The sequence below is a fragment of the Marinomonas colpomeniae genome, assembly GCF_014803385.1.
Taxonomy (GTDB): Bacteria; Pseudomonadota; Gammaproteobacteria; order Pseudomonadales; family Marinomonadaceae; genus Marinomonas; species Marinomonas colpomeniae.
Genome location: NZ_JACYFC010000009.1, coordinates 1 through 41956, shown reverse-complemented (window position 1 = coordinate 41956; position 41956 = coordinate 1). Strand labels below are relative to the sequence as shown.

The window sequence follows — 41956 nt, the reverse complement described above, 5'->3', positions numbered from 1 at the left end:
ATTTTTTCATAATAATATCCTTTTAAAATTCAGTTAAATATTTAACGTTAATAACGTTCTTATTGAGCTTGAAGCGCATCAAATTGTGCTTGAAGATCAGAATGCTTCGCGTTGTAAGCGGCTTCTTTTTGGCTGAATGTGTAAGCACCGTTTAGGTCAACGTTTTTATCAACTGTTGCACCTAGGTTCTCTAGAGAGATTGTTAATGCTTGAACACCAGCGCGAGCTGTTTGAAAACTTTCTACTGCAGAGTCATCAGATGATGCGAAAGCAGAAGTAGACAAAGCAGAAGCAGTAATAAGAGTAGCTGCGATAGCTGTTAATTTTTTCATAATAATTTACCTTTCAATGTATTCATTTAAAGAGAGACTTAATGAGTAAGTCCCCGTCTGATGAAGTAAATATTAAAGCAAAAAATTAATATTAGAATAGCGTTTCAGACGCTTCCCTCATGTTTACCAGATCGAGCTTTGTCTGTTCATAATTGCCCAAATATGCAAGGTTTGAGCAAAGTAAGCACGGAATGAATCGTATTTTAACAATAAGGATAGAAAGGCCAAATAATCACGGATTATGCAGTAAAATTAGTAAGGGAAGGCCGCTAGATCGTATTGTTCTTATGTAATAAAATGAAATTATTTTCGAATTAACCCCAATACAGTGGTTTATTTCAAATCATCTTGCACAATGTTTTTTATGAAAAATGATTTTTACAAGATATCTTTGTAGGGTTGCCTGTTTTTTTTGTGTAATTTGAACGGAAGTTATGCGCTGAAGCATCAATAGTTATGGTCAATAGGGTATTTGTTTAAATGTATGTAATAGAAGCAGAAGGCGTTTTATCGTATTTCCTAGGAGACTGGAGAATACACCGAGTTATTTCAGGTTTTGGTGAGATTACTGGACAAGCAATGTTTCAGCTCAATAACCAAAACGACAAGCTTCTAAATTATAAAGAAGCTGTGACTCTCCCTAGCCCATCAAATAACCAAAAACCAAATGCTTTTAGAGAGTATGAATATGTGATGACTGACACCGGTTTCGATATTTTTTTCTCCGATGGTGCGACGAAAGGTGAGCTGTTTTTGAGTTTTGAGTTTATTCACGCCAGTATACTGACATCTCATCACTTGTGTATTAAAGACCATTATGATGCCAAGTTTGAATTTTTATCAGGTGATGAATTTCAACTAAGCTTTACTGTAAATGGCCCGAAGAAAGATTATTCAATTCAAACTTGTTTCACTAGATTATAGAACCCCGCTGTCTAATATGACACTTTGAATTTTGGTGGAAGTCAAAAGACGCTAGGCCTAGTCGAAATAAAGTAGTTATTGTAAAAGCACGAAGTGAATTAGTATAAATTTAGAGAAGGTACTAAAAAACGGCTTTAATTAACGCTACATTAATGTAATAAAATTTGAGAATGGAAATGACTGAATCATCTGAAGAACGGCTTATTGCTGAACAATACTTAAAAGAAATGTTAAGGGCAGATGATGAAGGTGACTTTGATCTGTACATAAAACACTTTGAAGAAAAGTATCTGGTTAATTTCTCAAAAGAAACTTTCCTGGATGACATTGAAAGTATGCATGTACGAAATGGGCTGAACTTAGGTTATGAATTCTTGGGCACGTTGCGGAACTTTAAAGTAGATAATTTGGATGTTTTTAGATTTGTATGGAAGGGCGTTTATGAGAAACGTGATGCTGTGATTGAAATTGGAATCTATAAGAAAAATGATATCTGGTACGTTATTCAGTCATCAGTTCATTAAGTCTTGTTGTGAATTTATCTTCCATTGAAAAACAGTCTTTAGTCAATGGTGGTCGTTGCGCCTTAGATGGTTTTCAAAGGAGCGAATTAACAATGACAAACTCAGAGTAAGAATAAGGTACATAAAGGCTACGACGTTGTAAGTTTCGAAAAACTGAAATGTCGACGAGCTGTATACTTTACCTAGTTGAGTTATGTCTTGAACACCGAGCACAGAAACTAAAGCTGAATCTTTGATCATCGCGACTAGGTCGTTACCAAGAGGAGGTAATATTTTTCGCATTGCTTGTGGCAAAATAATCAGCCTAAATCTATACCAGCTAGAAAGCCCTAATGCCTTTGCCGCTTCTATTTGGCCTTTGTCGACTTCTTGTATGCCTGCACGAAACACTTCAGAAATGAAAGCACTATAGCTGATAGCAAGAGCAAAAATGGCACGCCACAATAGTGTGAAGTCTCGAGTTTTGGCTTCTTCTAACCAGCCATTGTCGATAGGGACTTGTAAGGCCCAGTTATAGAGCTTTACCGCTTCAGGTGCGCCAACGAAGGCAATATAAAAGAGCAAGACGAGCACAGGTACGCCGCGAAATATCTCCACGTAAAAACGAGCAAATTCACGAATAATTCGATAACGGGAAAAGCCTGATAAAGCAATAAACAGTCCCAATATACTTGCCATTAGAAATGCTACAAAGGTGACGCCTATTGTAGTAAGTAAGCCCTCACTTAGTGCCCCTGCTATTTTTTGGTAACTTTGTTCTGCAACCATGTTCCATAACAGAATCAGGGCGATAATGATGATGCTGACTAACCACCAAGGCGTACGTTCTACAGTTTTTTTAAAGGGCATAATTATTAAATAATGAGACAATCAAAGGATAACCTGAATAAATAAAACGGATCGTCGTATTAAATGGACGATCCGTTACAGAGTTTTAATTAGTTGCACTGAAGGCTTATTTATTACTGGTTATAGTCAAAAAACCATTTCTTGTTCAATGCTTCTAATGTGCCGTCTTTCCTCATACTTTCTATCGCTGCATTAACTGGCTTAAGAAGATCAGAATCTGGTGTTAGTATAAAACCGAAGTCTTCTGAACCTAATGGCCCGCCTATGACTTTAAATTGGCCAGGGTTTGCACCAATGTAACCACGAGCTGACGCAGAATCCATTAAAACACTATCAACATCCCCTGATTTTAACGCTTGTACAGATGCTCCAAACGTTTCTAAAAGTGTAATGCGAGAATTATTTTCATCGCCATCAAGCACGTTGTAAACTGCAACATAAAAATTGGTTGTTCCTGCTTGTGCGCCAAATTGGAAATCGTCATTCGCAGCAAAAGATTCAGCATCTTGAAAACGCTCTTCATCTGCTCTGACTAGCATGAATTGCTGAGCTGTCATATAAGGTATAGAGAAGTCGATTTGTTGTGCACGTTCTTCATTAATGGTTATGCCATCCATGCCTATATCGTATTGGTTTTGCTTTACGGCTTGAATCATAGTGTCCCAGCTACTTAGGTGCCATTCGATTTTTGCGTTTAGACGTTTACCTATTTCATTCATAGCATCGTATTCCCAGCCAATCCCTTTGCCTGTATCAGCATCAACAAAATTAAGAGGTGTATAAGCATTTTCAGTGACCGCTAAAATAGTACGACCTTTTAAGTCTGGTAGAGTTGCTGCAAAGCTAATAGAGCTTATCGATACCGCAATGATAAGGGCAACGCGGAATAGCAAAGATGTCATAGTTTTTACCTTAATATGTATCTCAATGAAAACGAGGGTTTAGTCTGGACAATGATTTCGCGAGATTATACACAGTTGATGAATATCAGACTATGGAATCTTACGTGTGCTATATAGCAAGTCGTAGCTGAAGCGCGTATATTTGGCTTCATCATTTAACGTATATATATTTACGCGTTTAAAACGCATTTAGATCAGTTATTTAATATTCTAATGCTAATTATTGAAACTTACTAAGGTCAATATGTTCCGTGAACTAACATCGAAGCAAGCTTTCCAAACCCATTGCTTAACGCAAATTGGCGTGGTGTCTTGGTTGTCTGTGTCTGAAAGTTCACAAGCGGGCATTACTGGTACGGTGTTTATGCCGCCTCAACCTTGGGTGGTAGGAACAGGTTTACCTGCTGGTTCTGACATTGCGACTAAGAATGATAGTGGTATAACTCTACCAGACGCTCCTATTCTCGGTTCACCTAAAATGGATGTAGAAACGGCAGGGTTTGACGTTGCAATACCTAAACCTGTTGCGAAAATGTTACCAGAAGAAAAAGAGCAATCAGTAAGCGGCCTGCGTGAACAATTAAATGCGGGCCCAGAAATCATTGTCGAAGATTTGCAGCCGATTGAAGAGTTGGCCGTGGATATTATTGTTGAGCCTGATCCATCTATCGTAAGCCAAATTACGCGTCTAGACATTCGAGCTTATTCATTATCTAACAAGTTGTTGATTTTGAGTGATGTTCCTCAGGTGTTTTCGCAAGAGGAAGAGGTTGAACGTCTTGCCCTTAAAATGGGACAAGCTTTGTTAAAGCAATCTATTGATGAATGGCAAAGTAGCGCTTTTTCTTGGCCAGGAGGGCTGAAGAATCCTTACTTTATAAAACGTGCCGATTGGTTATTTGGTGCGTTGGAGAGCTATGTTGATCGCTTGGTGAAAGACTTTCCAGAAACGCCTTTGTTGGTTTTGGCTGGAGATCAAGTTGCTCAGCTTATGGATGATTTGCCTGCAGAGAGTTTATTAAAACAATATCCTACGGCTCGTATTGTGAGTCTGTCTGAATTACACCGTATTCCTGAGTTACGCAAAGATGCATGGGAAGTGATGCAGTCTTGCCTTTTTAACTCAAACAGTTAGTCATTAGGTTACTGGAGTCTATGGTTTCGCATCTTATGAGTTCTTCTATTTTTATTCGTCCCGCGCTTGAATCTGATTTGTCTTCAATTGTTCATCTTGATGCAACGTCGAATCCTCATCCTTGGGGCGAGTCATTAATAATAGATGCTTTGCAAACGAGGAAGAGCTGGGTGGTGAAAAGCAACGAGAATGAAGATGGTGGCATTCTCGGTTGGCTCACGGCATCTCAGGTTTTTGATCAATCTGAATTAGAGCAGATCTTAGTGAATGTATCAGCACGTCGACAAGGTCTAGCCAAAAAACTGATGACTGCATGGTTAGATGACTCTGAGAAAATTGGTGTAACAGAATATTTGTTAGAAGTACGAGAATCTAACCTAAGCGCAATTAACTTGTATGAATCATTAGGCTTTGAGCAAGTGGGTCTGCGCAAAAATTATTATCAAACAGAACAAGGTCATGAAGCGGCTTGTTTGTTTACGTTAACGATCTAAATTTTATATTTGAGGATGTCTGAGTATGACGAAAGTATTAGTTCCTATTGCTAACGGTAATGAAGACATTGAGTCGATCACTATTATTGATGTATTACGCCGTGGTGGTCTAGAAGTCACGGTAGCTAGCGTGCATGAAACAAAACAGATTGAGATGGCGCATGGCTGCAAGCTAGAGTCGGATGTTTTGTTGACGGACGTGGCTGACCAAATGTTTGATGCAGTGGTGTTGCCAGGCGGAATGCCGGGCGCTGAGCATTTACGTGACTGTGAGTTGCTGATAGATATTTTAGAAAAACATGATATAGAAGATGCTTTGCTTGCGGCAATTTGCGCATCACCAGCGGTTGTTTTTGGTACTCATGGGTTTGTCGTCGAGAAACAAGCGACCTGCTATCCAGGGTTTGAAGGCGGCTTAACGGGCGCGGAATATATTTCTGATCAGCCTGTTGTGATGGACGACAATATTTTAACTGGACGAGGTCCAGCGGCTGCGATGGTGTTTGCATTGACCGTTTTGGGTAATTTAGAAGGCTATGAAACGGCACAAAAAGTAGCTGACGGCTTGCTCTGTTAAGGAAACTTTATTCTTGACTAAATAGTCAATTAAAAAGCAGTGAAATAGACTTATATTTAGGCATTTACTTGGGATTCTGGGTGGACGCTTGGAGTGTATAATAGTAAAATTGCTCAGATTTTTTGAACGTAATTATTATCGGACAGGCTTCGGTAAAAAGACGTCAAAAGCGCAAATTTTAAAAAGCGAGATGGATCTAAGATTCGTCTCGCTTTTTTGCAACCTGAATTAGGCTCTAAACGGGAGGTTCCTTTGGCAACAACAGCGATTCTGGCTCTGGAAGACGGCACTGTATTTAAAGGTGTATCTATCGGAGCTGATGGCTCATCAACCGCCGAAGTAGTATTTAATACTTCGATGACTGGTTATCAAGAAATTCTTACCGATCCTTCCTATGCTCGACAAATGGTCACCTTGACCTATCCCCATATCGGGAATACTGGCATTAATTCTGAAGATGACGAATCTAGCAATGTATGGTGTGAAGGCTTGATCATTCGTGACCTACCTATTGTTGCAAGCAGCTGGCGTTCAGAAGAAACACTAGATGCTTTTCTAACACGCAAAAACGTTGTTGGTATTGCTGACATTGATACTCGTAAGTTAACACGTATTTTACGTGAAAAAGGCGCTCAAGCTGGCTGTATTATTGCAGGCGATGATGCGTTTGATCGAGTTGACGAAGCTCTAGCCGCAGCGCGTGCTTTTCCAGGCTTAAAAGGCATGGATCTTGCGAAAGAAGTGACTGTCGATAAAGCGTATGAGTGGACTGAATCTACTTGGGATCTTGTGAAAGGTCATACAACGCCAGACAGCTCAGAATTCCATGTGGTTGCCTACGACTACGGTGTGAAGCGTAATATTCTTCGCATGTTGGTTGAGCGCGGTTGTCGCTTATCAGTGGTTCCTGCTAAAACACCAGCAAGCGATGTGCTTGCATTGAATCCAGATGGTGTCTTTCTTTCAAATGGTCCTGGTGATCCAGAGCCATGTGATTATGCGATTGAAGCCATTGCCGAGATTCTTAAGACAGACATTCCAGTATTCGGCATCTGTCTTGGGCATCAACTTTTAGCATTGGCGTCTGGTGCGAAAACCAAGAAAATGAAATTCGGTCATCACGGTGCTAACCATCCAGTACAAGCGATCGAAAAGGGCACGGTTATGATCACCAGCCAAAACCACGGTTTTGCGGTAGATGAAGCAACATTGCCTGCCAACTTGGTAATGACGCACAAATCATTGTTTGATGGTTCGTTACAAGGTATTTCCCGTACGGATAAGAGCGCATTTAGCTTCCAAGGTCACCCTGAAGCGAGCCCTGGTCCTCACGATGTAGCACCTTTGTTCGACCAGTTCATTGCAAACATCAAAGCATCTAAAGCCTAAGATAAAGAAGCGGAGCAAAATACTATGCCAAAGCGTACTGACATAAAAAGCGTCTTGATTTTAGGTGCTGGCCCAATTGTTATCGGTCAGGCTTGTGAATTCGATTACTCAGGTGCTCAAGCCTGTAAAGCTCTTCGTGAAGAAGGCTTTCGCGTTATTCTGGTGAATTCGAACCCAGCAACAATAATGACTGACCCTGCGATGGCTGACTCTACTTACATTGAGCCAATCGATTGGAAAACGGTCGAAAAAATCATCGAAAAAGAACGCCCAGATGCGGTTCTGCCAACGATGGGTGGTCAAACTGCCCTTAACTGTGCATTGGATCTTGAGCGTCACGGTGTTCTAGAAAAGTATAATGTTGAAATGATCGGTGCGACCGCAGACGCTATAGATAAAGCGGAAGACCGTAACCGTTTCGATAAAGCAATGAAAGCCATTGGCCTTGAATGTCCACGTGCTGGTATTGCACACACAATGGAAGAAGCAAAAGAAGTACAAGCTGACTTAGGTTTCCCTTGTATCATTCGTCCTTCTTTCACCATGGGCGGTACCGGTGGTGGTATTGCATACAACATGGAAGAGTTTGAAGAAATTTGTACACGTGGTTTGGATTTGTCTCCAACCAACGAATTGCTAATCGATGAATCTTTGATCGGTTGGAAAGAGTACGAGATGGAAGTTGTGCGTGACAAAAACGACAACTGCATCATTGTTTGTGCGATTGAAAACTTCGATGCGATGGGTGTTCACACAGGTGACTCTATTACTGTTGCGCCAGCACAAACGCTGACAGACAAAGAATATCAAATCATGCGTAACGCTTCTTTGGCGGTATTGCGTGAAATTGGTGTTGAAACAGGTGGTTCAAACGTACAGTTCGGTATGGATCCAAAAACAGGTCGTCTTGTTGTTATCGAGATGAACCCACGTGTGTCTCGTTCATCTGCCTTGGCATCGAAAGCGACTGGTTTCCCTATCGCTAAGATCGCTGCAAAATTGGCTATTGGTTACACATTGGATGAATTGCAAAACGACATTACTGGCGGTCAAATGCCAGCGAGTTTTGAACCTGCGATTGACTACGTGGTTACTAAGATTCCTCGTTTTACGTTTGAAAAATTCCCAACAGCAAATGATCGCTTAACGACTCAAATGAAGTCGGTTGGTGAAGTGATGGCGATTGGCCGTACTTTCCAAGAGTCTTTGCAAAAAGCATTGCGTGGCCTAGAAGTCGGTGCGGATGGTTTTAACCCTCAGTTGGATTTTTCTGAAGAAGACAGCAAAGACAAACTGTCTTATGAGCTTAAAAACCCAGGTTCAGATCGTATTTGGTACATTGGTGATGCGTTCCGTTCTGGTATGACCATTGATGAAATTTACGCTGCAACAGGTGTTGATCATTGGTTCTTAGTGCAAATCGAAGATCTGATCAAAGAAGAAATCGCATTAGCGGATAAAGGTTTAGTTGACTTAGATTACGACGTAATTCGTCGTTTAAAACGTAAAGGCTTCTCTGACTCTCGTCTTGCTACCTTGTTGAACGTTACTGAGAAATCGTTGCGTGAACGTCGTTACCTTATGAATGTTCACCCAGTGTATAAGCGTGTAGATACCTGTTCTGCAGAGTTCGCGACAAACACAGCTTACATGTATTCGACTTACGAAGATGAATGTGAAGCGGCGCCAACAGACAAAGATAAAATCATTATTCTAGGTGGTGGCCCAAACCGTATCGGTCAAGGTATCGAGTTTGATTACTGCTGTGTTCACGCTGCTTTAGGCTTGCGTGAAGCGGGTTACGAAACCATCATGGTGAACTGTAATCCTGAAACTGTATCAACAGATTACGACACATCTGATCGTTTGTATTTTGAGCCAGTAACCTTGGAAGATGTGCTGGAAATCGTTCGCAAAGAGAAGCCAAAAGGCGTTATCGTGCAATTTGGTGGTCAAACGCCGCTGAAAATTGCACGTGCATTGCAAAATGAAGGTGTACCAATCATAGGTACAACGCCAGAATCGATTGACCGTGCAGAAGACCGTGAACGTTTCCAAAGCATGATCCAACGCCTAGGTTACAAACAGCCTCATAACGCGACAGTTCGCAGTGTTGAGCAGGCATCTGTTAAAGCTGCTGAAATTGGTTATCCACTTGTGGTTCGTCCTTCTTATGTATTGGGCGGACGTGCAATGGAAATCGTTTATAACGAGAAAGACCTTAATCGTTATATGACGACAGCCGTAAAAGTGTCTAATGACAGCCCTGTATTACTTGATTACTTCTTGAATGCCGCGATTGAAATTGATATCGACTGTGTTTCTGATGGGCACCAAGTGGTTATTGGCGGAATCATGCAGCATATCGAACAAGCGGGTGTTCACTCTGGTGACTCTGCTTGTTCTTTGCCTCCTTACTCATTGTCTGCGGATATTCAAGACCAAGTTCGTGACATGATTAAAAACATGGCTCTTGAGCTTGGTGTTATCGGTTTAATGAATACGCAGTTAGCGGTTCAAGATGGCGAAATTTACGTGATCGAGGTTAACCCTCGTGCATCACGTACCGTTCCTTTCGTATCTAAATGTATTGGTCGTTCTTTGGCGCAAGTTGCGGCTTTAGTGATGTCTGGTAAAACACTAGAAGAGCTTGGTTTTACCAGTGAAATCATTCCTTCTTATTACAGTGTGAAAGAAGCCGTTTTCCCATTCAACAAGTTTCAAGGTGTTGATCCGATTCTTGGGCCTGAAATGAAATCGACTGGCGAAGTCATGGGTGTTGGCGATACGTTCGCTGAAGCCTTTGGTAAGGCTTTGTTAGGTGGCGGAACAGAGCTTCCAACATCTGGTCGTGCTTTCATCAGTGTTCGTGATGTAGACAAAAAAGGTGTGGTTGCGGTTGCTAAACGTCTGGTTGAACAAGGTTTTGATCTTGTTGGGTCAGAAGGTACGGCGAAATACTTGACAGAAAATGGCGTTGAAGTTCGTAAGGTTAATAAAGTGACTGAAGGACGTCCGCACATTGTAGATATGATGAAAAATGGCGAAATCGATTACATCATTAATACAACGTCAGGCACGCAAGCCATTACAGACTCTTCTGTTATTCGTCGTACAGCATTACAGCGCAAGGTTTGTTACACTACAACATTAACTGGCGCAGAGGCGACGAGTTTGGCAATTTGCTTAACTGGTGAAACTACCGTCAGAAGATTACAAGATTTGCACCAGGGGAAATAATGAAAAAAGTACCAATGACAGTAGAAGGTGAAAAGCGTCTAAGAGACGAGCTAAACCATCTTAAAACTGTAGTTCGTCCTCGTGTGATTGCAGACATTGCAACCGCACGTGAACATGGCGACTTAAAAGAGAATGCCGAATATCATGCTGCTCGTGAAGAGCAGGGTTTTGCTGAAGGTCGTATTAAAGAGATCGAAGGCAAGCTGTCTGATTCACAAGTGATCGACATAAAGGCATTAGTGGCATCTTCTAAAGTGATTTTCGGTACAACCGTCACACTTTTTAATGTTGATACTGAAGACACAGTGACTTATAAAATCGTTGGTGACGACGAAGCAGATGTGAAGGTTAAGAAAATCTCTTATGCTTCACCAATTGCTAAAGCCATTATTGGGAAAGAAGAAGGCGACGAAGTTGTCGTTAAAATCCCAAGTGGTGAAGCAACGTATGAAATCGAGAAAGTGCAATACCTATAAGGGTGTTGAGTGTTCTTCTAAAAACCACGATGTGAAAGCCTCGTGGTTTTTTTATGTCTGGTATTACTGAATTTCGTTAACATGTTGTAAATAAGAATCGATTTCATTAACGTCTGTTGATTGATTTAAAACTGTCCAAAAGGGTGTTTCATGGTTAGCCGGATTTTACTCTCTAATTCTCATGACCCTCATTATATTTATCTAAATATACCAAGTGAGTCGAATAAACCATTTATTTGGCTCACTTGGTTAACGATAGCCTGTACTTTTAAGGAATTAGCTATCTTTATGTGGATAATTATCTAGCGATTTTGGCTGTCGCTTCTATTTCAATGAGTGTATCTGGTGATGCCAAAGATGCGACGCCGATACCCGTAAGAGCGGGGCGTGATGTGCCTAGTGTATTTGCAATAATCGGTATGATAATTTCCATATAATCTGCAGCCTCGCCACGGACATAAACACGTAATTGTAAAATGTTCTCGACAGATGAGTTAGCCGCCGCCAAAACGGTCATGACATTTTCTGTTGCCCTTATTGTTTGCGTCTCAATGTCATTGTGATTGGCTTGGGAATCAGTGTTCCAATCTACTTGCCCTGATATAAAGATTAAGCCGGTATCTGTATCGATTGTCGCCTGTGACATGCCTATTTCTTTTCCATCGTATAAAGATGCTGGGTTAATGCGTTCAATAGTCATGTGTACCTCTATCTAGTGTTTAAAGTGGCGCTAGAGTAGAGGTAAGTGTCTTTCTAGACGAGCAAGCTAGCCTTGTTACTGATACAAGGAGTTTTATGATTTATTAGAAAAGCGCTTATAGATACTATCGAGAATCCAGCGAATTAAAGGATCATGTTTTGCACTTGGATGATAAGCCGCAACAACTTGGTATCCAGGAGGGTATTTTTCTAATGGAATCTCAATGAGCCCTTCGCATGGCATGAGTCTAGAAGGAATAAACCCTACCATCTCTGATTGTTTTAAAAACTCTTTCGCTATGAAAAACGAAGGTGCAGATAGGACAGTATTGCGTTGTACTCCTTGTTGTTCAAGCCAGCTATCGGCAGATCCTGTAAAGCTGCCAACACCAGGAGATACAATAATAAAGTCGTGTTTAACGAGATCTTTTAACGACAAAGGTCGATCAATCGTTATGTCTTTATTTGCAGATACGCATAGATATTTTTCTAAAAATAAAGGCGTTGAAACTAACCCTTCAGGGACATAAGCGCTGGTTGTAAAGGCAATATCTATTGAGCCTTGAAGCATTCTTTTGGTTAGGTTGACACTCTCTATATTGGTTACGATAACCTTAATCTTTGGTGCATATTGCCTGAGTTCTTTAATTAAATCTGCGATGATTATTTGTTGAGTGTAGTCCGTTGCGCTTATTGAAATGGTTCTTTCTATTTCGTCTGATTCAATTATATTAAGTTGCGGGATTTTATTAATACGAATCAATATGTCTTGAATATGTGGCTCGATTTGTTTGGCGTAAGGGGTTGGCGTCATGCCATGGCCTGTTCGGACGAAAAGTTGATCTCCGAGAATCTCTCTTATCTTTTTAAGCTGAAGGCTCGTCGCTTGTTGAGAAACCGCTAAATGTTCCGCAGCAGCAGAAATATTACCGAACTGATATAGCGCATCTAATGTTCTGAGGTGACTGATTTCAAGCTTTTCTATCATGGGAGTCTCATTGAAGGTTTTAGTGAAATCACCTATTGAAATGGCAATGTATCATGCCAAGCGACAGAAATCTTGGTACGAGAGAATGCATATAAAGCATCCTAACACCTTTAAATACTATTAAAGTACGGCGGTAAAAGCGTATTATCAGCCTAAATCGTTAATCTACTTTGCAGAAGAACCTTATCATTATGTCTTTTCCTCCTTGCCCACAATGTCAATCAGAATATGTTTACCAAGATCAATCCAGCCTTGTTTGTCCAGAATGCGCTTATGAATGGAATCCAGACAATATCGACACAGATGAAGACGAGATGATGATCAAAGACGCCAACGGCACACTGCTCGCCGAAGGGGGTAAAGTAATCTTGATAAAAGACCTAAAAATAAAAGGCAGCTCCCAAGTACTAAAAATTGGCACTAAAGCCGTGATAAAGCGAATATTTGATAAAAAAGACCACCAACTGGATTGCCGTGTTGATGGTGCTGGAGAAATGATGGTCACCGCGAAATTCGTGAAGAAAGCTTGAATACGGCTTAGTATTAAGCCTTGAGCTGAATAGCGCTTTTATTCCGCTGATATGAAGAGGGTTAGTAATCAAAAATGTAGTTAAGTTCTCCGCTAATTAAGCTTTCTTGGTAAGTAATAATGCGCAATTGGTAATTTCTTTGGTATTTATTACAACGCATATATCTCTTAAGTCACCAATCTCAAGTGTGATTGGTTTGTCTTGTCCTGGGTATAGTAGGTACCTAAATTCATTTTGATACTTAAAGTTGTCATATTTTCTAAAGGGTCCAATAGTGCCATGATATTCTTTGGGATCTACATATTCAATCGGGCGCTGCTCAACATTTAATAACATTTTATTTGCGGCGTTGTGAATTCTTTTAGTGAATTGTACAGGATCATTTATTATCACTGCAGATTGGCCAAAACTAAGGTTACGCTCATCAAAATGAGATGCATTTTTTTCTAAATGAATATAAATACAGAAAATGTTTAATGTAGTTTTACTTTCATATCTAACTTTAACAGGGTTAATTAGTCCGCCTATCGGTAGATATTCACCGTTTTCTGGGTTCTGTATTGCAACTTCCTTTACTTGTAGAGATTCATCAATATTTTCATTTGGGTCAAATCGAACTATATCGTTTTTATCAATTTGGGTAAAAAACTTGTCTGTATTGAAGTAAACCTGACCATCTAAAAAACTTTCTACACGCTTTTGATCCATTATCTTAATAAATAATCCTTTATCTGAAGACTCCATTTTCACCTCATGTCTATGTTTAATAAAATATAAACTGCTTTTCGTTAAATTAATAATTCTTATATATAAAAAAACACCAGCCGAGGCTGGTGTTTTTAGTTCAATAGTAGAAAGCTATAAAATTTTAAGACTGAGCTTTCTTAAATGCTTTTATCAGTGCTTGGGTTGAAGCATCTAGCGCGCTGTTGTCGCTGTCGCTAACAAGGCGGTTGAAGATGTCGGTTCCCAATACTTTACCCAGTTCTACGCCCCATTGGTCAAATGAGTTGATTCCCCAAATGGTTCCTTGTACAAATGTACGGTGCTCATAAAGGGCGATCAAGGCACCAACGGTCGCTGGTGTCATTTTATCGGTTAATAGGGTGTTGCTTGGGCGGTTGCCTTTGATCACTTTGTGCGGTGCAATCTTAGCGACTTGCTCTGCTGTTGCGCCAGCATCACGAAGTTCTTGCTCTGCTTGCTCAAGAGTTTTACCCACCATCAAAGCTTGTGACTGGCTTAGGCAGTTAGCAAACAATTGTGCATGGTGTTCGCCAATTGGATTGTGGCTTGCCAATGGCGCAATAAAGTCCACAGGAACAAGGCGTGTACCTTGATGCAAAAGCTGATGGTAAGCGTGTTGGCCGTTTGTGCCAGCGCCACCCCAGATGATTGGGCCTGTGTCTGTTTCTACGCCGTCGCCATTGAGTAGATTCGCTTTACCATTACTTTCCATGTCGAGCTGCTGAATATGAGCAGGCAGTGCACGCAAGTAATGATCATAAGGAATCAAGGCGTGAGTTTGTGCGTTGTGGAAGTTGATATACCACACACCTAATGCACCCATGATAACAGGAAGGTTTTCTTCAAATGGTGCGGTACGGAAATGTTCGTCCATTTGGTGGGCGCCATCTAGTAAACCGTAGAAGTTGTCCATACCAACCGCAATAGCAACAGGTAAGCCAATCGCAGACCAAAGAGAGTAGCGTCCGCCAACCCAATCCCACATAGGGAAGATATTTTCTTCTGCCATACCAAAGGCAACGGCTTTTTCTACATTCGAGCTAACCGCTGCGAAGTGTTTACTTACTGACGCTTCCGAGCCACCATTGCTTAGGAACCAGTCACGTGCCGCGTTGGCGTTAGACAAGGTTTCTAGAGTGCCGAAGGTTTTAGATGAGATGACAAAAACAGTGGTTTCTGGATTTAACTGTTTTAGCTTTCCAGTAATATCAGAGCCATCAATGTTAGCAACAAAGTGCACTTTGATACTATCTTGTGCGTATGGTGTTAGTGCTTCGGCAACGACTTTTGGCCCAAGGTAAGAGCCACCGATACCGATAGAAACGACATCTGTAATAGTTTTACCTGTATGGCCTTTCCATTCACCGCTGTGTAGTTGAGCGACAAACTTTTCCATTTGCTTTAATGTCGCACGAACTTCGGCTAAGACGTTAACGCCATCTACCATAAGTGATTCTTGTGCTTGGCTAGCACGAAGGGCGATGTGTAATACAGAGCGGTCTTCTGTATTGTTGATGTGCGCGCCGCTGAACATACCTTTGATGGCGTGTTCTAGCCCTGCTTCTTTCACTAGGTCTGTGAGTAGAGAAAGGGTTTTTTTATTCGCACGGTTTTTGGCGTAATCAAGAGTCCAGCCTGCTGCCTGTGCTGTGTATTTTTCTGCACGTTTTGAATCCGCTTCAAACAAAGATTTCATATCAACAGAGTTCATTTCTTGTTGATGATCAGCTAGCTTTTTCCAAGCTGTTAATTCTGTGGGTGAGTTCATTACAATCTCCCTAGTTTATTGAAGGTGAATTAGGCTAGTTCAAAACGCACGTTATCAATTAAGCGTGCGCTGCCTAGGTATGCCGCAGCCAAAATGACGAGGCTTTTTTCTTCTTCTGATGGTGTTTGTAAATTATTTTGTGCGCGGATTTCAAAATAATCACGACGGAAACCAACTGCTTCAAGCTTCTGTTGAGCTTGTTCGCGAATGTCCTCGTGACTCGCACTGCTTGTTATAAGCGCTTCTTTTGCCCATAACAAGGTTTGGTACATCGCGGTTGCGATGTGTTTTTCTTCTTCTGTTAGATAGCCATTGCGTGAGCTCATGGCTAATCCGTTGTCATTGCGTGCGGTTTCTACACCGATGACGCGAACGTTAGAGCTAAGGTCTCGCGTCATGTTTTCAATGACTTTTAATTGTTGAAAATCTTTGTCACCAAATATGGCACAGTCTGGCTGAACGATGTTAAATAATTTTGTAACGACAGTAGAAACGCCGACAAAGTGTCCTGGACGTGATTCACCACAAAGTATGTCTGATAAACCGATAACTTCAATTTCAGTTTGGCTTTGTTTGCTGTCTGGGTACATTTCTGATGCATCTGGTGCGAACAAGTAGTCGCAGCCATTAGCGTTTAAGGCTTCTTTGTCTGCTTCCAGTGTCTTTGGGTAACGTTCTAGATCTTCACTAGCTGAAAACTGCATTGGGTTGACAAAAATGGAAGAAACAACAATATCGCCTTCTTCCCTTGCTCGACGAATTAATGACATGTGACCGTCATGCAAATTGCCCATAGTTGGTACAAAAATAATGCTTTTATCTTTCAGTCGTTCGACTTTTAATGCGGCGCGAAGTTCAGTAACTGTATGGAAAGTTTTCATTATTTAAATCCGTGTTCTGCGCCTGGGAAGGTCATGTCTTTTACTTCTTTAACATAGGCTTCAAACGCTTCCGTTATATTACGGCCATCAATTAAAAAGTTTTTCACAAAGCGTGGTGTGTGACCTAAGTTGAGGCCTATCATGTCGTGCAAAACCAATACTTGACCATCAGTGTAATGGCCTGCACCAATGCCAATGGTGGGAACAGGTACTGCTTCGGTTAGGGATTTACCAAGAGCTGTAGGGATGCATTCGTAAAGTAGCATATCAGCCCCAGCTTCAACTAATTCAAGCGATTCTTGTAGGAGTAAATCGGCTGTTTCTTGGCTTTTGCCTTGTACTTTATAGCCGCCAAGTTTATGCACAGACTGTGGGGTTAAACCTAGATGGGCACAAACGGGAATGCCGCGCTGACTCAGTAGTTTAATGGTGTCTGCTAACCAGCTTCCGCCTTCTAGTTTGACCATATTTGCACCTGCTTGCATCAGTTTTGCAGCATTGTCTAAAGCTTGTTCTGGTTTGCTGTAACTCATGAATGACATGTCGCTAACAATAAAGGCGTTTGTGTTGCCTCGTTTTACTGCTGCTGTGTGGTAGCACATGTCTTCTATTGTTACGGGAAGTGTGCTGTCTTGACCTTGAACTAGCATGCCTAGCGAATCGCCAACTAAGATAGCTTCTACACCAGCGACGTTCATAACGTTGGTAAAGGTGGCATCGTAAGAAGTCAGTATAGTAATTTTGTCTTTATCTGTCTTCATTTGCTTGAGGGTCGATAAGGTGACAGGTTTTATGAGTTTTTTTTGTGAGTTATCTGAATACATATTTTATTCTTCTTTGATAAAGACTAAATCACTGGTATCAAGCTGATGTAACTGCTCGATAACGGTTTTGCCATTTGCCAATAGCATATCGGGAGCAAGATCACTGAGAGGCTTTATTACAAACCCTCGTTCTAACATGAAGGTGTGAGGGACCGTGAGTCTTGGAAGTTGAATTTGCTCTTGTCCGTACAATAACAGATCTAAATCTAGGGTGCGTGGCCCCCAATGGCGCTCTCTGACTCGACGTTGTGCTTGTTCGATGCTTTGCAGTAAATCTAGTAGAGCTATTGGGGATAGTTTTGTTGTAAAAGTGGCTGCGGCATTTATGTAATCTGGTTGGTCTTGTGGGCCAACAGGTTTACTGCCGTAAATAGAAGAAACACGAAAATGGTTTATATCGTCGTGTTTCTTTAGTGTTTCAATCGCACGATCGAGCTGTGCTATTGGGTTTTCAAGATTGCTGCCTATGCCAATATAAGCTTGTATCAAAGCGCATCCTCTTATTCGTTAGATTTGTCGCTTTGAGCGGTATTGTCTTGAGCTTCACTTGATGTATTTGCACCGTTACTTTTTCTGCGGCGACGTGGGCGGCGTTTTTTAGGGCCATCTTTGTCGTTAGATCGAGCATCAATGCTTTTAATTAAATCGCGTTGTTGTGCTTCTGTTCCGTGTTGGAACGCTTCCCACCAGTCACCTAAACCATCTAGCTGTGTACCGCTTAGCTCTCGGATAAGAAGGAAGTCAAATCCAGCACGGAAGCGAGGGTGTTCTAGTAACAGGAATGCGCGTTTGCCATAGCGCTTTGGAAGTCTGTACTGCATATCCCATATTTCACGCATAGGTGTAGAAAATCTACGAGGAATCGCCGTAGCGGCCACTTGATTATCTAGCACCATGTTGGCTGCTTGGTGTAATGCCGGTGTTGCAGGCATACCTTGCGCTTGAAATTCTTCATGACGTAATGCCACGCTCGGCCAAAGTAGTATGGCGTATAAAAAATATGGAGCAGTGGTTTTATCGCTTTGAATTCGATTGTCTGTGTTGCTCAGGCCTTGCAAAATAAAAGCTTCTGGATCTATATCGTCGCGTTTCCAACCGCTTTGTAGGAGTGCGTCAGTGTCTGGAAATAAATAACGAAATAAACCGTATTGACGAAGTAGAGCGAGGGTCGCAATGCCGTTACCGCTGCCCAATAGTTTTAATACTTCTTCAAAAAGGCGAGCTGGTGGGATGTGATCTAGTAAATGAGCCATCTCTTTAATGGGCGCGGCTGTCTCTGCGTCCATTTCAAAGCCTAGTTTTCCAGCAAAGCGAATGGCGCGAAGCATGCGAACAGGGTCTTCAGCATATCGTTTACGAGGATCACCAATAATGCGAATTTTTTTATCTTCAATATCTTTCAGGCCACCGCAGTAATCATGGATGCTGAAGTCTTTAACGTTGTAGTACAAGGCATTAAAGGTGAAGTCACGACGTTCCGCATCATCTTCAATGTCGCCATAAACATTGTCACGTAAGAGCATTCCGTGTGTGGAGCGTGCCGAGTCTTTACCTTTTAATGAGGTTTTTTCTTGTGATGAATCATCGTTTTCTTCTTGTGCTGAGTTTGCTCTGAACGTTGAGACTTCAATAATCTCACGTCCAAAAGTAACGTGGACAAGTCGAAAGCGACGACCAATTAATCTTGAATTAGAAAAGGTTGCATGAACTTCTTCAGGTGTTGCGTTGGTTACGACATCAAAATCTTTTGGCTTCATGCCAATAAGGTGATCTCGAACACAACCGCCGACGAGGTGAGCCTCATAACCGGCTTTATTTAGGCGATATAACACTTTGACAGCGTTAGGGCTTAAATCCTGACGAGACAAGCTATGTTCGCTGCGAGGTATGATAATTGGGTAAGACTGTTCCTGCGGTGAGGCAAACAGTGAGGTAGCTTTACGTACCAGAGATTTGAATCCTGTAAGCATTAGACAACAAATTTGTAAGTTAACGATGAAACACATTCTACACGTGATAGCATAAATTTACACGGATAATGGTGTGGTTTGGATGAATTCGATGTGTAGATTGAGGCGTTTTCCATGTGGTTGGAAATGTTTGGTAGATGAATTGGGTGTTTATTTAAGCGATTGGTTATTTACTGATTAGTAAATAAAATAATCGCTTTGGATACATGAAGATACTAGTTCCGAAAACAAAGTCAGCGCTGCTTCAGCAGTTCTACTTAAATATTATTTTTATTATTGCATTGTTTTCATAGCCCTAAGGCTTGCATATCTAAAAAGATCAATTATCCAAAGCGATTTTCCATCCATGACCTCAAATTTTTATTTTTATTTGAAGAGGTCACAGTGTTCTTATCTATTATTTTTGTTTTTAAGAACCTACATACGACGACTAACTTATTTTTATTCTTGGTCAATCTTATTATCGTTGTGACATACATAAGGCATTTGTTGTGCCAAAAATTATAAAATACTGATTTTATTAAGGTTTAAGAAAATACTGTTCACTTTTTTTACAATATTGTAATTTAGTTTTGGGTATTTTGGTATCAAGTGTTACTTTTATTGTGTTACTTTTTTTGGTATATGTAACTTTTGTCTTCTTTCCCACAGGCTTTTTCTTGATATGCCCAAAGAATGTGCAAGTTGGGTCTCTGTCATCTTGTGCTGGTGCGTAAGAACGAAGTGCTTTAGATAATCATCCAGTGTGGTGCCTTGTGATTGAGATGTGTTTTGTTCAAAAGTGCCAGTTATTGTGCTGTGGTGTCTTTGTTGGTCTGCCAGTTTTAGGTTGGCTGCTTCGACTTTTTCTACTGGGCTTAAGATAACCGCTCTTTCAATTGCGTTTTCAAGTTCTCGGACGTTGCCTGGCCAATGATGGGATCGGATGGCCTTATCAAATGTGCGGTTGTAATGATAGACGGGCTTGTTGTGTTTTTGGCAGGCTTTTTCGAGTAGCACTTTGGCGATCATAGAAATATCGTCACCTCGCTCTCTTAGTGGGGGGAGTAGCAGTTCCATAACATACAGGCGGTAATATAAATCTTCTCGGAACAGGCCTTTTCTGACCATATCGAATAAATCCCTGTGGGTTGCGGCGATAAGTCGAATGCTTACTTTTTTGTATTCAGTGGCGCCAACTCGACGAACTTCACCTTCTTGTAAAACTCGCAGTAGTCTGGCTTGGGCTTCGAGAGGTAGTTCGCCGATTTCATCGAGGAACAGAGTGCCTTTGTCAGCTGTTTTGATTAAACCGTCATGGGCTGCTGTTGCGCCAGTAAATGCGCCTTTTTCATGGCCAAATAATTCAGATTCAATTAGGTTTTCTGGAATGGCGGCACAGTTAATACTAACAATCTGGTTGTGTTTTCTTAGACTGGCGTTATGTATGGCCTTAGCAACCAGTTCTTTACCTGTTCCAGATTCTCCTCGAATAAGAGTTGTTGCCTCTGTGGCGGCGATTTTCTTAATGTCTATAAACAGGTCCAGCATGGGAGGGCATTGCCCAATGATGCTGCTATTGGTTGAGCCTAAATCTAGTGATTCTTTTGTGTCTATAATTGGGAGGGGGGCTTTTGACTCTGACGCTGTTTGTTCTTTTGGTTCTAAGGCGTTGACGACATGCTTAAGCAGTATTTCTGAGTTGGTTGGTAGTGGAAGGTAGTAAATGGCACCTTGCGCCATGCTGTTGACACCTGAGCTTAAGCTGGCTTTTGAATCTAACACTATGTGTTGAGGTGTTTGAGGTAGTTCGACACTGTTTTCATTTATTTCATCAATGACTTCTTGGTCAATGAGCAATAGATGGAACTCTGCTAGTTCATAATATTTATTGGCTTGTTCAAGCGAGTTGCTAATGTTGACTTGGAAGCCATACCGCGATAACCATTTTTCCGATTCTTTTAACGAGGAGTTATCTGGGCAAATAATCATAATGCTGTGCATAAAGTGTCACCTCTTGTAACTGATGTAACGATTATACACACAGGCGTATTCTTGGGTCGAGCTGAACTCAAAAGTCGTGGGTTAGATGAGGTGTAAGTCTTGTTCTTCCAAAGGAAGGTGTTTAATTCTATAGAGTTTACTTGGTTTCCACTCTTTTACGGCTAAAGATAGGGCTTCTGATATGGAGGGTGGCGAATTTAAATCTATGCCTAAATAATGCAAGGCTCGTAATAAGGTGGGTAGGTGGCCGTTTTCTATTGGCTTCGCGTGATTTTGTTTGCTAATTTTTTCGCCTAACGTATTGGTTATGAGCGGGATATGGCAAATACTTGGCGGTGTCCATTTAAATAAATCGTACAGGTAGAGTTGTTGTGCTGTTGTTTCTATTAAGTCTGCGCCTCTTACTAGGTCGGTAATGTTTTGTTGGTGGTCATCTATGACAACGGCTAATTGATAGGAAAAGTAATCGTCTTTTCTTTTGAGTATCGGGCTGGTGCTTTTTAGGTCATCAATAAATTTCAATGAACCTTGAATAGTGTCTTCGTACTGATAGACATCATTACTTGCTTTTAGTCTCCATGAATGAGTTTTGCTTAAAGTGCTTTTGCATTCATATGGATGGTTGCCGTTATATTCTGAGAGTGACTGACGAGTGCAATTGCAGGGAAAAACAAGCGTTTGTTCTTTTAAAATTAATAGATGTTGTTCGTAGGTTTGGGTGTTATTACTTTGGACTTTAATCGGTTCATCAGAACTAAGTTGGTAGCTATTGAGGGTTTCTATGATTTGTTCTGAAAAGGACGCTTTGCAGCGAGTGCCATCTACATCCTCAATGCGAATGATCCAATCGCCTTGATTTTGCTTGGCGTCCAAGTAGCTCGCTAATGCACTTACTAGCGAGCCAAAGTGGAGTGGGCCGGTTGGCGAAGGTGCAAAGCGGCCTCGATATACAGCTTTACCTAAATTAGAGTTGTGTGGCTCTAATTTAGGTTTGTTCGACATCGCATTAACCTTATTAAGAGCCAAGATTAGCCGCCGATTTGTCTCTCTTTGATTTCTGCCAACGTTTTGCAATCAATGCACATGGTTGCTGTTGGGCGAGCTTCTAAACGGCGAATGCCTATTTCTATACCACATTCATCACAAAAGCCGTAATCATCAGAATCAATAAGCTCTACTGTTTGAGATATTTTTTTAACCAGTTTACGTTCACGATCTCGTGCACGTAGTTCGAGACTAAATTCTTCTTCTTGGCTGGCGCGATCATTTGGATCAGCATAGTTTACCGCCTCTTCTTTAAGGTGGTTTACAGTACGATCAACCTCTTCCATTAGGTTTTGTTTCCAGTTGAGTAGGATGCTTTTAAAATGCGCCAACTGGTTCTCGTTCATGTATTCTTCGCCGTCCTTAGCAACGTAAGGAGTGAAGTCTTTCATTAATGAATCGGGGTTCATTTTTGGCATAAGCATAGCCTCACTTCGCAGGTATCCATTATGGTAACCTGTAAACAAATAAGATTAGGTGATTTATTTTCGGGCGGAAACTTACCAGATAACGAGACGCTTAACCACATGTTTTGAGAAAAATCTCATTAAATATTCAAATTAAACAGAGAAAATGTGATGAAAATGCATAAATTAGCAGCAAGAGTCGACGATATTTCGCCTTTTCAGGTCATGGTTGTGTTGGAGAGAGCTAAGTGGCTAGCGACTCAAGGTGAAGACGTCATTCATCTTGAGGTTGGTGAGCCAGATTTCGTTGCTGTTGATTCGGTTGGTGATGCTGGAGTGAAAGCTATTAAGGATGGTAAAACTGGCTACACGTCGGCAACGGGCTTACCAGAACTAAAGCAAGCTATCAGTGATGATTATGCCTCTCGGTATCAAGTGAATGTGTCTCCTGAGAGAATTATTGTTACTCCGGGTGCCTCTGGTGCGCTTTTGTTAATGGCTTCGCTTATGGTTGATGCGGGTGATGACGTGGTGATGCCAGACCCTTGCTACCCTTGTAATCGACATTTTCTTATTCAAGCTGGTGCAAAAGCTAAATTGATTGAGACAGAAGCTAGTAACGGTTTTGAAATAGATTTGAAAGTGCTCTCTGATCATTGGGGTGTAAATACTTCAGGGCTTTGGTTAGCGTCTCCCTCTAACCCAACTGGGGCTGTTTTAAGCAAAGCTTATTTGACTGAGGCTTGGGAAAGAGTTCAATCGTTGGGTGGGCATTTATTGGTCGATGAAATCTACCAAGGGCTGGTCTACGAGGGCGAAAATTTTTCTGCCTTATCCATTCATGATGATATTTTTGTTATTAATAGCTTTTCAAAATATTTTGCCATGACTGGTTGGCGTTTGGGTTGGTTAGTCGTCCCTGAATGGGCAATTGAAGGCGCAACTAAATTAGCGCAAAATTTATTTATTTCTGCGCCAAGTGTTTCTCAATATGCCGCGGTGAGTGCTTTTGGTCCTGAAGTGCTTGCTGAGTGTGAGATGCGTCGACAAACACTAAATGCTCGCCGCTTAGTATTGCTTGATGGTTTAGAAAAAATTGGCTTGCCTGTCGTTGCGCCAGCGCATGGCGCTTTTTATGTTTATGTGGATGTATCTGCTGTGACTAATGATGCAATGGAGTGGTGTTTGGCGTTGTTAGAAAGTGAGAAAGTAGCGTTAACGCCTGGGGCTGATTTTGGCGTGAAAAATGCGCATAAATATGTCCGGTTTGCATATACGTGCGATGGATCAAGGTTGCAGGAAGCGCTAGGAAGGATTGCTCGATTTATGGCTGCTTAGATCTGATTTATTGCGGTCTATCTGGATATCTCAATATAGAATGGTTATTTAAAATACGACAGGTGGTAATTGCATGTCGTATTTTTTTGTGGTTTTTTTTATCCTCTGCGTTTCATTAAAATAATGCCAGCTATTAGGCAAATTGCAATGGGAATACTAACGCCTATTGCAGGTGGAAAATCGATCGCGACACTCATTCTGCCAAATAGATTTAAGCCATTTTGAAAGGCTAGTCCGATTATGACTCCAGAGAAAATTCTACCACCCATAGTGGATGATCTTAATGGCCCAAAAACACTTGATAGCGCGACTAGGACTAATGCCAGAGAGGCGATAGGCCGAAGTGCAGTCATCCAAAACTCTAGCTCATATTGCGAGCCATCGAGTTTTTGTTTATAGAGGTATTGGTTGTAGCCCATTAGTTGGCTTAGCGATAAAGCACTCGGCTCTTGAGAGGCTAAGAATAAATGCTCAGGGGTGATGCTAACAGACCAATCTGCATGGCTTGAGCTGCTGGTTTCAATGCGATCAGGGAAAAAAGTTGTTTTCGATACATCGTTAAGCTGCCATGTTGAGTCTTCGATGTGTTCTGCGTTGGCTGCTGTTTGTATGTATTGAAGTTGTTGCTCATAAGGTGAAAAAATTTTTACACCGTATAATTTTCCTTTGTTATCAGCGGCATCAATGTAAATGAAGTTGCCATCTGCTTTTAGCCAAACGCCGCCCGTAAGTGAGAAGTCACCATTTTTTTGATCTTGGAATTTTTCGATTAGATTGGCTTTTTGTGTGGCGATAGGTGCAATAAATTCAGAAACGCCCATGCCAAGTAATGAAACAAGTAAAATTGGTTGACATGCAGCAAAACCAATTCGCCAAATAGGCATTCCAGCGGCTCTCATGACGGTTAATTCTGAGGTTGCTGCTAGCGTACCCAATCCCATTAGTGTGCCAATCAGTGATGCGATAGGGGTATATTCAGCTAGTTTTCCGGGTAATCGATATAGGATAACTTGAAGTAAAGACTGGATGGTATAACTGTCGTTTACTTTTTTAATTTGTTCTATAAAAGTGAGTGCGAAATCTAATCCAAGCAATACTAAGGCGACGATCAAAAATGCCCATAAGACGCTGCTAGCAATGTATTTATCGATTTTGTTCATAATGCGTTACTCGCCTTCGCCGATTTTGGATTGCTTGGCTTTACGGCGTTCAAATAGCTGATTGTATTGCATAAAAAGTATGGCTGCTATGACCATGAATACTCCGTGAATCCACCATAGCCCAAGTTGAATCGGCAGCTTGCTCTTATCTAAACCAGTGCGCCCCCAGATTAATAGCGCGATGTAAAAAATCATTAAAATAATAGCAGGCAACATTTTAAAGAAGCGACCCTGTCTTGGGTTTACTTGACTTAACGACAGACCAATGACCGCAAGAATAGGAATCATAATGACGAGTGATATTCGCCACTGGAGTTCTACCTTGTCAGCTAGTCTAGAGCTTTGTATCAAATTTATGGTGCTCTGTGTGTATGGTTCGTCGATAGCGCTTTGATCTTTGGTTTCCATGCGAACGGCGTACGTATCGAATTGAGTGATGCGGTAGTTTGCCGTTCCTGGTTTGCCCTCGTATCGTGTGCCATTTTTGAATACAAGATAGTTCTGGTTGTTTTCAGACGGTATACGTATTTGTTCTGCGTAAGCGGCAAAGGTTTGTACTGGTACCCGCTTGCCTTTTTTGCCAGTCACATCTGAGAGGAATATTTGATTCATCCAGCCTTCTTCTGGGGTGAAACTATCTATATAGCTAGTTTGCTGTCCTCTACCTTCAAAACGACCTGGCAAGAGTAAATCAAAAGCAGATAATTGGTTTTGTTCTTGTGCTGCCTCTGCCGCTTTATATTCGCTAAGTGGTGCAAGCCAAAAGTTTAGGGTGGCACTGGTTAAGCTCACGATGCTAGCAATACCAAGGGTGTAAGTTGCTACTTTTATTTTGCTAATGCCGCTGGAAAAAAGGACTGACATTTCGTTTTCTATGTAGAGACGTCCAAATGCCAATAATATTGATAAGAAAAACGCTAAGGGTAGAATCATCTGAATGAAACTAGGGATATGGTATCCAAGAATGACAAACAGGAATTCAAATGTCATTTTACCTTCAGTAATACGACCTAGATAAGATGAGAATCGACCACTTATAATCACAAGCAATAGAATTAGCGTTACCCCAGCTGTTGACACAAGCACTTCTTTCGCTAAGTATTTGAATAGTCTCAAGGTCACCTCTGGATGAATGATGCTTTCTTAAAGCGTAGAGTTGATTACATATCTAAAGCCCCCATTATCTCGTGGTAAGAAGGACATTATCCAGTTTTTTTTAAAAGTTATTTATTCGAGGGTTTTTACATGAAAATGGCGTTATTTGATCGCTTCTCCACCGTTCAGGCTGATTTGTTTGTTACTTTTGTTCCTAGTGAAGGTGATTTTTCTGAATCGACGGCTTGGATAGATAGCAGAATTGAAGGGCAATTGTCTCAATTGCGTGAAACTGGTGTTTTTAAAGGTGGCTTGGCACAGACTCTATTGCTGCCGTGTGCATCTCAAGATTTTGCTCAAGCTGTACTGTTAGTTGGTGTTGGTAAAAGTGGTGAGTTGAGTGATATGCAGGCGCGTAAAGTGATTGCTGCTGTTGCCGCTCAAATTAAAGGTTTGCCGTATGCGTCAGTTGCTGTAGCAAGTGCATCGCTTGAATTTAAAAATCGTTCGCAAGCGGATACTGCCTCATTGATAGCGCAATGGCTGAACGAAGGTTTTTATAATTTTCTTGGCTTTAAGAAAGACGATGCGGAAAAAGCAACGAAAGTGGAAACTTTGCTTATTGAAGGCACAGATGAAGCGGCTCTTGCAATCGGTACAGCAACAGCAAACGGTTCTGCTTTTGCGCGACAACTTGGCAATTTGCCGGGTAATGTTTGTACACCAAGTTACTTGGCATCTAAAGCGCAGCATTTGGCGGAAGAATATGCCATTGATGTTGAGTTGCTAGATGAAAACAAAATGGACGAGCTTGGCATGCATTGCTTGTTGTCTGTTGGTCGCGGTAGTGATCAGCCAAGTTACCTGATTGTGATGAATTATCGTGGTGGTGAAGAAGGTGATTCACCTCATGTATTGCTGGGTAAAGGTATCACCTTCGATACTGGTGGTATCTCTTTGAAACCAGGCGCAAAGATGGATGAAATGAAGTACGACATGTGTGGTGCTGCCAGTGTGTTTGGTACGATGAAAGCCATTTGTGAATTGAAACCAAAGCTTAACTTTACAGCGGTTATTGCTGCTGCTGAGAATATGCCAAGCAGCCGTGCGACAAAACCAGGTGATATTGTGAAAACTATGTCTGGTCAAACCGTAGAAATTTTAAATACGGATGCTGAAGGTCGTTTAGTGTTATGTGATGCCTTGTCATATATCGAACGCTTTAATCCTAAATCTGTGGTTGATATTGCTACCTTGACTGGTGCTTGTGTTGTTGCACTAGGCAGTGTGAATTCTGGTATGTATGCAAATAACGATGCTTTGGCGGCTGAACTAAAAGCAGCAAGCCTCACCGCAGCTGATAAAATTTGGCAGATGCCTTTGGATGAAGAATACCAACAGCAACTGGACAGTAATTTCGCGGATATTGCTAATATTGGTGGTCCTGAAGCTGGTTCTGTTACCGCGGCATGCTTCTTGTCTCGCTTTACTGAGTCGTACCCTTGGGCACATTTAGATATTGCTGGTACAGCGTGGTCTGGTGGTGCGAGTAAAGGCGCAAGCGGTCGACCTGTTGCCTTGTTGACACGTTACTTGTTAGCAAAAGCGTAAGTAGCGCTATGTTGTAATGACTTAGTTGCAAGTCATTACAAGGTGATGAAGTTTTTAAAAGCAGTAGCATTTTTTTGTTACTGCTTTTTTATGCCTACTTATTATCGAGAATTTTCACGGCTATTTTTTGTAGGAAAACGAATGTGATCAAGGTGTTATTTTTAGCGAGTATGTTTTGAGTGTTTTACTCCTGCTTATATAGGGTGGACTTTTGAGTTTTTCAGTGCGAAAGTTGAGGGTAATAGATGATTGGTTGAGTAATTATACTTACTTGGCTATTTGTATTTCGCTTTCTTACTATTGGTTTTCCTTATGTCAGATCTAGCCACTCAGCATGATGATGGTGCTCTTGAGCCAGACGAAGAAACTTTGATTTCTGCTTTGCGTAATCAAGATGATATCCCAATTTTAATGGATATCGTTGCTGATCAATTGACCGCTTGTGTGAGTCAAGAAGAGTATTTTTCACAATCTATTGATGGCTCTCATGAGGGTGTAGAAACTCTAAAAACGGATGTGCCTTCATTGTCTTATTCACAAGACTCTATCGCCCAAGCGATCACGGCTGTGCTTGAAAGACGTTTGCCAGAATTGGTTGCCGAAGTAATGCAGGCGCTGAATGCTGACCAAGCTTCGGGAAAAAAGGAGTAGTTTATTGTTCGCCTTGCCTCGATAGACAGCATTAATCCTATACATGTTGTTCTTTATATTGTTATGACACGTTATAATTCCCTAATATTTTAATTGACCGCCACATAAGAGCCTTAAGACACTAAAATGGAAAAGACCTACCAACCTCAAAGTATCGAACAGCCTATTTATCAACGTTGGGAAGAGGGTGGTTATTTCACTCCTCAGGGCAACGGCACTCCTTTTTCTATCATGATCCCACCACCAAATGTCACTGGTAGTTTGCATATGGGGCATGCTTTTCAGCATACCTTGATGGACTCCATTATTCGTCGTGAGAGAATGAAAGGTAGCCGAACGCTATGGCAGCCTGGGTCCGACCATGCAGGTATCGCGACTCAAATGGTTGTTGAGCGTCAATTGGCGGCTCAAAATGTGACTCGTCATGAGTTAGGTCGTGAAAAATTTCTTGAAAAAGTATGGGACTGGAAAGATCAATCTGGCGGTACTATCTCTGATCAGATGCGTGTTTTAGGCGACTCTGTTGCTTGGGATAAAGAGCGCTTTACCATGGACCCTGGCATGTCTGCGGCAGTTCAAGAGGTCTTTGTTCGTTTATATGATGAAGGCGTTATCTACCGTGGTCAGCGTTTAGTAAATTGGGATCCGGTTTTACACACTGCGATTTCAGATCTTGAAGTTATTTCAGAAGAAGAAAATGGCTTTATGTGGTATTTCCGTTATCCATTAGCGGATGGCGTGAAAACGGCAGAAGGAAATAGCTACATTGTGGTAGCAACAACTCGCCCAGAAACTATGTTTGGTGATGCTGCGGTTGCGGTCGCTCCAGATGATGAACGCTTTTCTGATTTGGTGGGTAAAGAGGTTGAATTGCCTCTTGTTGGTCGTCGTATTCCAATTGTTGCGGACGAATATGTAGACAAAGAGTTTGGTACTGGTTGTGTGAAAATCACACCTGCCCATGACTTCAATGACTATGAAGTGGGTAAGCGTCATGACATGCCATTAATTAATATTTTGACGGACGACGCGGCTATCAATGATGTTGCGCCTGAAAAATATCGTGGTATGGATCGATTTGAAGCGCGTAAAGCTGTTATTGCAGACTTTGATGCTTTAGGTTTGTTGGAAAAAGTAGTAGACCACAAGCTGAAAGTGCCGCGTGGTGAACGTGGTAACACAGTAATAGAGCCGTATTTAACAAAGCAATGGTATGTTGCTGTTGAAACCTTAGCGAAACCTGCTATTGAAGCTGTTGAGAATGGTGATATCCAGTTTGTACCAAAACAGTGGGAAAATACTTATTTTTCTTGGATGCGCGACCTCAATGACTGGTGTATTTCGCGTCAGCTTTGGTGGGGGCATCAGATTCCAGCTTGGTACGACGCAGATGGTAAATTCTACGTTGGCAAAGACGAAGCGGAAGTTCGTGCGAAACACGGTCTAGCGGCTGACGTTGAATTAACGCAAGACGAAGACGTTTTAGATACTTGGTTTTCATCTGCGCTTTGGACATTTGCAACGCAAGGTTGGCCAGAAGAGACTCAAGACTTCACTGAGTTTAGTGAGTCTGATGTATTGGTAACCGGTTTCGATATTATCTTTTTCTGGGTTGCCAGAATGATCATGATGACGTTGAAATTTACTGACAAAGTACCTTTTAAAACAGTTTATATTACAGGGCTTATTCGTGACGAACGTGGCGATAAGATGTCCAAATCAAAAGGTAACGTAATCGATCCATTGGATTTGATTAACGGTATTGATATTGAAACTTTGGTTGAAAAGCGTACCTCGGGAATGATGCAGCCACGTTTAGCGGCTAAAGTTGAGAAAAATACGCGCGAAACCTACCCCGAAGGTATTCAGTCTTACGGTACGGACGCTTTACGCTTTACGCTTTGTTCATTAGCGTCTGGTGGTCGTGATATCAAGTTCGACCTTAATCGCTTAGAAGGCTATCGTAATTTCTGTAATAAAATTTGGAATGCTACGCGCTACGTTCTGATGAATACGGAAGATCAAGACTGTGGCCAGAATGGTGCTGAAGTTGAATTGTCTCTTGCTGATAAGTGGATTATCTCTCGTTTGCAGCAAGCTGAAGACACTGTGAATCGTGCTTTTGATACGCATCGTTTTGATTTAGCAGCGCAAGCTTTATATGAATTTATGTGGCATGAGTATTGTGATTGGTACTTAGAGTTATCTAAACCCGTACTTTGGGATGAAAACGCAACGCCAGCTCAATTGATGGGAACGCGCCGTACCTTGGTTCGAGTGTTAGAAGCATTTCTGCGTCTTGCACACCCAATGATGCCTTTTATAACGGAAGAAATTTGGCAGAAGATTATTCCTTTGGCTGGTGTGGAAGGTGAAACAGTGATGTTGGCAGAATACCCAACGGCTGATGACAGTAAAAAAGATACAGAAGCCGAAGCCGATGTAGAATGGCTTAAGGGTGTTATTGAAGGTATTCGTAATATCCGAGGTGAGATGAATATTTCACCTTCTAAGCCATTGCCGATTTTATGCCGTAACGGGTCAGAACAAGATAAAGCTCGTCTTGATGCTAATTTAACCTTCTTACAAACCTTGGCTAAGTTAGATACTGTTACTTGGTTGAATGTTGGTGATGAGGCGCCTATGTCAGCGACAGCTTTGGTTGGAGATATGGAAGTATTGGTACCAATGGCTGGGTTGATCGACAAGGATGCTGAATTAACTCGTTTGCAAAAAGAAATTGATAAAGCATCAAAAGATTTGCAGCGTATTCAAGGCAAGTTATCTAATGACAGCTTCGTAGCGAAAGCGCCAGTTGAAGTTGTTGAAAAAGAACGAGCTAAATGTGATGACTTGCAATTGGCTGTGAGCAAATTAGAAGAGCAAAAACTAAGTATTCAATCTTTGTAAATAAATAGAAGTTAGAAGTCGTTTTCGGCTTCTAACTTCGCGCTTACTTTCAAATAAAAATAAAAAAGAGGCGATTAGAGTAATGAATAGATTAACTGGAACAGTTAAATGGTTTAATGACGCCAAAGGTATGGGGTTCATTAAAAGAGAAGACGATAGCGATGTATTTGTTCATTACAAATCAATCGCGTGTGAAGGCCATAAAACCCTTAGAAAGGGTCAGTCTGTGACGTTTCTTTTATCAGAAACAGACTTTGGTGTTCAGGCACTTGAGGTTAAAGTGGAGAAAGAGGTGTTACTCACGCCTTCTAACGCTATAGGGCAATCTAATTTAAGTAGCGTCTTTTAACATCTTTGAAGCGAATTTCACAAAGTCGATAGGTGTTAAAATGCCAACTAACTTATTGTCCTGAGTAACAGGTAAACTACCGTACTTATGTTCAATGAAGTATTCGGCCGCAACACTCAGTTCTGTGTCAGGGCTGAGTGTTTGCATGTCTTTTGTCATGACATTGGTAATCGGTGTTTGTTGTTCTTTTTTAGACAATTGCTGAGTGCCAAATTGACTGACAAGGTGAAATGCGTGGCGTAAATATTCACGTTGTGTGAGCATGCCTACCCATTCTTCCTTGTCATTTACAATCGGAATGTTTCGAATATGCTTTTCTTGCATCAATGCTTTGGCGGTCGCTAAAGAATCAGTTTCTCGTAGCGTAATTAAGTTGGTGATCATTAGGTCTGCCACTGTTTGCATAAACGAATATCCTTGTGTGTATTCCAATAGTGGGTTTTAGTTTAGAGCGAATTGCATAATAAAGGCAATCATGTATTTAAGGTAGTCTAGCCATCTTGAGGGAAATCGATAATGAATGATCAAAAGTGGATGGAGTTGGCGCTAGAGTTGGCGACTAAGGCTGCATTGGAAAATGAAATTCCAGTAGGGGCGATTGTCGTATTGAACGATGAAGTGATTGGAGAAGGTTATAACTCTCCTATTTCATTATGCGATCCTACGGCCCATGCAGAAATCCAAGCGATTCGTATGGCGTGTAAAGCGACGAACAACTATCGATTACCTGGTGCGACCTTGTATGTTACTTTGGAACCTTGCTCTATGTGTGCTGGCGCGATTATCCATTCTCGAATTGATCGTGTTGTTTATGCAGCCACTGAGCCCAAAAGTGGTGTGGCCGAAAGCCAAGGGCGTTTTTTTGATGCACCTTTTCTGAATCATCAGGTTGATGTTCACTCTGGTGTGTTAGCAGAAGTGGCGTCTTCTCAACTCACTCAATTTTTCCAATATCGTCGCGAGCAAAAAAAGAAGCTTAAGGAATTGGCTAAAAAGCCTATTTAGTCGATTTTTTGCGCTAATTTGTACAAAAAATTGAGACTTTTCTGGCCTCTATTTACCTCATTGATTTAAAATACCCCGGCATTTCCCCCAAAACTACCAAGTGAGGCAACACTAAACATGCTAACCCTGCATGGTTCTGCGGCGCTATCGGCGTTTCGCAAGGCAAAGTTACTAGCCAATATGCAAGCATCTGTCCCATCGGTTGTCGATGTGGATGCTCAATTTCTCCATTTTGTGGAGTTGGTTGATAATCAAACGCTTACGACTGAGCAAGATATTGTTCTGCAGCGAGCTTTAGCCTACGGTCCTAAATCCTCCCAAGTCCGTTCATCTGATCAAAGTGTATTAGTGGTTCCTCGATTAGGAACTATTTCACCTTGGTCATCGAAAGCAACTGATATTCTTCATAATTGCGGATTGTCTTCTGTGTCACGTGTTGAGCGTGGTGTGGAATACTTTATTCATAGCTCGAAAGCCTTGTCGCTTGAAGAGTTGGATCTGTTGTCCACGATTCTGCATGATCGTATGACTGAAAGCGTGCTCCCGGCATTGAGCGATGCAATCAGTATGTTTTTGCATGCAGAACCAGCACCAATGACAAGTGTTGATGTGTTAAGTGGTGGTCGTGCTGCGTTGGTTGAGGCAAATCAAACGCTAGGTTTGGCTCTTGCGGAAGACGAAATTGATTATCTTGTTGAGTCGTTTATTGAATTGGGCCGTAACCCAATTGATATCGAGTTAATGATGTTTGCTCAGGCAAACTCTGAACATTGTCGCCATAAGATTTTTAATGCTTCTTGGACGATTGATGGCGAAGAGCAAGAACGTTCTTTGTTTAAAATGATTAAGAATACCCATGAACATAACCCTGAAGGTACCTTGTCTGCTTATAAAGACAATGCGGCTGTAATGGAAGGTCATTTTGGTGGACGTTTTTATCCGTCACCAGATAACCGTGAATACGATTTCAATCAAGAGCACATTGATATCTTGATGAAGGTTGAAACTCACAATCACCCAACGGCTATTTCACCTTTTTCTGGTGCAGCGACGGGTTCTGGTGGTGAAATTCGCGACGAAGGCGCAACAGGTATTGGCTCTAAACCTAAAGCAGGCTTAAGCGGCTATACCGTATCTGATTTGAAAATCCCTAACTTTGTACAGCCATGGGAAAGTCATTACGGTAAACCTTCACGTATCGTGACACCTTTGGATATCATGATCGAAGGTCCTATTGGTGGCGCGGCGTTTAATAACGAATTTGGTCGTCCAAATCTGTTGGGTTACTTCCGTACTTACGAACAAAAAATTCAAGGTGCTTCTCAAGAAGAAGTGCGTGGTTACCACAAGCCAATCATGTTGGCGGGTGGTTTAGGCAACATTCGCCGTGATCATGTTGAGAAACAGGAAATTAAAGTCGGTGCGAAATTAATCGTACTTGGCGGTCCTGCAATGTTGATTGGTCTTGGTGGTGGTGCCGCGTCTTCTATGGCGTCTGCGGATGGCAATGAAGATCTTGATTTTGCTTCGGTTCAGCGTGGAAATCCAGAAATGGAGCGTCGTTGTCAGGAAGTAATTGACCGTTGTTGGCAGCTTGGTGATAAAAACCCGATCAGTTTCATTCATGATGTGGGTGCTGGTGGCTTGTCTAATGCTTTACCTGAATTAGTAAAGGATGGTGAGCGCGGCGGAAACTTTGACTTACGTAAAGTTCTAAATGATGAACCTGGCATGTCACCTTTAGAAATTTGGTGTAACGAGTCACAAGAGCGCTACGTCATGGCCGTTTCGCCTGATCGTGTTGATGAATTTACTGCGATCTGTGAGCGTGAGCGTTGCCCTTTTGCCATTGTTGGTGATGCAAAAGAAGAGCTTCATTTAGAAGTGGCTGATGGCCACTTCGGCAACAAGCCTGTTGATTTACCAATGTCTGTATTATTCGGTAAAGCACCTAAAATGCACCGTGAAGGAAACAAAGCTGTCATTCTTGGCGATGATTTCACTGCAGTTGATGTAGATCTTGCTGATGCGGCGAAACGCGTTCTAAGTTTGCCAACGGTAGCAAGTAAAAACTTTCTTATTACCATTGGTGATAGAACCATTACTGGAATGGTTGCTCGCGACCAAATGGTTGGGCCTTGGCAGGTTCCTGTTGCAGATGTGGCGGTAACTACATCCTCATTAGAAAGCTATACAGGTGAGGCGATGACCATGGGTGAACGCACACCAATGGCTTTACTTGATGCTCCAGCATCTGGCCGTATGGCAGTTGGTGAAGCGCTAACTAATTTGGCAGCAGCGCAAATTACTAAACGTAATAACATTAAGTTATCTGCAAACTGGATGGCCGCAGCAGGTCATGAAGGTGAAGACGAAAAACTCTACCAAACTGTAAAAGCAGTGGGTATGGAATTGTGCCCAGCATTGGATATTGCGATTCCAGTTGGTAAAGACTCTATGTCAATGAAGACTGTCTGGAAAGAAGATGGCGAAGAAAAAGCTGTTACTTCTCCATTGTCTTTAGTTATTACGGCATTTGCTCCAGTAGCTGATGTACGTAAAACCTTGACGCCTGAATTGAAAAAATCAGTCGATACTCGTTTATTGTTAATCGATTTGGGTGCGGGTCAAAATCGCCTAGGTGGTTCTGTTGTCGCTCAGGTTTATAATAAACTTGGAAAACAAGTGCCTGATGTTGATGATGCTGCCGCTTTGGCTGGTTTCTTTGATACGACACAAATTCTAAATACAGAAGGTAAATTGCTCGCTTATCATGACCGTTCAGACGGTGGTGTGTTTGCAACATTAACGGAAATGTCGTTTGCCAGCCATTTAGGGTTAAATGTCGACCTTGATGCGGTTGCATTAAATCGCGCTCAAGTTGCTCCTGCATTATTTAGTGAAGAGTTAGGTGCGGTTATTCAAGTTAATGAATCTGATGTAACCGGTATTATTGCGGCTTACCAAAAAGTTGGTGTCTCTGTTTTGCCTATTGCGACATTATCTGGTGATGACAGTATTCGTATTCGTCTGGCTGGAGAGGTGCTGCTAGAAGAAACTCGTATTAACTGGCATCGCGTTTGGTCTGAAACAAGCTATCGTATTCAGGCATTACGTGATAATCCTGATTCTGCTCAGCAAGAGTTTGATAGCTTGTTGGATGCAAAAGATCCTGGTTTGTCGGCAGAGCTGACATTTGATATTAATGAAGACATTACCTTGCCTTTTGTTGGATCAAGTAAGAAGCCTAAAATTGCAGTATTACGTGAACAGGGTGTTAATGGTCATGTGGAAATGGCTGCTGCTTTCCATAAAGCCGGTTTTGTACCTGTTGATGTTCATATGAGCGACATTCTTTCTGGTCGAACCAAGCTTGATGAGTTCAATGGATTAGTTGCTTGTGGTGGTTTCTCATACGGTGACGTATTAGGTGCTGGGGAGGGGTGGGCTAAATCTATTCTTTTCAATCCAGTTGCTCGTGATCAATTTGAATCTTTCTTCAAGCGTGAAGATACATTCACTTTAGGTGTGTGTAATGGTTGTCAAATGCTATCAACTCTGCATGAGTTGATTCCTGGTACTGAGCATTGGCCGAAGTTTGTTCGTAATGAATCGGCTCAGTTTGAGGGGCGTCTGGTTCAGGTGGAAGTTCAGAAATCGAACTCTATCTTGTTGGCGGGAATGGAAGGTTCAAGAATGCCAATCGCGGTGGCTCATGGTGAAGGTCAAACGGAATATCGCAATGAAGGTGATATCGCCGCATTGGCGAAATCTGCTCAAATAGCACTTCGCTATGTAGATAACTACGGGCAAGCGACAGAGCGTTATCCGTTTAACCCAAATGGTTCAGCAGAGGGTGTAACAGGGTTAACATCAGAAGATGGTCGAGTGACTATTATGATGCCTCATCCAGAGCGTGTTTATCGTACGGTTCAGCATAGTTGGCACCCAGACGAATGGCAAGAGCAGGCTCCTTGGTTGCGTTTGTTCCAAAATGCGAGAAAATGGTTGGGTTAATAGTGATTTAATGACTGTTTTTTTAAAAGCCTTCTAATCGAAAGATTAGAAGGCTTTTTTGGGTTTTTAATAAGCCGAATTGACGAATGTATTTATGTTGTAGTTTTTTGATCGCTTATTAATCGAATATTATTATTTTAAGAATTTAAGAATTTAAGAATTTAAGAATTTAAGAATTTAAGAATTTAAGAATTTAAGAATTTAAGAATTTAAGAATTTAAGAAAAAGCTACTCAGCATTTGATGGATGAAATTGGTTTTCCATAAGTACTTCAGACAACGGCAGTTGCCCCGCTCTCGGGTAAGCGGCTTTTTCAGCGTGACCAATCGCTATCATCATCGCAATAACATGTTTGTCAGGAAGGCAAATTAATTCCGCGACTTTATCACGATCAAAACCCACCATAGGGCAGGAATCGTAGCCAAGACCTTTCGCTGCTAGCATCATAGTTTGAGCAGCAATGCCACATGAACGCATGGCTTCGTCTCGTTGTGTCTGTTCTTTCTCATGATAAAAATTGTGAATCATTGGCAGTAGCATATCCTGAGTGTCTTTAGGGCTGTTTGCTACGTATCGTTCAGGACGATCCTTCCACGCATTTACATCCGCACATAACACCAATAGTTCAGCAGCTTCAGACACTTGAGCTTGCCCCCAAGCCGCGTCTTTTAGTTTTTCCCTTTGGTCAACGTCCGTCACTCGTATAAAACGCCAGTGTTGAATATTATAAGACGTTGGAGAAAGTAACACCGAATCCATTAACGTTTTAAAATCCATTTCTGACATTTTTTTATTGGTTTGATAATGCTTAACCGCTCGACGTTGCTCAATTGCTTGGAAGATATTCATGCTATTTCCTTACCTTTATTATTTAAGCCCAAGTTTCATTTTTATCACTCTTAAGAAGAGTGATACGCTAAGGAGAACTTTACATTGTTTTCAATTGACTAATAAACCGACTTAAAAGAAACTAATTGTAGAGTTTAATTCAACAGTAATAACTAAGCAGTCATTATATGGACACGTTTTCAGCCATTCCAGTTTTTGTTGCGGTCGTAGAAAATGGCAGTTTTTCAAAAGCGGCAGAACACCTTGGCACCAGTAAATCGGCGGTTAGTAAGCGCATAAGCGTGTTAGAAAATACCTTGGGCGTAAAGCTACTACATCGTACAACGAGAAAACTCAGTTTAACGGAAGCAGGTGAACAGTATTTTCACTATGCGCTTCAGGCAATCACCGCAGCGTCTCAAGGCGTTGATTCGGTGACTCAATTACAAGGTAAGCCTAAGGGAACATTAAAAATCAGTACTCCCATGTCATTTGGTCGCTTGCATTTGGCCCCTCTGGTGACAAGTTTTTTAACCCATTACCCTGACATCAGACTCAATATGTTGATGGATGATAAAAAAATTGATTTAGTAGAAGGTGGTTTTGACATCGCGATTAGAGCAGGAGAAATGCAAGATTCAACATTAATTGCGCGTCGATTAGTTTCTTGCCGGAGTGTTGTTTGTGCCTCTCCTGAGTATATAAAACGGTGTGGAGCGCCGACTTTTCCAGCAGATTTAATGGCCCATAACTGCGTCCGTTTTGCTTACGATTACAACAGTAATGAATGGGTATTTCATCGAAACGACGAAACACACAAAGCCAAGATTGATGGTAACTATCAAGCCAACAACAGTGAAGCATTACAAGAAGCCGCGTTAGCAGGGCTCGGTATCGCTAAAATCCCAACCTTTGTTGTTGGTCAAGATATTATGAAGGGAAGGCTCATTCCTCTTTTAACGGGTTATACTCTCCCGCTGCATCATTTTTATGCCGTATTTCCTGAACGACGTCATTTGCCAGCAAAAGTACGTGTTTTCTTAGACTTTATAATCGAAAAGTTGGAAAGTGATCGTCCGTATTGGGACGTTTATACATCTAATAATGATACTTTTTAATGTTTTTCCTCAGGATGACGATCACCGTAAACCCACTAGCGGGTGTGTCTTCAAGAGCAATACTCCTGAATACAATAGAGACACTTTTTGTACGATTGAAAGGCCTAATCCAGCCCCAAACTCTATTCCTTTACGGTAGAGCCGCTCGACCAATCTTTGCTTTGTTGCGGCATCGACGCGACGGCCATGTCAACTACGGTTAGGATGAATTCCGGATCGGTTTGTTGTACATGCACTTCTATCACACTCTGTGTAGTGGGAAACTTTATCGCATTACTCACTAAATTCTGTAATAACGTGTCTAAATAGCCGGACAACATCGGGTAAATTCATTTTTCAGATTCTTTCTGTGGACAAAACCGCATGATATCCACTGTTTTAGTCCATGCCAGTGGCATCAGCTCTGCAAGAAACTATCGGGTTTCTTTTAATACATGACTATCTTGGTAAGTCTTCTCCACCGTCTTATTTGCCAAACGCGCGAGTGTTAGTAATTGGGCCACAATTCTGGTTTATCGACAGAGCTGACATTTGATATTAATGAAGACATTACATTGCCTTTTGTTGGATCAAGTAAGAGGCCTAAAATTGCAGTATTACGTGAACAGGGTGTTAATGGTCATGTGGAAATGGCTGCTGCTTTCCATAAAGTCGGTTTTGTACCCGTTGATGATCATATGAGCGACATTCTTTCTGGTCGAACCAAGCTTGATGAGTTCAATGGATTAGTTGCTTGTGGTGGTTTCTCATACGGTGACGTATTAGGTGCTGGGGAGGGGTGGGCTAAATCTATTCTTTTCAATCCAGTTGCTCGTGATCAATTTGAATCTTTCTTCAAGCGTGAAGATACATTCACTTTAGGTGTGTGTAATGGTTGTCAAATGCTATCAACTCTGCATGAGTTGATTCCTGGTACTGAGCATTGGCCGAAGTTTGTTCGTAATGAATCGGCTCAGTTTGAGGGGCGTCTGGTTCAGGTGGAAGTTCAGAAATCGAACTCTATCTTGTTGGCGGGAATGGAAGGTTCAAGAATGCCAATCATGATGCCTCATCCAGAGCGTGTTTATCGTACGGTTCAACATAGTTGGCACCCAGACGAATGGCAAGAGCAGGCTCCTTGGTTGCGCTTGTTCCAAAATGCGAGAAAATGGTTGGGTTGATAGTTAGCTAACGACTGTTTTTAAAAGGCCTCCTAAACGAAAGATTAGAAGGCCTTTTTGTTTCAAGTAAGGTACTTAGCTAATGTATTGATACTGGAGTGAGCGTACTTATTTTGTTCAATGGCATAGTAGTGACCGATATTACTTTTCTTAGTAGAAAGTGCGATTAGTGTTCCGTTCTTTAAATCTTCTTGAATGAGCGCTTCTGGACATAGAGCAACCCCTTGCGCTGCGATAGTGGCCATTTTTAAGAGGTGAAAATCTTCATAGATAAGTTGAGTTGGTTTATTCAAAGTAAGGCCTTGAAGAGCAAACCAATTTCTCCAGCCTTCTTCTGTGTGGTCGTGTAATAAGTCTGTTTCTAATAAATCTTTACTGGAAAAAACGTGCTGTTGATTCATGTAAATTGGGCTGCATACAGGGATCGTTTCACCAGACAAAATTTTTGAACGTATATAAGGTGTAGGGCCTTCTTTTTCGTGACTTCCTATGCGCAAGCTGTGTTCATCCAAATAGTCTGGAGATGAAGAGTGATATTTAATAACAAGTTCATAATTAGGGTGTGCTTCCTTAAATTTTAATAATCGAGGAAGTAGCCAGAATTCTATTAATGACGGTAGGCAATAAAGAGTGATCGTATTGTGAATGGTGTTTTTTGGTTCAGATAGTATTTGGTCGATATGATCGAAAGAAGCAGACAGTTCCGAGGATAATCGCTTTCCTTCTGGTGTCGTTTTAAGTTGTCTGCCTGATTTATAAAATAAGGTGTAGCCCAATTGTGCTTCTAAGCGCTTAATTTGATGGCTTACAGCAGATTCTGTTAAATGCAGGTGATCCGCAGTGTGTTTTAAGCTTTGGAAGCGAACGACGAGATGAAACGTGTGTAAAGCGGTATATGGGTGTCCCATTATGAACTCTCATTAATTTTTGTCATGTATTTTTAAATAATGTCATTTTATTTGAGTTTCCACTTTAACTACCCTAAGTCAAATATTAAATAAACTGGAGTTAGTGATGAGTAATGTGGAAGCCGCGTACAGAGCAGGTCCTGGGTCAAAATTAGCTGTAGATAAGGCATTCTATAGTTCTTTAAAAGAGGGTGCTGTTAAGCGAACATTGGTTAATACTATTAAAGTCTCTATGCGTTCAGGAGAGGCTTGGGAAGTTCCAGCTGGGCATGTTTTCCGTATTCGTGTGTCTGAAGGGCCACAGGTAGGGGATTTCAATATGTGGAATAAACATGATCCTCGTGAACGTATGTGGGCATCTCGTACTCGTCAATTGCAAAGTGCTCATGTTAGTACCTATGATCGCCTTTGGTCGACCTTGCCATTTCTTCGCCCAATGGCAACGATAATAGACGACACTCTTGCTGATTACGGTCAGGATGCTGAGGGCGGTAGAGTTCATGATTTATTGGGAACGCGTTGCGATCCTTACGTTAATAAACTCTTAACTGGTGAGGATTTCGATTTTCACTGTCATTCAAACCTAGTTAGAGCCGTAATTCCTTTTGGCTTGACTGAATTTGATGTGCATGATGTTTTGAATGTTTTTCAGTGTACTGGTCTTAATGATGAAGATAAGTATTTCATGAAAGCTTGCCCTGCAAAGAAAGGAGATTATTTAGAGTTTTTTGCAGAGATGGATCTATTGTGTGCTTTATCGTGCTGCCCTGGTGGAGATTTGTCTGTTGATTTGTGGGGCCCTGACGCAAAAGATCCACTATCTACTTGTCACCCTTTAGAAGTGGAGATATATAAATTAGAGCCTTCATCCTTAGAGGGTTGGGAGGAGCCGAAAAGCTCCGGTTATGCAGGTAGGCATGGTCTTAGTTCTCCTAATGTAGATTGGAGTAGTATTAAAAAAGAGCTTTAATGATTAATTGTTGATGGGTAAGTGATCGATTTAGTCTTTTTGTTGTTTGTTAATTGATCGATCCTTACTCTTTTACGAATTAAACGCTATTAATTGGTCTTTTTTCGTTAAAAGGGTTGCACAAAATCTGTAGATCCTTAATATACGCCCTCG

The 41956-nt window shown here is 41.5% G+C and carries 37 protein-coding genes and 1 pseudogene; 19 read left to right on the top strand and 19 right to left on the bottom strand.

Translation table 11 applies throughout. The annotated features are described in order from the left end of the window. Window positions 1–59: 59 nt before the first annotated feature. Window positions 60–332: a hypothetical protein gene (locus tag IF202_RS16970; RefSeq protein WP_191596107.1), complete on the bottom strand. Its 273-nt coding sequence runs from the start codon at window positions 330–332 to the stop codon at window positions 60–62. Between the two features lie 480 nt (window positions 333–812). Here IF202_RS16970 and IF202_RS16965 point away from each other — a divergent pair, with 480 nt between their 5' ends. Both IF202_RS16965 and IF202_RS16960 read left to right on the top strand, forming a co-directional pair. Further along, entirely contained in the window at window positions 813–1256 is a 444-nt protein-coding gene (locus IF202_RS16965) for a DUF6314 family protein (protein WP_191596106.1), read from the top strand. Between the two features lie 176 nt (window positions 1257–1432). Next, complete coding sequence (locus IF202_RS16960; protein ID WP_191596105.1) at window positions 1433–1780, top strand: hypothetical protein; 348 nt, start codon at window positions 1433–1435, stop codon at window positions 1778–1780. Between the two features lie 42 nt (window positions 1781–1822). On the opposite strand, the gene IF202_RS16955 is transcribed toward IF202_RS16960, so the two are convergent. Both IF202_RS16955 and IF202_RS16950 read right to left on the bottom strand, forming a co-directional pair. Continuing rightward, window positions 1823–2650, bottom strand: coding sequence for an amino acid ABC transporter permease (locus tag IF202_RS16955; RefSeq protein WP_235963594.1), 828 nt, complete (start codon window positions 2648–2650; stop codon window positions 1823–1825). A gap of 92 nt (window positions 2651–2742) precedes the next feature. Beyond that, window positions 2743–3531, bottom strand: coding sequence for a transporter substrate-binding domain-containing protein (locus tag IF202_RS16950; protein ID WP_191596103.1), 789 nt, complete (start codon window positions 3529–3531; stop codon window positions 2743–2745). A 244-nt stretch (window positions 3532–3775) separates the two neighbouring features. On the opposite strand from IF202_RS16950, the gene IF202_RS16945 reads away from it, so the two are divergent. The 6 genes from IF202_RS16945 to greA all read left to right on the top strand — a co-directional run bounded on the left by IF202_RS16945 (window position 3776) and on the right by greA (window position 10842). Then, a complete protein-coding gene (locus IF202_RS16945; protein ID WP_191596102.1) occupies window positions 3776–4666 on the top strand; it encodes a hypothetical protein in 891 nt (296 codons plus the stop codon). A gap of 35 nt (window positions 4667–4701) precedes the next feature. After that, window positions 4702–5160 (top strand): ribosomal protein S18-alanine N-acetyltransferase, encoded by a 459-nt coding sequence (rimI, locus tag IF202_RS16940; protein ID WP_191596101.1) that lies wholly within the window; start codon window positions 4702–4704, stop codon window positions 5158–5160. 25 nt (window positions 5161–5185) lie between these two features. Next, window positions 5186–5737: a DJ-1 family glyoxalase III gene (locus IF202_RS16935; protein ID WP_191596100.1), complete on the top strand. Its 552-nt coding sequence runs from the start codon at window positions 5186–5188 to the stop codon at window positions 5735–5737. Window positions 5738–5989: 252 nt separating this feature from the next. After that, window positions 5990–7126, top strand: a complete 1137-nt coding sequence (gene carA, locus IF202_RS16930; RefSeq protein WP_191596099.1) for a glutamine-hydrolyzing carbamoyl-phosphate synthase small subunit — start codon at window positions 5990–5992, stop codon at window positions 7124–7126. A 24-nt stretch (window positions 7127–7150) separates the two neighbouring features. Next, the gene (gene carB, locus IF202_RS16925) at window positions 7151–10366 is read left to right on the top strand and encodes a carbamoyl-phosphate synthase large subunit (RefSeq protein ID WP_191596098.1); all 3216 of its coding nucleotides are present in this window, start codon (window positions 7151–7153) and stop codon (window positions 10364–10366) included. Beyond that, window positions 10366–10842 carry a transcription elongation factor GreA gene (greA, locus tag IF202_RS16920; protein WP_191596097.1) on the top strand — a complete coding sequence of 159 codons (477 nt, stop codon included), beginning with the start codon at window positions 10366–10368 and terminating at the stop codon, window positions 10840–10842. The genes carB and greA overlap by 1 nt, the downstream gene beginning before the upstream one ends. A 298-nt stretch (window positions 10843–11140) precedes the next feature. Here the strand turns inward: greA and IF202_RS16915 are convergent, their stop codons facing one another. Continuing rightward, a complete protein-coding gene (locus tag IF202_RS16915) occupies window positions 11141–11542 on the bottom strand; it encodes a RidA family protein (protein ID WP_191596096.1) in 402 nt (133 codons plus the stop codon). Window positions 11543–11635: 93 nt separating this feature from the next. Further along, the gene (locus IF202_RS16910; protein ID WP_191596095.1) at window positions 11636–12529 is read right to left on the bottom strand and encodes a LysR family transcriptional regulator; all 894 of its coding nucleotides are present in this window, start codon (window positions 12527–12529) and stop codon (window positions 11636–11638) included. Between the two features lie 191 nt (window positions 12530–12720). Here IF202_RS16910 and IF202_RS16905 point away from each other — a divergent pair, with 191 nt between their 5' ends. After that, window positions 12721–13059 carry a zinc ribbon domain-containing protein YjdM gene (locus tag IF202_RS16905; protein WP_191596094.1) on the top strand — a complete coding sequence of 113 codons (339 nt, stop codon included), beginning with the start codon at window positions 12721–12723 and terminating at the stop codon, window positions 13057–13059. 96 nt (window positions 13060–13155) lie between these two features. On the opposite strand, the gene IF202_RS16900 is transcribed toward IF202_RS16905, so the two are convergent. The 9 genes from IF202_RS16900 to dksA all read right to left on the bottom strand — a co-directional run bounded on the left by IF202_RS16900 (window position 13156) and on the right by dksA (window position 22695). After that, window positions 13156–13803: a hypothetical protein gene (locus IF202_RS16900; RefSeq protein ID WP_191596093.1), complete on the bottom strand. Its 648-nt coding sequence runs from the start codon at window positions 13801–13803 to the stop codon at window positions 13156–13158. A 124-nt stretch (window positions 13804–13927) separates the two neighbouring features. Continuing rightward, window positions 13928–15574: a glucose-6-phosphate isomerase gene (gene pgi / locus IF202_RS16895; protein ID WP_191596092.1), complete on the bottom strand. Its 1647-nt coding sequence runs from the start codon at window positions 15572–15574 to the stop codon at window positions 13928–13930. A gap of 29 nt (window positions 15575–15603) precedes the next feature. Beyond that, window positions 15604–16455 carry a pantoate--beta-alanine ligase gene (gene panC / locus IF202_RS16890; protein WP_191596091.1) on the bottom strand — a complete coding sequence of 284 codons (852 nt, stop codon included), beginning with the start codon at window positions 16453–16455 and terminating at the stop codon, window positions 15604–15606. Then, window positions 16455–17279 (bottom strand): 3-methyl-2-oxobutanoate hydroxymethyltransferase, encoded by an 825-nt coding sequence (gene panB, locus IF202_RS16885; RefSeq protein WP_191596090.1) that lies wholly within the window; start codon window positions 17277–17279, stop codon window positions 16455–16457. Before panB ends, panC begins: the two co-directional genes overlap by 1 nt. A 3-nt stretch (window positions 17280–17282) precedes the next feature. Next, on the bottom strand, window positions 17283–17765 hold the full coding sequence (gene folK, locus IF202_RS16880; protein WP_328797241.1) for a 2-amino-4-hydroxy-6-hydroxymethyldihydropteridine diphosphokinase: 483 nt from the start codon (window positions 17763–17765) through the stop codon (window positions 17283–17285). Window positions 17766–17779: 14 nt separating this feature from the next. Beyond that, window positions 17780–19249, bottom strand: a complete 1470-nt coding sequence (gene pcnB / locus IF202_RS16875) for a polynucleotide adenylyltransferase PcnB (protein WP_191596088.1) — start codon at window positions 19247–19249, stop codon at window positions 17780–17782. Window positions 19250–19849: 600 nt separating this feature from the next. Beyond that, window positions 19850–21232, bottom strand: a complete 1383-nt coding sequence (locus IF202_RS16870; protein ID WP_191596087.1) for a sigma-54-dependent transcriptional regulator — start codon at window positions 21230–21232, stop codon at window positions 19850–19852. An 81-nt stretch (window positions 21233–21313) separates the two neighbouring features. After that, window positions 21314–22234: a tRNA glutamyl-Q(34) synthetase GluQRS gene (gluQRS, locus tag IF202_RS16865; protein WP_191596086.1), complete on the bottom strand. Its 921-nt coding sequence runs from the start codon at window positions 22232–22234 to the stop codon at window positions 21314–21316. A 26-nt stretch (window positions 22235–22260) separates the two neighbouring features. After that, complete coding sequence (gene dksA / locus IF202_RS16860; protein ID WP_191596085.1) at window positions 22261–22695, bottom strand: RNA polymerase-binding protein DksA; 435 nt, start codon at window positions 22693–22695, stop codon at window positions 22261–22263. 159 nt (window positions 22696–22854) lie between these two features. Between dksA and IF202_RS16855 the strand changes: the two genes are divergently transcribed. Next, window positions 22855–24021 carry an aminotransferase class I/II-fold pyridoxal phosphate-dependent enzyme gene (locus IF202_RS16855; protein ID WP_191596084.1) on the top strand — a complete coding sequence of 389 codons (1167 nt, stop codon included), beginning with the start codon at window positions 22855–22857 and terminating at the stop codon, window positions 24019–24021. Window positions 24022–24119: 98 nt separating this feature from the next. On the opposite strand, the gene lptG is transcribed toward IF202_RS16855, so the two are convergent. After that, window positions 24120–25181: an LPS export ABC transporter permease LptG gene (gene lptG, locus IF202_RS16850; protein ID WP_191596083.1), complete on the bottom strand. Its 1062-nt coding sequence runs from the start codon at window positions 25179–25181 to the stop codon at window positions 24120–24122. 6 nt (window positions 25182–25187) lie between these two features. Beyond that, a complete protein-coding gene (gene lptF, locus IF202_RS16845; RefSeq protein ID WP_328797239.1) occupies window positions 25188–26303 on the bottom strand; it encodes an LPS export ABC transporter permease LptF in 1116 nt (371 codons plus the stop codon). Window positions 26304–26426: 123 nt separating this feature from the next. Between lptF and IF202_RS16840 the strand changes: the two genes are divergently transcribed. The 4 genes from IF202_RS16840 to IF202_RS16825 all read left to right on the top strand — a co-directional run bounded on the left by IF202_RS16840 (window position 26427) and on the right by IF202_RS16825 (window position 31797). Further along, window positions 26427–27887, top strand: coding sequence for a leucyl aminopeptidase (locus IF202_RS16840; protein WP_191596081.1), 1461 nt, complete (start codon window positions 26427–26429; stop codon window positions 27885–27887). A gap of 312 nt (window positions 27888–28199) precedes the next feature. Further along, window positions 28200–28538: a hypothetical protein gene (locus IF202_RS16835; RefSeq protein ID WP_191596080.1), complete on the top strand. Its 339-nt coding sequence runs from the start codon at window positions 28200–28202 to the stop codon at window positions 28536–28538. A 126-nt stretch (window positions 28539–28664) separates the two neighbouring features. Further along, window positions 28665–31448, top strand: coding sequence for a valine--tRNA ligase (locus tag IF202_RS16830; RefSeq protein WP_191596079.1), 2784 nt, complete (start codon window positions 28665–28667; stop codon window positions 31446–31448). Window positions 31449–31530: 82 nt separating this feature from the next. Beyond that, window positions 31531–31797: a cold-shock protein gene (locus IF202_RS16825; protein WP_191596078.1), complete on the top strand. Its 267-nt coding sequence runs from the start codon at window positions 31531–31533 to the stop codon at window positions 31795–31797. Here the strand turns inward: IF202_RS16825 and IF202_RS16820 are convergent. Then, a complete protein-coding gene (locus IF202_RS16820) occupies window positions 31780–32202 on the bottom strand; it encodes a CBS domain-containing protein (RefSeq protein WP_191596077.1) in 423 nt (140 codons plus the stop codon). The genes IF202_RS16825 and IF202_RS16820 overlap by 18 nt on opposite strands. 111 nt (window positions 32203–32313) lie before the next feature. Between IF202_RS16820 and tadA the strand changes: the two genes are divergently transcribed. Then, the gene (gene tadA / locus IF202_RS16815) at window positions 32314–32802 is read left to right on the top strand and encodes a tRNA adenosine(34) deaminase TadA (protein ID WP_191596076.1); all 489 of its coding nucleotides are present in this window, start codon (window positions 32314–32316) and stop codon (window positions 32800–32802) included. 117 nt (window positions 32803–32919) lie between these two features. Continuing rightward, window positions 32920–36819 (top strand): phosphoribosylformylglycinamidine synthase, encoded by a 3900-nt coding sequence (gene purL, locus IF202_RS16810; protein WP_191596075.1) that lies wholly within the window; start codon window positions 32920–32922, stop codon window positions 36817–36819. A 228-nt stretch (window positions 36820–37047) separates the two neighbouring features. Here purL and IF202_RS16805 read toward each other — a convergent pair whose 3' ends face one another. Continuing rightward, entirely contained in the window at window positions 37048–37668 is a 621-nt protein-coding gene (locus tag IF202_RS16805; RefSeq protein ID WP_191596074.1) for a nitroreductase family protein, read from the bottom strand. A 167-nt stretch (window positions 37669–37835) separates the two neighbouring features. On the opposite strand from IF202_RS16805, the gene IF202_RS16800 reads away from it, so the two are divergent. Together IF202_RS16800 and IF202_RS16795 are read left to right on the top strand one after the other, a co-directional pair. Beyond that, window positions 37836–38765, top strand: a complete 930-nt coding sequence (locus IF202_RS16800) for a LysR family transcriptional regulator (RefSeq protein WP_191596073.1) — start codon at window positions 37836–37838, stop codon at window positions 38763–38765. Between the two features lie 509 nt (window positions 38766–39274). After that, window positions 39275–39925, top strand: a pseudogene (locus IF202_RS16795) (phosphoribosylformylglycinamidine synthase subunit PurQ); the annotation flags it as partial. A 62-nt stretch (window positions 39926–39987) separates the two neighbouring features. Here the strand turns inward: IF202_RS16795 and IF202_RS16790 are convergent. Beyond that, entirely contained in the window at window positions 39988–40833 is an 846-nt protein-coding gene (locus IF202_RS16790; protein ID WP_191596072.1) for a LysR family transcriptional regulator, read from the bottom strand. A 106-nt stretch (window positions 40834–40939) separates the two neighbouring features. Here IF202_RS16790 and IF202_RS16785 point away from each other — a divergent pair, with 106 nt between their 5' ends. After that, window positions 40940–41803: an urea carboxylase-associated family protein gene (locus IF202_RS16785; RefSeq protein WP_191596071.1), complete on the top strand. Its 864-nt coding sequence runs from the start codon at window positions 40940–40942 to the stop codon at window positions 41801–41803. Window positions 41804–41956 lie beyond the last annotated feature (153 nt).

Bases quoted from the DNA above. Each gene is read 5' to 3' on its own strand.
- IF202_RS16965 (WP_191596106.1), top strand. From the start codon at position 813: ATGTATGTAATAGAAGCAGAAGGCGTTTTATCGTATTTCCTAGGAGAC.
- panC (WP_191596091.1), bottom strand. From the start codon at position 16,455: ATGAAAACTTTCCATACAGTTACTGAACTTCGCGCCGCATTAAAAGTC.
- IF202_RS16945 (WP_191596102.1), top strand. From the start codon at position 3,776: ATGTTCCGTGAACTAACATCGAAGCAAGCTTTCCAAACCCATTGCTTA.
- IF202_RS16840 (WP_191596081.1), top strand. From the start codon at position 26,427: ATGAAAATGGCGTTATTTGATCGCTTCTCCACCGTTCAGGCTGATTTG.
- IF202_RS16960 (WP_191596105.1), top strand. From the start codon at position 1,433: ATGACTGAATCATCTGAAGAACGGCTTATTGCTGAACAATACTTAAAA.
- pgi (WP_191596092.1), bottom strand. From the start codon at position 15,574: ATGAACTCACCCACAGAATTAACAGCTTGGAAAAAGCTAGCTGATCAT.
- IF202_RS16870 (WP_191596087.1), bottom strand. From the start codon at position 21,232: ATGCACAGCATTATGATTATTTGCCCAGATAACTCCTCGTTAAAAGAA.
- dksA (WP_191596085.1), bottom strand. From the start codon at position 22,695: ATGCCAAAAATGAACCCCGATTCATTAATGAAAGACTTCACTCCTTAC.
- lptG (WP_191596083.1), bottom strand. From the start codon at position 25,181: ATGAACAAAATCGATAAATACATTGCTAGCAGCGTCTTATGGGCATTT.
- greA (WP_191596097.1), top strand. From the start codon at position 10,366: ATGAAAAAAGTACCAATGACAGTAGAAGGTGAAAAGCGTCTAAGAGAC.
- IF202_RS16800 (WP_191596073.1), top strand. From the start codon at position 37,836: ATGGACACGTTTTCAGCCATTCCAGTTTTTGTTGCGGTCGTAGAAAAT.
- IF202_RS16915 (WP_191596096.1), bottom strand. From the start codon at position 11,542: ATGACTATTGAACGCATTAACCCAGCATCTTTATACGATGGAAAAGAA.
- IF202_RS16855 (WP_191596084.1), top strand. From the start codon at position 22,855: ATGAAAATGCATAAATTAGCAGCAAGAGTCGACGATATTTCGCCTTTT.
- IF202_RS16910 (WP_191596095.1), bottom strand. From the start codon at position 12,529: ATGATAGAAAAGCTTGAAATCAGTCACCTCAGAACATTAGATGCGCTA.
- IF202_RS16905 (WP_191596094.1), top strand. From the start codon at position 12,721: ATGTCTTTTCCTCCTTGCCCACAATGTCAATCAGAATATGTTTACCAA.
- carB (WP_191596098.1), top strand. From the start codon at position 7,151: ATGCCAAAGCGTACTGACATAAAAAGCGTCTTGATTTTAGGTGCTGGC.
- IF202_RS16785 (WP_191596071.1), top strand. From the start codon at position 40,940: ATGAGTAATGTGGAAGCCGCGTACAGAGCAGGTCCTGGGTCAAAATTA.
- pcnB (WP_191596088.1), bottom strand. From the start codon at position 19,249: ATGCTTACAGGATTCAAATCTCTGGTACGTAAAGCTACCTCACTGTTT.
- IF202_RS16790 (WP_191596072.1), bottom strand. From the start codon at position 40,833: ATGGGACACCCATATACCGCTTTACACACGTTTCATCTCGTCGTTCGC.
- IF202_RS16900 (WP_191596093.1), bottom strand. From the start codon at position 13,803: ATGGAGTCTTCAGATAAAGGATTATTTATTAAGATAATGGATCAAAAG.
- IF202_RS16830 (WP_191596079.1), top strand. From the start codon at position 28,665: ATGGAAAAGACCTACCAACCTCAAAGTATCGAACAGCCTATTTATCAA.
- IF202_RS16820 (WP_191596077.1), bottom strand. From the start codon at position 32,202: ATGCAAACAGTGGCAGACCTAATGATCACCAACTTAATTACGCTACGA.
- IF202_RS16835 (WP_191596080.1), top strand. From the start codon at position 28,200: ATGTCAGATCTAGCCACTCAGCATGATGATGGTGCTCTTGAGCCAGAC.
- purL (WP_191596075.1), top strand. From the start codon at position 32,920: ATGCTAACCCTGCATGGTTCTGCGGCGCTATCGGCGTTTCGCAAGGCA.
- rimI (WP_191596101.1), top strand. From the start codon at position 4,702: ATGAGTTCTTCTATTTTTATTCGTCCCGCGCTTGAATCTGATTTGTCT.
- panB (WP_191596090.1), bottom strand. From the start codon at position 17,279: ATGTATTCAGATAACTCACAAAAAAAACTCATAAAACCTGTCACCTTA.
- IF202_RS16950 (WP_191596103.1), bottom strand. From the start codon at position 3,531: ATGACATCTTTGCTATTCCGCGTTGCCCTTATCATTGCGGTATCGATA.
- IF202_RS16805 (WP_191596074.1), bottom strand. From the start codon at position 37,668: ATGAATATCTTCCAAGCAATTGAGCAACGTCGAGCGGTTAAGCATTAT.
- gluQRS (WP_191596086.1), bottom strand. From the start codon at position 22,234: ATGTCGAACAAACCTAAATTAGAGCCACACAACTCTAATTTAGGTAAA.
- IF202_RS16825 (WP_191596078.1), top strand. From the start codon at position 31,531: ATGAATAGATTAACTGGAACAGTTAAATGGTTTAATGACGCCAAAGGT.
- IF202_RS16935 (WP_191596100.1), top strand. From the start codon at position 5,186: ATGACGAAAGTATTAGTTCCTATTGCTAACGGTAATGAAGACATTGAG.
- IF202_RS16970 (WP_191596107.1), bottom strand. From the start codon at position 332: ATGAAAAAATTAACAGCTATCGCAGCTACTCTTATTACTGCTTCTGCT.
- tadA (WP_191596076.1), top strand. From the start codon at position 32,314: ATGAATGATCAAAAGTGGATGGAGTTGGCGCTAGAGTTGGCGACTAAG.